The organism is Streptomyces sp. NPDC046881 (assembly GCF_040645015.1).
GTDB lineage: Bacteria > Actinomycetota > Actinomycetes > Streptomycetales > Streptomycetaceae > Streptomyces.
Map to the genome: position 1 here is coordinate 198,541 of NZ_JBEYXJ010000001.1, position 57,110 is coordinate 255,650.

General features: G+C 73.1%; 46 protein-coding genes and 2 pseudogenes (2 of these 48 only partly in view). 20 read left to right on the forward strand and 28 right to left on the reverse strand.

The features are described 5' to 3' along the window. Positions 1–469, forward strand: the 3' end of a protein-coding gene (locus tag ABZ923_RS00915; RefSeq protein ID WP_361464963.1) for a lantibiotic dehydratase. 1,829 nt of this gene lie to the left of the window's left edge; 469 of the gene's 2,298 nt are visible here — the last part of the coding sequence; its start codon lies beyond the left edge, outside the window; it ends in the stop codon at positions 467–469. A gap of 370 nt (positions 470–839) precedes the next feature. On the opposite strand, the gene ABZ923_RS00920 is transcribed toward ABZ923_RS00915, so the two are convergent. From ABZ923_RS00920 to ABZ923_RS00930, 3 genes are read right to left on the reverse strand one after another with little or no spacing between them, the layout of a single operon-like run. After that, complete coding sequence (locus ABZ923_RS00920) at positions 840–8,060, reverse strand: amino acid adenylation domain-containing protein (RefSeq protein WP_361464965.1); 7,221 nt, start codon at positions 8,058–8,060, stop codon at positions 840–842. Continuing rightward, the gene (locus tag ABZ923_RS00925) at positions 8,057–14,518 is read right to left on the reverse strand and encodes an amino acid adenylation domain-containing protein (protein ID WP_361464968.1); all 6,462 of its coding nucleotides are present in this window, start codon (positions 14,516–14,518) and stop codon (positions 8,057–8,059) included. The genes ABZ923_RS00920 and ABZ923_RS00925 overlap by 4 nt, the downstream gene beginning before the upstream one ends. Then, complete coding sequence (locus tag ABZ923_RS00930; RefSeq protein ID WP_361464970.1) at positions 14,505–15,539, reverse strand: TauD/TfdA family dioxygenase; 1,035 nt, start codon at positions 15,537–15,539, stop codon at positions 14,505–14,507. The genes ABZ923_RS00925 and ABZ923_RS00930 overlap by 14 nt, the downstream gene beginning before the upstream one ends. 191 nt (positions 15,540–15,730) lie before the next feature. Here ABZ923_RS00930 and ABZ923_RS00935 point away from each other — a divergent pair, with 191 nt between their 5' ends. The 4 genes from ABZ923_RS00935 to sbnB all read left to right on the forward strand — a co-directional run bounded on the left by ABZ923_RS00935 (position 15,731) and on the right by sbnB (position 19,448). Next, complete coding sequence (locus ABZ923_RS00935; protein WP_361464973.1) at positions 15,731–15,949, forward strand: MbtH family protein; 219 nt, start codon at positions 15,731–15,733, stop codon at positions 15,947–15,949. Between the two features lie 33 nt (positions 15,950–15,982). Further along, positions 15,983–17,266, forward strand: coding sequence for an MFS transporter (locus ABZ923_RS00940; protein ID WP_361464976.1), 1,284 nt, complete (start codon positions 15,983–15,985; stop codon positions 17,264–17,266). 155 nt (positions 17,267–17,421) lie between these two features. Next, positions 17,422–18,441: a 2,3-diaminopropionate biosynthesis protein SbnA gene (gene sbnA, locus ABZ923_RS00945; RefSeq protein WP_361464979.1), complete on the forward strand. Its 1,020-nt coding sequence runs from the start codon at positions 17,422–17,424 to the stop codon at positions 18,439–18,441. Then, positions 18,435–19,448 carry a 2,3-diaminopropionate biosynthesis protein SbnB gene (gene sbnB, locus ABZ923_RS00950; protein WP_361464982.1) on the forward strand — a complete coding sequence of 338 codons (1,014 nt, stop codon included), beginning with the start codon at positions 18,435–18,437 and terminating at the stop codon, positions 19,446–19,448. Before sbnA ends, sbnB begins: the two co-directional genes overlap by 7 nt. A gap of 159 nt (positions 19,449–19,607) precedes the next feature. Here the strand turns inward: sbnB and ABZ923_RS00955 are convergent. After that, a pseudogene (locus tag ABZ923_RS00955) lies at positions 19,608–19,823 on the reverse strand (NADP-dependent oxidoreductase); the annotation flags it as partial. Here ABZ923_RS00955 and ABZ923_RS00960 point away from each other — a divergent pair. From ABZ923_RS00960 to whiG, 4 genes are all read left to right on the forward strand, one after another. Continuing rightward, complete coding sequence (locus tag ABZ923_RS00960) at positions 19,801–19,995, forward strand: hypothetical protein (protein ID WP_361464984.1); 195 nt, start codon at positions 19,801–19,803, stop codon at positions 19,993–19,995. The pseudogene ABZ923_RS00955 and the gene ABZ923_RS00960 sit on opposite strands and share 23 nt — an antisense overlap. Before the next feature lie 272 nt (positions 19,996–20,267). Continuing rightward, entirely contained in the window at positions 20,268–20,504 is a 237-nt protein-coding gene (locus ABZ923_RS00965; protein ID WP_361464987.1) for a hypothetical protein, read from the forward strand. After that, positions 20,505–21,056: a sigma-70 family RNA polymerase sigma factor gene (locus tag ABZ923_RS00970; protein ID WP_361464990.1), complete on the forward strand. Its 552-nt coding sequence runs from the start codon at positions 20,505–20,507 to the stop codon at positions 21,054–21,056. It begins immediately after the preceding gene. Between the two features lie 62 nt (positions 21,057–21,118). Then, positions 21,119–22,129 (forward strand): RNA polymerase sigma factor WhiG, encoded by a 1,011-nt coding sequence (gene whiG, locus ABZ923_RS00975; protein ID WP_361464993.1) that lies wholly within the window; start codon positions 21,119–21,121, stop codon positions 22,127–22,129. A gap of 73 nt (positions 22,130–22,202) precedes the next feature. Here the strand turns inward: whiG and ABZ923_RS00980 are convergent, their stop codons facing one another. The 7 genes from ABZ923_RS00980 to ABZ923_RS01010 all read right to left on the reverse strand — a co-directional run bounded on the left by ABZ923_RS00980 (position 22,203) and on the right by ABZ923_RS01010 (position 29,764). Beyond that, positions 22,203–23,309 (reverse strand): Ku protein, encoded by a 1,107-nt coding sequence (locus ABZ923_RS00980; protein WP_361464996.1) that lies wholly within the window; start codon positions 23,307–23,309, stop codon positions 22,203–22,205. 267 nt (positions 23,310–23,576) lie between these two features. Continuing rightward, positions 23,577–24,533 (reverse strand): hypothetical protein, encoded by a 957-nt coding sequence (locus ABZ923_RS00985; protein ID WP_361464999.1) that lies wholly within the window; start codon positions 24,531–24,533, stop codon positions 23,577–23,579. A 210-nt stretch (positions 24,534–24,743) separates the two neighbouring features. Then, the gene (locus ABZ923_RS00990; RefSeq protein ID WP_361465001.1) at positions 24,744–25,205 is read right to left on the reverse strand and encodes a pyridoxamine 5'-phosphate oxidase family protein; all 462 of its coding nucleotides are present in this window, start codon (positions 25,203–25,205) and stop codon (positions 24,744–24,746) included. A gap of 131 nt (positions 25,206–25,336) precedes the next feature. After that, on the reverse strand, positions 25,337–25,990 hold the full coding sequence (locus ABZ923_RS00995) for a DUF6338 family protein (protein WP_361465004.1): 654 nt from the start codon (positions 25,988–25,990) through the stop codon (positions 25,337–25,339). A 6-nt stretch (positions 25,991–25,996) separates the two neighbouring features. Then, a complete protein-coding gene (locus tag ABZ923_RS01000) occupies positions 25,997–26,236 on the reverse strand; it encodes a hypothetical protein (RefSeq protein ID WP_361465006.1) in 240 nt (79 codons plus the stop codon). 56 nt (positions 26,237–26,292) lie between these two features. Next, complete coding sequence (locus tag ABZ923_RS01005; protein ID WP_361465009.1) at positions 26,293–29,001, reverse strand: hypothetical protein; 2,709 nt, start codon at positions 28,999–29,001, stop codon at positions 26,293–26,295. 286 nt (positions 29,002–29,287) lie between these two features. Next, positions 29,288–29,764 (reverse strand): hypothetical protein, encoded by a 477-nt coding sequence (locus ABZ923_RS01010; protein WP_361465011.1) that lies wholly within the window; start codon positions 29,762–29,764, stop codon positions 29,288–29,290. A gap of 245 nt (positions 29,765–30,009) precedes the next feature. Between ABZ923_RS01010 and ABZ923_RS01015 the strand changes: the two genes are divergently transcribed. Together ABZ923_RS01015 and ABZ923_RS01020 are read left to right on the forward strand one after the other, a co-directional pair. After that, a complete protein-coding gene (locus tag ABZ923_RS01015) occupies positions 30,010–30,483 on the forward strand; it encodes a hypothetical protein (RefSeq protein ID WP_361465014.1) in 474 nt (157 codons plus the stop codon). 186 nt (positions 30,484–30,669) lie between these two features. Continuing rightward, entirely contained in the window at positions 30,670–31,392 is a 723-nt protein-coding gene (locus ABZ923_RS01020) for an alpha/beta hydrolase (RefSeq protein WP_361465016.1), read from the forward strand. A 237-nt stretch (positions 31,393–31,629) separates the two neighbouring features. On the opposite strand, the gene ABZ923_RS01025 is transcribed toward ABZ923_RS01020, so the two are convergent. Beyond that, positions 31,630–31,977 (reverse strand): hypothetical protein, encoded by a 348-nt coding sequence (locus tag ABZ923_RS01025; RefSeq protein ID WP_361465019.1) that lies wholly within the window; start codon positions 31,975–31,977, stop codon positions 31,630–31,632. A 155-nt stretch (positions 31,978–32,132) separates the two neighbouring features. After that, a complete protein-coding gene (locus ABZ923_RS01030) occupies positions 32,133–33,143 on the reverse strand; it encodes an NADP-dependent oxidoreductase (RefSeq protein ID WP_361465022.1) in 1,011 nt (336 codons plus the stop codon). A 110-nt stretch (positions 33,144–33,253) separates the two neighbouring features. Between ABZ923_RS01030 and ABZ923_RS01035 the strand changes: the two genes are divergently transcribed. After that, positions 33,254–33,841, forward strand: coding sequence for a TetR/AcrR family transcriptional regulator (locus tag ABZ923_RS01035; RefSeq protein ID WP_361465024.1), 588 nt, complete (start codon positions 33,254–33,256; stop codon positions 33,839–33,841). 55 nt (positions 33,842–33,896) lie between these two features. Here ABZ923_RS01035 and ABZ923_RS01040 read toward each other — a convergent pair whose 3' ends face one another. Both ABZ923_RS01040 and arr read right to left on the reverse strand, forming a co-directional pair. Beyond that, a complete protein-coding gene (locus ABZ923_RS01040) occupies positions 33,897–34,169 on the reverse strand; it encodes a hypothetical protein (protein WP_361465027.1) in 273 nt (90 codons plus the stop codon). A 141-nt stretch (positions 34,170–34,310) separates the two neighbouring features. Next, the gene (arr, locus tag ABZ923_RS01045) at positions 34,311–34,739 is read right to left on the reverse strand and encodes an NAD(+)--rifampin ADP-ribosyltransferase (RefSeq protein ID WP_361465030.1); all 429 of its coding nucleotides are present in this window, start codon (positions 34,737–34,739) and stop codon (positions 34,311–34,313) included. Positions 34,740–35,012: 273 nt separating this feature from the next. On the opposite strand from arr, the gene ABZ923_RS01050 reads away from it, so the two are divergent. Together ABZ923_RS01050 and ABZ923_RS01055 are read left to right on the forward strand one after the other, a co-directional pair. Continuing rightward, complete coding sequence (locus ABZ923_RS01050; RefSeq protein ID WP_361465033.1) at positions 35,013–36,203, forward strand: FAD-dependent oxidoreductase; 1,191 nt, start codon at positions 35,013–35,015, stop codon at positions 36,201–36,203. A gap of 10 nt (positions 36,204–36,213) precedes the next feature. After that, positions 36,214–37,152: a sigma-70 family RNA polymerase sigma factor gene (locus tag ABZ923_RS01055; RefSeq protein WP_361465036.1), complete on the forward strand. Its 939-nt coding sequence runs from the start codon at positions 36,214–36,216 to the stop codon at positions 37,150–37,152. Between the two features lie 412 nt (positions 37,153–37,564). Here the strand turns inward: ABZ923_RS01055 and ABZ923_RS01060 are convergent, their stop codons facing one another. The 8 genes and pseudogenes from ABZ923_RS01060 to ABZ923_RS01095 form a co-directional block, all read right to left on the reverse strand. Next, positions 37,565–38,071, reverse strand: a complete 507-nt coding sequence (locus tag ABZ923_RS01060) for a hypothetical protein (protein ID WP_361465039.1) — start codon at positions 38,069–38,071, stop codon at positions 37,565–37,567. A gap of 183 nt (positions 38,072–38,254) precedes the next feature. Continuing rightward, on the reverse strand, positions 38,255–38,683 hold the full coding sequence (locus ABZ923_RS01065; protein WP_361465041.1) for a hypothetical protein: 429 nt from the start codon (positions 38,681–38,683) through the stop codon (positions 38,255–38,257). Between the two features lie 63 nt (positions 38,684–38,746). Beyond that, positions 38,747–39,184, reverse strand: coding sequence for an SHOCT domain-containing protein (locus tag ABZ923_RS01070; protein WP_361465044.1), 438 nt, complete (start codon positions 39,182–39,184; stop codon positions 38,747–38,749). Positions 39,185–39,288: 104 nt separating this feature from the next. Beyond that, positions 39,289–40,632, reverse strand: coding sequence for a hypothetical protein (locus tag ABZ923_RS01075; protein WP_361465047.1), 1,344 nt, complete (start codon positions 40,630–40,632; stop codon positions 39,289–39,291). Between the two features lie 134 nt (positions 40,633–40,766). Beyond that, positions 40,767–40,964, reverse strand: coding sequence for a hypothetical protein (locus tag ABZ923_RS01080; protein WP_361465049.1), 198 nt, complete (start codon positions 40,962–40,964; stop codon positions 40,767–40,769). A gap of 114 nt (positions 40,965–41,078) precedes the next feature. Beyond that, positions 41,079–43,778: a LuxR C-terminal-related transcriptional regulator gene (locus ABZ923_RS01085; RefSeq protein ID WP_361465051.1), complete on the reverse strand. Its 2,700-nt coding sequence runs from the start codon at positions 43,776–43,778 to the stop codon at positions 41,079–41,081. 14 nt (positions 43,779–43,792) lie between these two features. Next, positions 43,793–44,219 (reverse strand): annotated as a pseudogene (locus ABZ923_RS01090) (BON domain-containing protein). A gap of 143 nt (positions 44,220–44,362) precedes the next feature. Then, on the reverse strand, positions 44,363–46,087 hold the full coding sequence (locus tag ABZ923_RS01095) for a GAF domain-containing sensor histidine kinase (RefSeq protein WP_361465053.1): 1,725 nt from the start codon (positions 46,085–46,087) through the stop codon (positions 44,363–44,365). A gap of 304 nt (positions 46,088–46,391) precedes the next feature. On the opposite strand from ABZ923_RS01095, the gene ABZ923_RS01100 reads away from it, so the two are divergent. Continuing rightward, complete coding sequence (locus tag ABZ923_RS01100) at positions 46,392–46,850, forward strand: pyridoxamine 5'-phosphate oxidase family protein (RefSeq protein ID WP_361465056.1); 459 nt, start codon at positions 46,392–46,394, stop codon at positions 46,848–46,850. 252 nt (positions 46,851–47,102) lie between these two features. Here ABZ923_RS01100 and ABZ923_RS01105 read toward each other — a convergent pair whose 3' ends face one another. The 3 genes from ABZ923_RS01105 to ABZ923_RS01115 form a co-directional block, all read right to left on the reverse strand. Then, positions 47,103–48,173: a zinc-dependent alcohol dehydrogenase family protein gene (locus tag ABZ923_RS01105; RefSeq protein WP_361465059.1), complete on the reverse strand. Its 1,071-nt coding sequence runs from the start codon at positions 48,171–48,173 to the stop codon at positions 47,103–47,105. Between the two features lie 391 nt (positions 48,174–48,564). Continuing rightward, positions 48,565–49,473: a universal stress protein gene (locus ABZ923_RS01110; protein WP_361465062.1), complete on the reverse strand. Its 909-nt coding sequence runs from the start codon at positions 49,471–49,473 to the stop codon at positions 48,565–48,567. Next, positions 49,470–50,402, reverse strand: a complete 933-nt coding sequence (locus ABZ923_RS01115) for a universal stress protein (RefSeq protein WP_361465064.1) — start codon at positions 50,400–50,402, stop codon at positions 49,470–49,472. The genes ABZ923_RS01110 and ABZ923_RS01115 overlap by 4 nt, the downstream gene beginning before the upstream one ends. A 318-nt stretch (positions 50,403–50,720) precedes the next feature. Between ABZ923_RS01115 and ABZ923_RS01120 the strand changes: the two genes are divergently transcribed. After that, positions 50,721–51,416: a response regulator transcription factor gene (locus ABZ923_RS01120; RefSeq protein ID WP_361465067.1), complete on the forward strand. Its 696-nt coding sequence runs from the start codon at positions 50,721–50,723 to the stop codon at positions 51,414–51,416. A gap of 128 nt (positions 51,417–51,544) precedes the next feature. Here ABZ923_RS01120 and ABZ923_RS01125 read toward each other — a convergent pair whose 3' ends face one another. Next, positions 51,545–51,988 carry a universal stress protein gene (locus ABZ923_RS01125; RefSeq protein ID WP_361465069.1) on the reverse strand — a complete coding sequence of 148 codons (444 nt, stop codon included), beginning with the start codon at positions 51,986–51,988 and terminating at the stop codon, positions 51,545–51,547. Between the two features lie 361 nt (positions 51,989–52,349). On the opposite strand from ABZ923_RS01125, the gene ABZ923_RS01130 reads away from it, so the two are divergent. Continuing rightward, a complete protein-coding gene (locus tag ABZ923_RS01130) occupies positions 52,350–53,255 on the forward strand; it encodes a pyridoxamine 5'-phosphate oxidase family protein (protein WP_361465072.1) in 906 nt (301 codons plus the stop codon). A 541-nt stretch (positions 53,256–53,796) separates the two neighbouring features. After that, a complete protein-coding gene (locus ABZ923_RS01135) occupies positions 53,797–54,576 on the forward strand; it encodes a polysaccharide deacetylase family protein (protein ID WP_361465075.1) in 780 nt (259 codons plus the stop codon). A gap of 109 nt (positions 54,577–54,685) precedes the next feature. On the opposite strand, the gene ABZ923_RS01140 is transcribed toward ABZ923_RS01135, so the two are convergent. Further along, the gene (locus ABZ923_RS01140) at positions 54,686–55,657 is read right to left on the reverse strand and encodes a zinc-binding dehydrogenase (protein WP_361465078.1); all 972 of its coding nucleotides are present in this window, start codon (positions 55,655–55,657) and stop codon (positions 54,686–54,688) included. A gap of 109 nt (positions 55,658–55,766) precedes the next feature. On the opposite strand from ABZ923_RS01140, the gene ABZ923_RS01145 reads away from it, so the two are divergent. Both ABZ923_RS01145 and ABZ923_RS01150 read left to right on the forward strand, forming a co-directional pair. After that, the gene (locus ABZ923_RS01145; protein ID WP_361465080.1) at positions 55,767–56,240 is read left to right on the forward strand and encodes a MarR family transcriptional regulator; all 474 of its coding nucleotides are present in this window, start codon (positions 55,767–55,769) and stop codon (positions 56,238–56,240) included. A 33-nt stretch (positions 56,241–56,273) separates the two neighbouring features. Then, positions 56,274–57,110, forward strand: partial view of an L-threonylcarbamoyladenylate synthase gene (locus tag ABZ923_RS01150; protein ID WP_361465083.1) — the 5' portion only. It continues 150 nt past the right edge of the window; the window shows 837 of its 987 coding nt (coding positions 1–837); it begins with the start codon at positions 56,274–56,276; its stop codon lies beyond the right edge, outside the window.

Here is a 57,110-nt window from a genome sequence, read left to right on the forward strand (position 1 = left end):
CGACGGCGCGGTGTTCCCGGCCGTGGAGGTGTTCGCCCATGTGCTGACCACGCTGGTGACGGACCGGTTCCGGCTCCTGCCGGAAGCCGACCACTCCCCGCGGGTCACCATCGACCGGATGACGGTGGCCCGGGAGACCTGGCGGTTCACCGGTTCCTCGCTGGCCTTCGCCGACGACAAGAGCGAGGCCGGGCGGTTCGTCCGGGCCCGGCAGTGGCGCGACGGCCACGAGCTGCCCCGCTTCGTCTTCGTGGTCTCCCCCGCCGAACCCCGGCCGTTCTTCGTCGACTTCGACAGCCCCGTCTACGTCAACATCCTCGCCAAGGCCGCCCGCCGGCTCGCCCGCAGGGACCCGGCAGCCCGGCTCACCGTCACCGAGATGCTGCCCACCCCCGAACAGGCCTGGCTCACCGACGACCGAGGCCGGCGCTACACCTGCGAACTCCGCCTCGTCGCCGTCACCGACTGAACCGCCCCACGGTCCACGCCGCACCGCCGAACCGGGCCGGGCTCCTCACCAGGAGCCCGGCCCGGTCGCGTGTGGTGCCGGTTCGGCGCGGTTCGTCGGGGCCGGGCGGACGGGCGGGTTCCGGCGCAGGTGTCACGCACGCCGGGGCGCCGGGCGAAGAGGCCACCCGTCACCAGGTCGTCGCCCCGACGGCCGACGGTCCGATCGGGAGCCTGGCGCTCCGGCGTAGACGGCAGCGCGGTGTGCGGTCGGCGGGCGGGACGGGGCACCGGTCATCGGTCGGCTGTCGGCACACGCCGCCTACCCACGACGACGGGAGGGCGGGGGGCTCCCTGCGCCCCCGCCCTCCCGGCCGTCCCGCCCGCCCGTGTCAGCCGGCGCCCTCCGCGCCGGCGCCGTCGAGGATTCCGGTGAGGGCCTCGGCGAGCCGGCCGAGGTGCGGTGGCTTCAGGACGCCGAAGTGGTCACCGGTGATCCGGTGCAGCGTCACGTCCCCGGTCAGCTCGCGCCAACGGGCGAGGTAGTCGGGGAACGACTGCCCGGAGGCCACCTCGTGCTCGCCGTCGGCCAGTTCGTCGCTGGCGATCAGGTGCAGCCGGCCCGGGTACGGGCGGTGCCGGTAGGTCAGACACATCTCCATGACCTCCCGCCACATCTTCGCGGAGGGCAGCCAGACGTCGCCGGCGCCGTGCTCCGGCAGCGTGATCCCCACCTCCGGGTCGACGTCGTCCACCAGGTGTTCGAGCAGCGCCAGGGTCTCCGCCCGCAGCTGCGAGGTGTCCTGCCCGTGCGGCGCCGCGGCCAGCTCCGTCAGCTTGGCCACGCAGCTCTCGATCAGCCCGTACTCGCGCCACAGCTCGACCCGCTCGTGGTTGTCGAGCCCCGGATCGAGCAGGACGAAGGTGACCTCCTCCCCCTCGGCGGTGAGCCGGTGCGCCAGCTCGCTCGCGATGCCGCTGCCGCCGCACCAGCCGAACAGCCGGTACGGGCCGTGCGGTGCCTCGGCCCGCAGCTCGGCCAGGTAGCGCTCCGCCATCTGCTCCGTCGAGGGCACGGGCCCGTGCTCGGCCTGCAGCCCGGGCCAGGCGAAGGCCGCGACCGGCTGGTCGGGGTCGAGGTACGGCACCAGCGGGCGGTACCAGTGGGCGCTGCCGCCCCCGGGGTGCACGCAGAACAGCGGCGGCCGGGTGCCCTCGCGCCGCAGCCACACCAGTGACCGGGCCTCCGGTGCGCCGGCCTCGGCGGCCGCGGCGAGCCCGGCCACGGTGGGGCGCTCCAGGAACGAACGGACGGTCAGCCCGATGCCGTGCCGCTCGCGCAGCAGGGCGATGATCCGGAGGATGGCCAGGGAGTGCCCGCCGAGGACGTGGAAGTCGTCGTCCGCACCGACCCTCTCCACCCCGAGCACCTCGCCCCAGACCTCGGCCACGGCCCGCTCGGCCGGTGTGCGCGGGGCGGTGTGGGTCGACGTCGTGGCGGGCCCGGCGGGCTCGGGCAGCGCGGCCCGGTCGATCTTCCCGTTGGCGGTGAGCGGGAGGGCGGCCAGCTCCACCCAGGCGCCGGGCACCAGGTAGTCGGGCACCCGCCGCCGGAGCTGCTCGCGCAGCGCCGCGACGTCCAGCGGGCCGTGCCCGGGTTCGAGCACGACGTAGCCGGCCAGCCGCTTGTGACCGTCCGGTCCCGGGTGTACGGCGGCCGCCGCCGCCCGGACGGAGGGGAGGTCGCCGAGCGCGGCCTCGACCTCGGCCGGCTCGACCCGGTGGCCGCGGATCTTCACCTGGCCGTCGCGCCGGCCGAGGAAGGACAGGGTCCCGTCGGCGTCGCGGCGGGTGATGTCCCCGGTGCGGTACAGGCGGGCCCCGGGGACGGTCCCGGAGGGGTCCGGTACGAAGCGGTCCGCGGTCAGGTCGGGGCGGCCCAGGTAGCCGCGGGCGAGTCCGGGGCCGCCGACCAGGAGTTCGCCGGCCACCCCGATCGGCACCGGTTCGAGGTCCTCGTCGACCACCAGCACCCGGGTGTCGGTGATCGGCGTGCCGATCGGCACGCCGCGGTCGGCGTCGGCCTCGGTCACCCCGCGCAGCGCGGTGCTGAAGGTGGTGCACTCGGTGGGGCCGTAGCCGTTGGTCAGCGCCACGCCGTGCGCCAGGGCGGTGCGCACGTGCGAGGGCGAGAGCGCGTCGCCGCCGGCGAGCACCTGCCGTACCTCGGCCAGCAGCTCCGGGCGGGTCTCCACCATGTGCTGGAACAGGCCGGCGGTGAGCCAGAGCAGCGTCACGCCGTGCCGGCGGACCACCTCGGCCAGTTCGTCGGCCGTGGTCGCCCCGGGCGGGCAGACGGCGAGCCGGGCGCCGTTGGTCAACGCACCCCACACCTCCAGCGTGGACGCGTCGAAGGCGAGCGGCGCATGCAGCAGCAGCACCTGGTCCGGGCCGAGGTCGGCGTAGTTCGCGTCGTGCACCAGCCGGACGATCCCCCGGTGCGTGACCTGCACGCCTTTGGGCCGGCCGGTGGAGCCCGAGGTGTAGGTGACGTACGCCAGGTTGTCGGGGGCCGTCCCCGCCTCGACGGGGGTCTCGGGCAGCCCGTCGAGGACGGCCCACCCGGCGTCCAGGGGCACGCCGCGGACACCGTCGAACCGGGCCAGGCGGCTGGTGTCCTGCGGGCGGCACAGGACCACGCGGGCGCGGACGTCGTCCAGGACGTAGCCGATGCGGGCGTCCGGGTAGCCGGGGTCGAGCGGGACGTAGTACCCGCCGGCCTTGAGCACGGCGAGCATGGCCACCACGGCCTCGGCACCGCGGTCCAGGCAGAGCCCGACCGGCTGCTCGGGGCCGATGCCGAGCCCGCGCAGCAGGTGGGCCAGCTGGTTGGCGCGGGCGTCCAGTTCGCGGTAGGTGAACCGCCGTCGCCCGTCCTCCACCGCGGTCGCGTCGGGGTGGGCGCGGGCGGCGATCAGCTCGGGCACGCAGACCTCGGGCAGCGGCCGGGTGTCGGCCGGCATCCCGCCCGTCTGCTCCAAGCCGGGGGCGCGGAACCGGCGCGGGTCCGCGTCGGCGTCGTCGGCCATGGCGGTGAGGACGCCCAGGAAGGCCTCGCCGATGGCCGCCAGCCGCTCCTTGCCGGCCCAGCCGGGCCGGCAGGTCATGCGCAGCTCGCCGGGGAAGGTCCACACGTCGAAGGTGAACTCGTTGGGGCTGTGGTCGTCGATCGTGCCGATGTCCGTGCGCTGCTCGTCGAGGACGTGGAAGTCCAGGTAGGCGAAGACCACCTCGACGAGGGGTGCGCCGCCGCCCCATGCGCGCTGCATGGCGGGCAGCGGGTAGCGCCGGTGCGGCCACAGGGCCAGTTCCTCGGCGAACACCGAGCGCACCAGTGCGCGCCAGCTCGGCGCCCGCAGGTCGACGGCGAACGGCACCGTGTTGAGGTACATGCCGCGCACCCGGTCGCCGCCGGGCAGTTCGGGCCGGCCGTTGGTGACGGCGCCGGCGAGGAACCGGTGCTGGCCGCTGATCAGGCCGAGGACCTTCAGGTGGGCGGTGTACAGGACGCTCTTGAGCGAGGTCTGGGTCTCGGCGGCGAGCCGTCGCAGCCGGGGTTCCAGCTCTCTCCAGGGCAGCCGCACCTCGGGGGCCGGCGAGTCGGCCTCGGCGGGAGCGCTGTCGGCGGGCAGCCGGAGCCGTTCGTGGCCGGTGATCCGCTCCCGCCAGAACGCGCGGTCCGCCGACGAGGCCAGGGCCTGCTTCTCCAGCCGGACGAAGTCGGCGTAGCGGACCCGTGGCGGGGCCGCGGAGGGGGTCGTGGTGCCGTGGGACAGCTCGCGGTAGGCGGCCCGCAGCTCGCCGATGACCGAGTGGTGGCTCCAGCCGTCCAGGATGGCGTGGCATTCGACGTGTGTGAGCAGCCACTCCCGGTCGCCGGTCAGGTGGGCGTGGTAGCGCAGCAGCGGTGCCCGGCCGATGTCGAACGGGGTGCGCTGGGCCGCGGCGCGGAAGTCCCGCACCCGTGCCCGCTGTTCTGCGGACGGCAGGCCGCGCAGGTCGGTGACGCCGATCTCCACCTCCAGGCCGTCCGGGGCGTGCACGAGCTGGAGCGGTTCGGAGTACCCGGTGAGGTCGAAGGAGGTGCGCAGGATCTCGTGCCGCTCGATGAGCAGGCGTACGGCGCCGGTGAACGCCTCGGCGGAGAACGGGCCGTCGTCCAGGATCTGGAAGGTACTGACGTTCTGGTAGGTGTTGCGCTCGGGGTCGGCGAGCATCTCGTAGACCATGCCCACCTGGACCTGGCCCATGGGATAGGCGTCGACCAGCCCCTCCGGGAGCCGGTTCCGGTCGGCCGGGGCCAGCAGTTCGAAGCGGCCGACGAGGCTGGTCTCCTGCGGCTCGGCCGCGGGCCGGGCGGCCGCGACCGGGGCCAGCTCGGCGACGGTCTGCCGGGCGAAGACGTCCTGCACGGTGAGGGCCAGCCCCTGTTCGCGCAGTGCTCCGACGGCCCGGATGGCGCGCATGGAGTCCCCGCCGAGCTGGAAGAAGCCGTCGTGCACCCCGACCTTGTCGACGCCGAGGGCGGTGGCGAAGGCGTCCGCGAGGGTCCGCTCGATCTCCGTGCTCGGGGCGGTGAACGCGCCCACCAGCTCGGGGCGCGTCCGGTCGGGTGCGGGCAGCGCCGTGCGGTCGGTCTTGCCGCTGGGTGTCAGGGGCAGCGTCTCCAGCAGGGTCCAGTGCGCGGGCCGCATGTGTTCCGGCAGCCGCCCGCGCAGGTGTGCGCGGGCCGCCTCGACGTCGGCCGAGGGCGGCACCAGGTATCCCACGAGCTGCTCGTCGTGCACGGCGACGGCCGCGGCCGCGACGCCGGGGACCTCGGCCAGTACGGCCTCGATCTCACCGAGTTCGACGCGCTGACCGCGGATCTTCACCTGGTGGTCGAGCCGGCCGAGGTACTCGATCGCGCCGTCCGCGCGGTACCGGGCCAGGTCGCCGGTGCGGTACAGCCGGCCGCCGGGTTCGGTGGCGAAGGGGTCGGGCACGAAGCGGTCGGCGGTGAGCGCCGGGCGGTTCAGGTAGCCGCGGGCGAGCTGGACGCCGCCGAGCAGGAGTTCGCCCGGCACCCCGATCGGCACCGGCCGCAGGGCGGCGTCCAGGATGTAGGCGCGGGTGTTGGCGATCGGGCGGCCGATGGTGACGGGCAGGCCCGGCTCGCACCGGGTCGCGGTGACGTCCACCGCGGCCTCGGTCGGCCCGTACAGGTTGTGCAGCTCGCACCCGATCCGTTCGTGCACGGCGGTGACCAGGTCGGCGGGGAGCGCCTCGCCGCTGCACACCATGCGGCGCAGCGAGGGCAGGGGCGGCAGGGGCTCGGCGAGGAAGGCCCGCAGCATCGACGGGACGAAGTGGACGGTGGTGACCGCCTCGGTGTCGATCAGCCCGGCCAGGTAGGCCGGGTCGCGGTGGCCGCCGGGGCGGGCGAGCACCAGCGTCGCGCCGGTGATCAGCGGCCAGAAGAACTCCCACACCGAGACGTCGAAGCTGTAGGGCGTCTTCTGCAGCACCCGGTCGTCGGCGTCGAGCCGGTAGGCCTCCTGCATCCAGTGCAGCCGGTTGACGATGGCCCGGTGCTCGACGAGCACGCCCTTGGGGCGGCCGGTGGAGCCCGACGTGTAGATCAGGTAGGCCGGGTGCCCGGGGGCCGCCGCGAGGACCGGGGTGGCGTGGGCACTGCCGCGCGGCAGGTCGCCGGTGATGTCGACGAGGTACGGCGCCCGGTCGCGGACCAGGGGGGCGAGTCCGGGGTCGGTGATCACGGCCCGGGCGCCGGAGTCCTCCAGCATGAAGGCGAGCCGGTCGGCCGGGTAGTTCGGGTCGAGCGGCAGGTAGGCGCCGCCGGCCTTGAGCACCGCCAGCAGCGCCACCACGAGGTCGGTGCTGCGGTGCAGGCAGACACCGACCACGGACTCGGGTCCGACGCCGAGGTTGCGCAGGTGGTGGGCGAGCAGGTCGGCCCGCTCGTTGAGGTCCCGGTAGCTGAGGGCGGCGCCGTCGAAGCGCACCGCGTCGGCGTCGGGGGTGCGGGCGGCCTGGTTCTCGAACAGCAGCGGGAGGGTGTCGTCCGGATAGGGCCGGCCGGTCGCGTTCCAGTCGACGAGCTGGCGGTCGCGCTCCGCCGCGGGCAGGATCTCCAGTTCGTCCACGGGGGTGCCGGGCGAAGCGACCGCGCTCTCCAGCAGGCGGGCGAACTGGGCGGCGAACCGCTCCGCCGTCGCCGGGTCGAACAGTGCCGACGCGTAGTTGACGCCGCCGGACAGCGAGCCGTCCTGCTGTTCGGCGAGGCCCACGGTGAGGTCGAACTTGGCGCTGCTCTCGCCGACCGGCAGCCGCTCGGCCGTCAGGGGGCCCATCGCCGCCGGCGTCGGCGAGCCGGCCGCGTCCTGCCACAGCAGCATGGAGGAGAACAGCGGCGTGCGGGACGGGTCCCGCTCCGGTGCCAGCTCCTCGACCAGCTGTTCGAAGGGGATCTCCTGGTGGGCGTAGGCGTCGAGGGCGCGTTCGCGGACCTGGCGCAGCAGGTGCGCGAACGACGGCGCCCCGGACAGGTCGACCCGCAGCACCAGCGTGTTGAGGAAGAGGCCGACCACGTCCTCGAGCTGTGCGCGGTCGCGCCCGGCCACCGGGAAGCCCACGGCGACATCGCGCCGGCCGCTCCAGCGGCCGAGCAGGACGGCGTGCGCGGCGAGCAGGGCCATGAAGGGGGTGGCGCCGTGTTCCCGGGCGAGCGCCGTCAGCCGCCGGGCGGTGCCGGCCGGCACGGCGAGCGGCGCCAGCCCGCCCGCCGAGTCGCGTACGGCGGGGCGGGGCCGGTCGGTGGGCAGTTCCAGGGGCGGCAGCCCGGCCAGCCGTTCACGCCAGTGCTCCAGCGGGCGGCGCAGCGCCGCGCCGGAGAGCCGTTCGCGCTGCCAGAGTGCGAAGTCGGCGTACTGCACCGGCGGTTGCGGCGAGCGGGCCGGCCGCCCGGCGACCGCGTCCGCGTAGTGTCCGGCGAGTTCGCGGACCAGGATGTCCTCGGAGTGCCCGTCGCAGGCGATGTGGTGGACGGTGAGCAGGAGGGCGTGCTCGTGCGGTGCCAGCCGGGCCAGTACGGCGGAGAACACCGGGCCCTCGGCGAGGTCGACGGGCCGGCGCGCGCCGGTGGCCAGGGCGGCGATCCGGGCGTCCGCGGCCGCCCGGTCGAGTGCGCCGAGGTCCTCCTCGTCGAGGGGGACGCTCCCCGGTTCGTCGACGATCTGCACGGGTTCGCCGTCGACGACCGGGTAGCGGGTCCGCAGCACCTCGTGCCGGTGCAGGAGCCCGTCCAGCGCGGTGCGCAGCGCGGCCCGGTCGAGGGGGCCGCGCAGCCTGAGCGCCACGGTCATCAGGTACTCGGTGCCGCCGGGCTGGAGCCGGTCGAGGATCCACAGGCGGCGCTGGGCGAAGGAGAGCGGGAGCGGGCCGCCGCGCGGTGCGCGGGCGATGCCCTCCGCCGGGGCGGGGGCGGCCCGCCCGGCGAGGCGCCGGCGGAGCAGTTCCTGCCTCAGGTGGGCGCGGTCCCTGGTGTCGGTCATCGCAGGCCTTCCTCGGCGAGCAGGCCCGCCACTTCCTGGTCGGTGAGCGCGGCGACGTCGGCCTCCACGGCCTCGGACACCGCCTCGGAGAGCCGGGCCACGGTGGTGGCCTCGAACAGCAGGCGCAGCGGCAGCTCGACGGCGAACGTCTCGCGGAGCCGGGCCAGCACCCGGGTGGCCAGCAGCGAGTGGCCGCCGAGGGCGAAGAAGTCGTCGTGGACGCCGATCCGCTCCAGGCCCAGGACCTCGGACCAGATCGCGGCGACGGCCTCCTCGGCGGGGTCGCGCGGGGCGAGGTGCTCGCGGGCGGCGCCGGCCAGGGCGGCCGAGGCGTCCGGCAGGGCCTTGCGGTCGATCTTCTTGCTGGCCGTCAGCGGGAACGCGTCGAGCGGCACCCACACCGAGGGGATCATGTACTCGGGCAGCAGGGCGCCCAGGTGTGCGCGCAGCTCGGCCACGTCGGGCATCGGGCTGCCGGGACGGGCCACCAGGTAGGCGGCGAGCCGACGTTCGCCCGGGGCCGTCCGCGGGGCGGTGACGACCGCCTCCTGGAGGGCGGGGTGCCGGGCGAGCGCCGCCTCTATCTCGCCGAGTTCGATGCGCAGACCGCGGACCTTGACCTGGTGGTCGATGCGGCCGAGGAACTCGATGGTGCCGTCGGGCCGGTGGCGGGTGAGGTCGCCGGTGCGGTAGAGGCGCCGGCCGGGTTCGGTGGCGAAGGGGTCGGGGACGAACCGGTCCGCGGTGAGGTCCGGCCGCCGGTGGTAGCCGCGGGCCAGCCGGACGCCGCCGAGGTACAGCTCGCCGGGCACTCCGACCGGGACGGGCCGCAGGTCCGCGTCCAGGATGTAGGCCCGGGTGCCGGGGACGGGCCGGCCCAGCGGGAGGGCGCCGGCCGCGTCGCCCTCGGCGGGGGCCTCGGGGACGGGGTGCAGCAGGCAAGTGACGGTGGCCTCGGTCGGCCCGTAGTTGCACAGGAAGCGGGCGGGCAGGCCGGTTTCGGCCCAGCGCCGCGCGTCCAGGCCGGTGACCACGTCGCTGCCGACGTTCATCAGCTTCAGCGAGTGCAGCAGGGGCAGGTCGGGCGACTCCAGGACGGCCCGGTAGTAGGACGGGGTGATCTCCAGGACGGTGACGCCGTGCTCGGCGAGCCGGGCGGGCAGCTCGTCCGGGGTCCAGAACACCGGGTCGGCGACGACGACGGTGGCACCGGCCACCAGGGTCGCCGCGATCTGGTCCATCGCCACGTCGAAGGTGAGCGCGGACAGCAGTGCCACCCGTTCGCCGGGGGCGATCCCGTACGCGTCGGCGATCACCCGGCAGTGGTGGGCGTACGCGCGGTGCTCGATCATCACGCCCTTGGGACGGCCGGTCGAGCCGGAGGTGTAGATGACGTAGGCCAGGTTCCCGGGCCGGGTCGCGTCGGGCACCGGGCCGGCGGATGCGGTGTCCGCTCCGTGCTGGGCGTCGGCGTCGGCGTCGGCGTCGGCCAGGACCACCCGGTGGGCGCCGGTCAGCCGGCCGGCGAACGCGCGGGCGGTGACCACGAGTTCCGGGCCGGCGTCGGCGAGCATCAGCTCCAGCCGCTCGACGGGGTGCCGGGGGTCGAACGGCACGTACACGCCGCCGGCCTTCAGCACGGCGAGCAGCACGACCACCGCCTCGACACCGCGTTCCAGGCAGGAGCCGACGACCGTCTCGGTGGTGACCCCGAGGGAACGCAGCCGGGCGGCGAACCGGTCGGACCGCGCGTCGAGTTCGGCGTAGCTGACCTGCTGGTCGCCGAAGACCACGGCGATCGCGTCCGGGGCCCGCCGGACCTGCCGGGCGAACAGCTCCGGTACGCACAGGTCGCGTTCTCCGGCCGGGTCGAGCACGCGGGCCCGCTCGGACTCCGGGTCGGCCCAAGCGGTGAGGGCGCGCTGCCGCTCGTCCTCGGTGAGCATGCCGAGGTCGCCGATCCGCGCGCCGGGGGCGGCCGTGACGCTGCCGATGAGGGTCAGGTAGTGACCCGCCATCCGCTCGACGGTCTCCCGGTCGAAGAGCGCGGTCGCGTACTCGAACCAGCAGTACATGCGCCCGCCGCGCTCCTTGACGGTCACGGTGAGGTCGAACTTGGCGGTCTCCAGTCCGGCGCGGACCGGCTCCACGGCGACCGTGCCGAGCCGGTCGGGGACGCCCGCCAGGTGCTGGTGCTCGAACATGATCTGGAACAGCGGGTTGCGGGAGAGGTCCCGCTCCGGCTGCAGTGCGTCGACCAGGTGCTCGAACGGCACGTCCTGGTGGGCGAAGGAGTCGAGCACCGTGCCGCGGACCTGCTCCAGCAGCTCGGTGAAGACCGGGTCGCCGCCGAGGTCGCTGCGGATCACCAGGTTGTTGGTGAAGAACCCGACCAGGTCCTCGGTCTCCTGGCGGGTCCGGCCGGCGACCGGGGTCCCCACCGCGAGGTCGTCGCGGCCGGTCCAGCGCCGCAGCAACACCTGGAAGGCGGCGAGCATCACCATGAACGGGGTCGCGCCGTGCCGGCCGGCCAGTTCGGCGACGGCCCGGGCCACCTCCGGCGCCACCTCGACGACGACGTTGTCGCCGCGGGCGTCGCGGACCGCCGAGCGGACCCGGTCGGTGGGCAGCTCGACGGGGGTGAGGCCGTCCAGGCGGTCGCGCCAGTAGGCGAGCTGGTGGTCCAGCCGGCCGGCCCGCTGCTGCTCGCGCTGCCACACCGCGAAGTCGGCGTACTGGACCGGCTGCGGGGCGTGCGGCGACGGTTCGCCCGCGGCGAAGGCCCGGTAGGAGAGGTCCAGGTCGCGCAGGTAGACGTTGGTCGACCAGGCGTCGAAGGCGATGTGGTGCAGGGTCAGGACGAGGAGGTGCTCCTGCGGGGCGGTGCGGATCAGGGTGGCCCGCAGCGGGTGCCCGTGTGCGAGGTCGAACGGCCGGCGGGCCAGCTCGTCGACCAGGGTCCGGGCCCGGCGATCGGCGTCGGGCGCGTCCGTCAGGTCGGTCAGGGTGAAGTCCACCGGTCCGGCGGGGTCGACGACCTGGACGGGCTCGCCGCCCTCGGAGCGGTACCTGGTCCGCAGTACCTCGTGCCGTTCGGACAGCGCGTCCAGCGCGTGGCGCAGCGCCACGGTGTCGAGCGGTCCGGTCAGCCGCAGCGCCAGCGGGACGACGTACTCGTGCGTCCCGGGCTCCAGCTGGTCGAGGAACCACATCCGCTGCTGGCCGAAGGAGAGCGGCAGCGGTCGGTCCCGGCCCGCCGGCCGTACGGCGTCCGGACCGGTGTCCGCGGCGGGTTCCGGGCCGGCGCCGGCCTGCGTGACCCGGGCGGCCAGCGCGGCCACCGTACGGGCCTGGAACAGCTCGCCGACCGTCAGTTCGGCACCGAAGGCGCGCCGCAGCCGCAGCACGAGCTTGATGGCGAGCAGCGAGTGGCCGCCCAGCAGGAAGAAGTCGTCCTGTGCGCCGACCCGTTCGACGCCGAGGACCTCGGCCATCAGCTCGGCGACAGCCTCCTCCGCGGCGGTGCGCGGGGCCTGCCCGGCCCCGGCGGCGGGCTGGTCCGGTTCGGTGGCGGCCGGCAGCCGGCGGCGGTCCACCTTCCCGTTCGGGGTGAGCGGCAGCTCGGCGAGTTCGACGAAGGCGGCCGGCAGCATCGCCTCCGGCAGCGCGGCGGCCAGGTGGCCGCGCAGCGCCTCCGGATCGAGCCGCTCCCCCGCGACGGGCACCGCGTAGGCGGTCAGCCGCGCGTCGCCGGTGTCGGACCGGTGCACGGCGACGACGGCGGCGGCGACCGACGGGTGCGCCGCGAGCAGGACCTCGATCTCGCCGGGCTCGACCCGCACCCCGCCGATCTTGACCTGGTCGTCGACGCGTCCGACGTACTCCAGCGCGCCGTCCGCGCGGCGCCGCACCAGGTCTCCGGTGCGGTACCGGCGCGCGCCGGGCACGGTCGCGTCCGGGTCGGGGACGAACCGGTCGGCGGTGAGGTCGCCCCGGCCGGCGTACCCGCGGGCGAGGCCGATGCCGCCGACGTGCAGCTCACCGGTCACCCCGACGGGCACCTGCCGGCCCTCGGCGTCCACCACGTAGGTGCGGGCGTTGGGCAGCGGCAGGCCGATCGGCACCAGGTCGCCGGGCTCGTCCGGGTCGAAGTGCCAGGCGGTGGAGTCGATGGCGCACTCGGTGGGGCCGTAGGTGTTGACCACCTCGGCGCCGAGCGCGCGGCGCAGCCGGCCGGCCAGCTCGGTGGTCAGCGGCTCGCCCGCCGAGCACAGCAGGCGCAGCGAGGCGCATTCGGCCAGGGCCGGCTCCTCCAGCAGCAGGCGCAGCATCGAGGGCACGCCCTGCAGCACGGTGACCCGGTGGTCGATCACGGCACGGACCATCACCGCCGGGTCGCGGTGGGCGTCCCGGGGGCCGGTCACCACCGCGGCCCCGCACACCAGCGGGGAGAGGAACTCCCACAGGGCGGCGTCGAAACCGATGGTGGTCTTCTGCAGGACCCGGTCGCCGGGGCCCAGCCCGAGGCGTTCCACCGACCAGAGCACGCGGTTGCGGATCGCGGCCTCCGGTACGACGACCCCCTTGGGCCGGCCGGTCGAACCGGAGGTGTACATCACGTACGCGGCCTGCGTCCCGGCCGTAGCCGCCGGTTCCAGGGGCGGGACCTCCTCTTCCTCTGGCGAGCGGACGGCGTCGAGCACGAGGGTGTTCGGGTGGGCCGGCAGCCGCCCGGCCAGCGCGCGTTCGGTGACCAGCAGGGTCACGTCGGCATCGGCGACCAGGTGGGCCAGCCGTTCCGCGGGGTGTTCCGGGGCGAGCGGCACGTACACCCCGCCCGCGGTGAGCACCGCGAGGACGGTGGCGACCAGGTCGGTCCCGCGGTGCAGCGCGACACCCACCGCGCTCTCCGGGCCGACGCCGCGTGAGCGCAGGACTCCGGCCAGGCGCCGTACCCGGTCGGCGAGGTCGGCGTAGCCGGTCTCCCGGGCGCCGGACACCACGGCCACCGCGTCCGGGGTGGCCAGGGCCTGGGCGAAGAACAGTTCGGCCAGCGACCGCCGCGGGCGCTCCGTCTCGGTGCGGTTCCAGCGCTCGAAGGCCGCCAGTTCGGCGTCGGGGACGGTCTCCAGTTCGTGTGCGGGGGTGTCCGGGTGCTCGGCGATGCCGGCGAGCAGCCGCAGCAGGCTCACCGCCATCCGTTCGATCCGCGCGCGGTCGAACAGCGCGGTGGGGAAGACGAGCCGGGCCGCGAGCGAGCCGTCGGTGCGTTCGGACAGGTGCAGCGACAGGTCGAAGGCGGAGCGGTCGGTGGCCGGTTCGACCTTCGCGACGTCGAGTCCGGGCAGGCGCAGCGGGCGGCGTTCGGCGTTGTGCAGCGCGAAGCCGACCTGGAACACCGGGTTGCGGGAGGGGTCCCGTTCGGGCGCGAGGTCGGCCACCACCCAGCCGAACGGCACGTCCTGGTGCTCGTAGGCGTCCAGGGTGGTCTCCCTGACCCGCGCCAGCAGGTCGAGGAACGAGCGGCGGCCGGACAGGTCGGTGCGCAGCACCACGGTGTTGAGGAACAGGCCGACCAGCGGCTCCAGTTCCATCTCGGTGCGGTCCGAGACCGACACGCCGACCGCCACGTCGGTACGGCCGGACCAGCGCGCGAGCAGCAGCTGGAACGCGGCCAGGTGGACCATGAACGGGGTCGCGCCCGCGTCCCGGCCGAGCACCGCCAGCCGCTCGGCCAGCTCCGCCGGCACCGTGAACGGGACGCTCTCCCCGGCCGGGTCCCAGTGCGCCGGGCGCCGCCGGTCGGCGGGCAGCTCCAGCGGTTCCAGGCCCGCCAGCCGCTCCCGCCAGTAGCCGCGCCGCTGCTCGGCCCGCGCGGGGGCGGCCGCCCAGGTGTCGCGCTGCCACTGTGCGAAGTCCGCGTACTGCACGGCCACCGGTGCGAGCGGCGACGGCCGGCCCGCCGCGAACGCGGTGTACAGCTCGTGCAGTTCACGGGCCAGGACGCCCCAGGACCATCCGTCGAAGGCGATGTGGTGGACCGTCACCAGCAGCGCGGCGTCGTCCTCGGCGAACCGGACCAGGGTCAGCCGCCAGGGCGCCTGCTCGCGGAGGTCGATCGGTGTGCGCAGCTCGGCCGCGTGGAGTTCGCGCACCCGCGCCTCGCGGTCCGCCGGCGCGGTGCCGGTCAGGTCCGCCCGGGTGAGCCGGACAGGGCCGGGCTCGTCGACGATCTGCGCCCCGGCGCCCGCGGCGGTGCCGTAGCGGGTGCGCAGCACCTCGTGCCGCGCCGAGATCTCGGTGAACGCCGCCTCCAGCGCCCGCGTGTCGAGCGGGCCGCGGATGCGGAACGCCTCGCACATCAGGTACTCGGTGGAGGCGCCGGAGCGGAGCTGGTCCAGGAACCACAGCTGTTCCTGGGCGAACGAGAGCGGCAGGCCGCTGTCACCGGCGGACATCGGTCACCCCCGCGGTCGGGGCGGACTGCCGCACGGCCGCCGAGTACGGCTCGGCCATCGCCACGGCGATCCGGCGCGGCCCGGTGAACGGCTCGCGGGCGTGCGCCGACAGCATGTTGTCCACGAGGAGCACGTCGCCGCGCTGCCAGTCGAAGCGCCGTTGCTCGGCGCGGTAGCAGGACCGCAGGTGTGCGACGACCTCGTCCGGGATCGGCCGGCCGTCGCCGTAGTAGGTGTTGGTCGGCAGTCCCGCGTCGTCGTACATCTCCCGCAGCGCGCCGCACACCTCCTCGGACAGCGTGGTCACGTGGAAGAAGGTGAGGTGGTTGAACCAGACCGTCTCCCCGGTCACCGGGTGGCGGTGTACGGCCCGGCGGCGCGCGCGGGTCCGCAGGCCGTCCGCGGTCCACTCGGCCAGGACGCCGTTGCGGGCGCAGTACGCCTCGACCTCGGCGCGGTCGCCGGTGTTGAAGGCCTGCTGCCACGGCACGCCGAAGCCGTCGGAGAAGTTGCGCACGACCATCCAGCCCCGGGCGGCGAACTCCTCCCGGACGGACGGGTCGATCGCCTCGTGGACGCGGCGGGTGTCGGCGAGCGGCGTGGCGCCCAGGGTGTCCGGCGGCTGCACGCAGTGGAAGAACAGGGTCAGCGGCCAGTCCGCCTGGTAGGAGTTCTCGTTGTGGAGGAAGATCTCCTCGTTCGGCGGATAGTCGGTCGAGGTGTACACCTGCCCCTTGATGGTGCTGCGCGGCGAGGACCGCTCCGCGTAGGGCAGCGGCGCGCCGGACACCGCCCGCACCGCGGCCTCGAAGCCGTCCACGCCGCCGACGTCGAAACCGCGCAGCAGCACCGCGCCGTGTTCGAGCAGCCGGGCGCGGACGAACGGGCGGGCGTCCGTCAGGTAGGCGGACAGGGGCGTCCCGGGGGACGCGGCCGACAGCGTCAGCGGGAGGGCGCGGCGCGCGTCACGCTCCTGGGTGCGGCCGGCGGGCGCGGTCCGGAGGGAGGGGTTCGCAGTCATGCGCCTCAGCGTCGCCGCGGGGCCGTCGCCGCTCCGAGAGAACAACCGGCAGTCCCGTCGGCAGCGTCGGCGCCGCGGTGACTGCGCCTCCTTCTCTGGGGGCGGGGGACGCGGTTGCGGCAGGCTCTCCGGCGCCGCCACCGGTCACGTGAGGTGCGTGACGCGGCAGTTCACCCGAGGGAGGGCCCGCCGTGGCCGAGGAAGACACCGACGAGCGTACGTACCGCGTCGTCCGCAACGACGAGGAGCAGTACTCCGTCTGGCTCGCCGACCGCGAGCTGCCGCTCGGCTGGCACGCCGAGGGCACCGAGGGCACCCGGGCCGAGTGCCTGGCCCACATCGGCACCGTCTGGACCGACATGCGCCCGCTCAGTCTGCGCCGGCAGATGGAGCAGGCGGCGCGCGGCTAGCGTCCGGCCCGGGCCGGACTGGGAGTGTGACAGATGACGAGCCCCGACACGAGGGCACCGGCGGACCCGCGGCCGCCGGACCCGCCGGACGCGGCCACCGCCGATCCGGTGCCGCCGCTGCACCGCAACCGCGACTTCCTGCTGCTGTGGGGTGGCTCGGCGGTCTCCCTGCTCGGGTCGACGGCCACCACCATCGCCTACCCGCTGCTGGTGCTGGCCCTCACCGGTTCGCCGTTCGCCGCCGGGCTGGCCGGATTCGTGGCGCTGCTGCCCGCGTTGCTCCTCCCGCTGCCGGCCGGCGCCCTGGTGGACCGCTGGCCGCGCCGGCGGTTGATGATCTGGTGCGACGCGCTGCGCGCGCTCGGCGCGGCGGCCATCGCGGTCGCCTCCGCCCTCGACGTCCTGGGCCTGCCGCTGGTGCTGGCCGTGGGCTTCGCCGAGGGCGCGCTCACGGTGTTCCACGGGCTCGCCGCGCACGCGGCCGTCCCGAACGTCGTGCCCCGCAGCCAGCTCTCGCTGGCCCTGTCCCGCAACGAGGCGCGGGGGCGGGCCGCCGTGATGCTCGGGACGCCGCTCGGCGGTGTGCTGTTCGGTCTCGGCCGGGCCGTCCCGTTCCTGGCCGACGCGCTGAGCTACCTGGTGTCGCTGACCGGACTGCTCTTCATCCGCAAGGAGTTCGAGGCCGAGCGGTCCGAGCGCGCCGGCGGCATGGGCGAGCAGATCCGCGAGGGGCTGCGGTGGCTGTGGCGTCAGCCCTTCCTGCGCACCACCACCCTGCTGGTGGCCGGCAGCAACCTGATGTTCCGGGCACTGTTCCTGGTCGCCATCGTGCTGGCCGGCGACGTCGGTGCCTCCTCGGCGGGGGTGGGCCTGATGGTGGGCGTCGCGGGAGGCGGAGGCGTCCTCGGCTCCCTGGCGGCGCCGTGGTTCGCCCGCCGGCTGGGACTGGGCGCCCTGGTGATCGGGGCGAACTGGGCGTGGGCGGTGTTGATGGCCGTGATCGCCCTCAGCCGCGACCCCTTCTCGCTCGCCGCCGCCTACGCCGCGATGTGGTTCGTCGGGCCGCTGTGGAACGTGGCGCTCGGCAGCTACCAACTGGACATCACCCCGGACCGGTTGCGCGGCCGGGTGCTCGCGGCGATGAGCACCGTGTCCAACGGGGCGCTGCCGGTCGGTTCGCTGCTCGGCGGCCTGTTGCTCGACCGGGCCGGCGCGCGCACCGCCGCGCTGGCCCTGGCGGGCTGGATGGTGCTGATCGCCGGCGCCGCCTCCCTCGCCCGCTCGGTACGTGCCACGCCCGGCCCGCCGGCGCGGTGACCCGCCGGGCCCCGGTCCGGCCGCGGCCCAGGCCTCCGGTGCACCCGGCCGGGCGGCGGCCGCCGCACCACCCCTCGATCCAGTGCAGACAGGAGGAACCAGCGTGTTCCGCACCATGCTCGGGCCGTGCCCCGATCCGACGGGGCGAGGCCACCATGCCGGAGCCTGACGACGGGCCCGTCGGCGTGCTCGGCACGATCGGCGGCACCCCGCTGGTCGAACTCGCCAAGCTGGCTCCGGGGCGGCACTTCACCACCTACGCCAAGCTGGAGGCCTTCAACCCCGGTGGCAGCATGAAGGACCGCTCGGCCCTGGAGATGCTGCGCGAGCTGATCCGGCGCGGCACCCTCGTGCCCGGCCGCTCGGTGGTCGTCGAGTCCAGTTCCGGCAATCTCGGCATCGGTCTCGCCCAGATCTGCGCCTACTACGGGCTCCGCTTCATCTGCGTGGCGGACCCCCGCACCAACCGGCAGAACATCGCCGTCATGCGGGCCCTCGGCGCGGAGGTCGAGGTGGTGGACGCGTGCGATCCGGCGACCGGCGAGTACCTGCCCGTCCGGATCCGCCGCATCAACGCGCTGGTCGCCCGGATCCCCGGCGCCTACTGGCCCAACCAGTACGCCAACCCGCTCAACCCCCGGGCGCACCGGCGGACGATGCGCGAGATCCTGGAGGCGGTGCCGGGCGGCATCGACTACCTGTTCTGCGCGACGGGTTCGTGCGGCACCCTGCGCGGCTGCGCGGAGTACGTCCGTGACCTGCGGCTGCCGGTGACGGTGGTCGCGGTGGACGCGAGGGGGAGCGCCATCTTCGGTGACGTCCCGGTGCCCCGGCTGATCCCGGGCCACGGCGCGGCGGTTCGGCCGGCGCTCTACCGCGACGGGCTCGCCGACGAGGTCGTCCACGTGACGGACCTCGACTGCGTGGTGGGCTGCCGGCGGCTCGCCGCCCGGGAGGCCGTCCTCGCGGGCGGTTCCTCCGGGGCCCTGGTGGCGGCGGTCGACCAGATGGCGGACCGCATCCCGGCGGGCGCGCGCTGCGCGATCGTGCTGCCCGACCGCGGGGAGCGCTACCTCGACACGATCTACGACGACGAGTGGGTCGCCCGCCACTTCGGCGACGTGTCCCACCTGTGGAAGGAGCCGAAGCCGGCGATGAAGGGGGCATCATGCTGATCCTGGGAGCCGCGGAGGTACGCCGGGTCCTCGACGGCGCCGAGGCCGAGGTCGTCGCAGCGGTGCGCCGCGCGTACCTGCTGCACGAGGCAGGCCGTACGGCCCTGCCGCACTCGGTGTTCCTCCGCTTTCCCGGCGAGCCGCGCAACCGGATCATCGGGCTGCCCGCCTACCTCGGCGAGGACGAGCCGGTGACGGGCATCAAGTGGATCGCGTCCTTCCCCGGCAACACCGCGCACGGCCTGGAGCGGGCCTCCGCCGCGGTGATCCTCAACTCCGTAGCCACCGGGCAGCCGGAGGCGCTGCTGGAGGGGTCGGTGATCTCGGCCCGGCGTACCGCGGCGAGCGCCGCCCTCGCGGCGGTGACGCTGGGCTCGTCCGCCCCCGAGACCGGTGTCTCCCTGATCGGCTGCGGCGTGATCGGCTTCGAGATCCTCGCCTGTCTCAGGGCCGTCCTGCCCGACCTCGCCGCGGTCACCGTGTTCGACCTGGACGAGGCCCGGGCGGAGGCCTTCGCCGCGCGCTGCCAGGAGCGCTGGCCCGAGCTGAAGACCGAGGTCGCGTTCAGCGCCGAGGAGGCGCTGTGCGCCCACCGGCTGGTCTGCCTGGCGACCACCGCCGCCGCCCCTCACCTGACCACCGACGCCTGCCGGCGCGGCACCCTGGTCCTGCACGTGTCGCTGCGCGACCTGACACCGGGGAGCATCCTGACCGCCGTCAACGTGGTCGACGACGCGGACCACGTGTGCCGTGAGTCGACCTCCCTGCACCTGGCCGAACGGCTCTGCGGCGACCGGGACTTCATCGCCGCCTCGCTCGGTTCCGTACTGAACTCGGGAAGGCCCTTCCGGCGCGCCCGGGACCGCGTCACGGTGTTCTCCCCGTTCGGCCTGGGCGCCCTCGACCTCGCCCTCGCCGATCTCGTCCGCCGCCGGGCCGAAGCCCTGGGCCTGGGCACCCGGGTGCCGGACTTCCTGCCGGCCCCCGCCGGCGCGGCGGCCGGCTGACCGGCGGGGGCGGGGCCACGGGCCGGCACCGGTCCGGGCATCGGAGGACCGGTGGGAGGGCCGTGCATGGCGGCCGCGACCGGGTCGCGCGGGGGGCGGCCCGGTCGGTCCGGGCTCCGGCGTGTACCGGGCGGGGGCGTGCGGACCCGCACGGGCTCTTCAGGGGCGGTCTCGCACGACGGTCTTGCCGGTGTTCCCGCCGTGCAGCATGGCCAGGAAGGCGTCCACGATGTGCTCGAACCCGTCGACCACCGTCTCGTCCAGCGCGAGCCGGCCGCTCTGCAGATGCGGTACCGCGAACTCGTACAACTCCTCCTGTACCTGCCGGTAGTTGCTGACCAGGAAGCCCTCCATGCGGAGGCTCTTCTCCACGACAGCCGGGTTCCAGCCCTCGGTCCGCCGTTTCCGGCACCCGGTCGTGGGTGAACTGCGCCTGCGGTACGTGAAGCTGGCCGCCGTGGACGAGCCCGGTCACCACTTCCTCGCCTACCTGCCCGACGACCGGGACTCCGAGGACGCCCTTCGCCGCCTGCCGGCAGGCGGCTGAGCCCCGGGCGCCCGGTCGTTCCGGGACCCGGTGCCCGCAGGGTCGGTCGGCCGGTCGCGGGAGGGACGACCCGCACAGCGGAGTGGCTACGCCGCGGCACCGAGAAGGCCATGTCCGGCGACGGCCTACTGATCGCACCGCCTTCGTTCGAATAGGCATGCGGAGAGTCGCTCGATCGGTTGACTCATCGTCTTCCCGGTACGTCCGCCTACGCGTTTTCGGGGCCGCTTCCCTCTTACAGATGTCGGGAGCTTCCCGACGCGACCGCGACGGTGGAGGAGAAGACCGAGGTGCTCACAGTATGGGGGTGGGTGTGTCTGACGACCGGCGCCGGTACCGCGGCCGGCATCGCGGCACGCGCCTTTGCCTATGGCGTCCGGGAGGCGGTCCGGCGTGAAACGCTGAGGGTCGTGCTGGATCAGCTTTCCTCCGGCGGGGGTTCCGTCGAGGTCACAGACCAGGACGGTGTCTCGTGGGCCGTGCGGCTTCCCGACAATGAGCAGGAATAAATGCCTGGACATGCCTCCGAGGAGGAGTTCGACGCGGTGTACCGAGAGTGGTATCCGCGGCTGCTGGCCAGAGCGTCCATGGTGTGCGGCGCCCAGCGCGCCTTGGCCTCCGACGCCGTGCAGGAAGCGTTCACCCGGTGCTGGCTCCGCATGAGCGACCCGGACTCCGCCCCGGTGCGCAACTGGGGTGCCTGGCTCGCCAAGACGGTGCTGCGCCAGGCGATCGACCTGCGCGATCGCCACTCGGACACGACGTCCCTCGACGACTTCGAGCAGTCGGGGCGCGGCCCGGAGCTGGCCGAGCTCATGGATGTGAAGGAAGGCTTCGTCCAGGTCTGCACGGCCATCGCGAGTCTTCCCACTCGCCAGTGCGAGGTCATGGCGCTCTACTATTTGGCCGGCCTGTCCTATGCCGAGATCGCCGACATGCTGCGGATCGAGGAATCAACCGTGCGGAAGCACCGAAGCGACGCCGGCAAGAAGCTGGAACCGCTCGCGGTCACACTGAGACAGCAGGGACTGCTCCACACCGAGGGAGGAGAGCAGCGGTGACGAAGCACCAGCAGGAGCAAGCCGCTTCTCCCCCGCCGGCGGAGCACGACCCCGTCCGGGACATGCTGCACGCGACCGAGGCGGCGCTCACCCAGGCTGTGTCACCGGCGGAAACGCAGGCATCGCTGGCTGCGCTGAAGAAGCGACTCCGGCAGGCGGTGGCAACCCCGGCGGCTCCGGCAGACCACCGGGCCGCTCGGGCAGCAGTCACCTCGTCCACTCGGACCCACGCGGGGCAGGCGGCCCGGACCGCCGCGCCGGAAACCATCGCACTCGCATCGACTGCGGGTGGCGGTGTTCGGCTCGCCACGGCGACCTCGCTCGACGAGCTGTGGCGGTCGTACAAGGCGACGGGGGACGAGCGGCTGCGCGAACAACTGATCCTGCACTACGCGCCGCTCGTGAAGCACGTGGCGGGACGGGTGAGCGTCGGCCTGCCGTCCGACGTCGAGGAGGCGGACCTCGTGCACTCGGGGGTCTTCGGGCTGATCGACGCGATCGAGCAGTTCGATCCCGACCGGAACACCAGGTTCGAGACGTTCGCGCTGACCCGGATCCGCGGCGCGATGATCGATGAGCTGCGCGCGCTGGACCGCATTCCCCGGTCGGTGCGGCAGAGGGCACGCACCGTCGAGCGGGCGTACGCGACGCTGGAGACGCGCCTGCGTCGGACCCCCTCGGAGACCGAGGTGGCCGCCGAGATGGGGATCACCCTGGGTGAACTTCAGTCCGTGGTGGACCAGTTGGCCTCGGCGAACGTCGTGATGCTTGACGAGCTGCTGTGTCCCGGGGGCGAAGACGGGGACCGGCCGAGCCTCCTGGACACGTTGGTGACCACCGCCACGGACGATCCGGTGCAGGCGGCGGACGACCGTGAGCTGCGGCGGTTCCTGGCGCGGGCGATCAACGCCTTGCCCGAGCGGGAGAAGACCGTGGTCACGCTGGCCTACTACGAGGGGCTCACCCTGACCGAGATCGGGCAGGTGCTCGGGGTGACGGAGAGCCGGATCAGCCGGATCCTCACGCAGGCGGTGCTCCAGCTGCGGGCGAAGCTCGCGAACTTCGGACGGTGAGGAGCATCGACGCCACGCCACTCGCCCCTACTACTTACTGCGCGGGGTGCCGTCGCACGGGGCGCCGTACTCCTCACGCGGCGGTCTTCCTGCGGCGACGCCCGCCGCCGGCGAGGGCGTCCACGAGCTGCTCACGGCTCATCTTCGACCGGCCGGGCAGGTCCTGCTCGGTCGCCCGCCGATACAGCTCCGCCTTGCTCAGCTTCTGCAGTTCCCTCCTGCCGCCGGCACCACCGCTGCGGGCCCGCGCCGCCCCCGCCTTCTTCGGCGGTGCCTTCCGCGCCGATGTCTTCGCCGACGTGCCCGCCGTCGACGTACCTGCCGTCGACGTCCGGGCAGCCGCCTTCCGCGGCGCGGCCTTCCCCTTCCGCCCGGCAGCCGGCTCCTTGCCGCCGCGGCCGGTCCGGGCGGCCTGCAGACTGCCCTCGAGGACCTTCATCAGGTCGATCACGTTCGTCGCCTCCGGCGGCTCCTCGGCCACCGCGATCTCCTCGCCCTCGGCCTTGGCCTTGACCAGCTCGCGTACCTTCTCCTGGTAGGTGTCGCGGTAGCGGGAGGGATCCCAGTCGGAGCTGAGCGCTTCGACCAGCTCCAGAGCCATGTCCAGCTGCTTACCGCGCCCCGCCCGGCCCGAGGGCAGCTCGGGCAGCTCCTCGGCCGGGTCGCGGACCTCGTCCGCCCAGTGCAGCGTCTGCAGCACCAGCACCTTCTTCTCCGCGCGCAGGGCGGTCAGGTACTGCTTGTTGCGCATGACCAAGGTGGCGATCCCGGCCTTGTCCGACTCCGCCAGGGCGGCGCGCAGCAGCTCGTAGACCTTGGTGTACTCCTTGCCGCGCGGGGCGATGTAGTAGGTGCGGTCGAAGTACACCGGCTCGATCCGGTCCAGGTCGACGAAGTCGGTGATGTCGATGCTCTGCGAGCGGCCCGGCGCGATCTCGTCCAGCTCGTCGGGTTCGACGACGATGTACTGGCCCTCGTCCAGCTCGTACCCCTTGACGATGTCGCCGGTGTCGACCTCCTCGCCGGTGCGCTCGTTCACCCGCCTGTTGCGGATCCGGTCCGAGGTACCCCGCTGCAGCTGGTGGAAATGGACGGTGTGGTCCTGGGTCGCGGTGTAGAGGCCGACCGGGACGGTGACAAGCCCGAACGTGATCACTCCCGTCCAGATCGCCCGAGCCATCACCGTGCTCCATCCTCTGGTCCCGGCACGCAAAGGTGTCCGGGCACGTGCCTGTCGTCTCCACGTTCGCACCGCTGTCCCTACCCCGCGCGCCGGGCCACCGGGCAGCCACCCGAACGGCGGTCAGCCCGGCTGGAGGGACCGGCCGACGGCGGGCCGGGCAGGCGCGATCGTTCCTGATGGACCGAAGGGCGGGCGTGACCCGTGGGTACGATGGGCGGCTCGGCGAACTCGGCCCGCCGGGCCCGGACTGCGCCGGCCCTCGGCTCAGGCGCCCACCGTGGCTCTGCGCTGCGCCTGTTCGAACTCGGTGAGGGGCTCGCCGCCCGTCTGCCAGGGCCAGTCGGTGACGGTCCCCCCGATCGCCTCGAACACCGCCCGTGCTTCCGCGCGCCGGTCGCCGGCCATCAGCGCGTAGGCGAGAAGGTTCAGGTCGGCGAGGGCCTTGGCATGGCGGAGGAATCCCGGCTGTGCCCACGTGTGCGCCACACGGTCGAGGGCCTGGGCCGCCATCCCCTGGGACCAGTGGGTCCGTGCCACCAGTGCTTCGTATCCGCCCCGGCCGAGAATGGCGTGGTACTGGAAGACCTGGGCGGTGAGCTCCGTCGCCACGCAGGGCGCGTTGGCGGGCACACGGGCAGTCAGCCCGTCGACGAAGTCCAGAACCTGCATCCGGGAGCCGCCCTCCTCGGGGCTGAGGTAGCCCAGCATGTTCATGTACGCCTCACGGTTCCAACGGTCACGCGCGAGCACCTCGTTCCACACCCCGAACACCTGGGGCTGCTTCCAGCGTTGCTTACGCGCCACCTTGAGCAGGGCGACCCAGGGGGTGGGATCGTCCGGGGTGAGTTCGGCGGCGCGCAGGCAGCTTTCCACTGCGTCGTCCGTGACGCCCGGATCGTCCTGGGCGCCGTTCTGCGCGGCCTGGGACCAGGCATACAGCACGAGCGCGGTCGCGTTGCGGGGCTCGCGCGCGACCCAGGACCTGGGCAGGCGTGATGCGGCGAGGAAGTCCGCCAGGACGCTGATGCGGTGGGTACGACGGTCCCAGTCCCCCGGGTCCTGGTCCAGGAGCCGCGACACCTGAGCCGCGCACAGGTCGGTGGTGGCGATCGTTCCCGTCCTGGTGGTCGCCAGCAGGGACTTCAGCAGTTTGCCCAGCTCCCGGTCGTCGAGTTCCGGGGCGAGACGTGCCCGATTACGGCGGCTTGAAAGAAATCCCATGTGCGGAGGGTAAGGCGGATCACACCACCCACAAGGGCTGGGCCCAGATCGTTATCGATCACATACCCTGCGTGATCACGGCCGAGGTCCCCGACGCAGCAGGTCATACTGCGCCTGCTCGTGTCAGCAATCGCGCCCGAGCCCTCGCCGGCTTCACCGACGCGGTGGCACCTTCAGCCCCAACACCTTCGCCGCCCTCCGGTCAAGTCGTCATTCCAGCCACTTCCCGTCGCGCATGACGACTCTCCCGCGCAGTTCCGGCTCGCCGCGCCAAGCGCGCACAGTCCTCGGCACCACGCGTACGTACAGAAAGGAACCCTCTTCCACGCGCGGATCCCACCCGAACTTGCCGGCGAACGCCTCCGCCGCGTCCGTGGGCACGTCCTCGTCCGGGAAGCACTCCGCCTCGCCCTGGAGCAGCACCACGTCGAAGGTGTCCGGCAGCGCCAAGCGCACGCGTGGCTCTGCGCGGACGTTGCGCGCCGTCACGGAAGCGGCGCCGGTGCACATCCACACCGCTCGCCCGTCCCACAGGAACCACAGCGGCACCTGGTGCGGCCCGTGATCAGGGTGAGCCGTCGACACCCATACGTCCCGCTCGCTGACGAGCCGCTCCAGAGCGTCGCGGATACGCTCCGCCGTCTGGCGACGGACGATTCCCCTGGTCTCCATGAGGATCGACCCTAGCCAGCAGCCGCCGAGCGCGCCTGAGGCGCACGACCTACTCCCCGCGACCGATGAACCCCTCGGCCTTTGGCCCCGGGCGGGCGGCCTCGGTGCGCACAGCGGCCGGGCGCGGGCACTCAGTGTCCTGGGCCGCGATCCACGAGCACCGCTGTGATCTCGATGAGCCGGATGTGGCCGCCGGGGATGATGACGTAGTCCGCGTCCGACGGCCGCGGGAGGTCGTCGTCGGGGCCGCGCACCGAGATGGGGTGGTGCAGGGCGACGTCGCGGTGAGAGGTGTCCCGCTCGTCGGAGACCATGTGCCCGCTGCCGCACACCAGCGTGCCGTCGTCCATCAGCACCTGCACCGTGGGATCCGCCTCGCCGCGCCCGGGCTTGAGGAGTTCGGCCCACACGGTGCCGGGTGTGGCGGACCAGCTGCTCGCGCCACGGTGGCGACCGCGGAGCTCCCCCAGCAGGATGCAGACGAGCGTGCTGAGGGCGAGGACGAGGACGCCCGACCGCACGAGGTGCCAGGCGTGCGAGCGGGCGTACGCCGCGCCGGAGAGGGTGCCGTCGAGCGTGGCGAGGCCCGGCACGTGCTCGGCCAGGGCCAGCACGCCCCCGGCGGCGGCCAGCGTCGCGAAGGTACCGACCGTGAACAGTTCGGCGATCTCCCGTGCGGCGCTCGGGCGTTCACGCAGGCCGTGGCGTTCGTAGCGGACGAGGTAGAGGTAGCCGGGGACGGCCGCGTACAGCAGGGCCGTGAGCCCGGCGAGGTTGGAGGGCACGGCCGGTCACTCGCCCGGTGGAGGCGTGGGTGGGGCGGACGGGGCCGGCGGGGGCGGCGTCGGCGGGGTCGGTGGGGCGGACGGGGGCGTGGGGCGGTCGGCCGGCCGGTACTTGCCCTTGAGGCTGCCGAGCGGGCGGTCCTCACCCGATTCCGCATTCTTCTTCAGCCGGTCGCGCAGCGCCTGCGCCTGCTCGTCCGCGGAGAGCGCGGGTGGTGTCGGCTGCGGTTCCGTCTCGTCCGTCATGGTCGTCCCTCCCGTTCGTCGTCGGGCGTCATCGTCGTCCTCCAGGGGTTGGTGGTTCACCTTGCTCCGTAGGCCGTGATGCCGGCCCACCGGTCGGTCTGCTCAGGGGAGTCCTCTTCGTCCAGCAGTGCCACCGCGGCCCGTCGGGCGGCTTCCAGCGGGGCGCTGCCGTTGCAGCGGTGGACGAACCATGTGACGCAGTGCTGGGCGGCGAGCACCGACCACAGCCCGAGGGGGCTGGCCAGGACGAAGGCCGCTCCCGCCTCGTGGAAGGCGTGGACCAGCGCGTTGGCGACGTCACCCGCCAGTTCGAGGGGGCGAGGCGTCCGGGGTGTCGGTCCGGCGAGCGCCCCGTGTCCGCCGCTGTGGTCGGCCGTGGCACGCAGTCCGGCGCTGCACACGGCGAGCAGCACCTCGTGGAAGCGCATCCGGCTCATGAGGATCTCGCCTGCTTCCACCACCTCGTCGGCCATCTGCACGCCGGCGCCGAACGGTGCGCCGGGTGCCGGCAGACCGTGGGTGATGATCTGCAGCACCTCCGTGCGGCCGCGGAGGGGCGGCCCGGAGTCCAGCATGCCGCGCAGTACCGCTGCCGTGGCGTCACCGCCGGTGAAGGGGGCTCCGCGCAGCCGTTCCGCTCCCAGGTGCTCGGACAGGAGGTGCACCGCCTTTTCCACTTCCGGGAGGGTCTTGCCGTCGGGCTGTTCCGAGACGCCCAGCAGCGTGGCCTGGACCGGTCCCTCGGGCCGGTGGTCCAGGAGCGGCACACAGGACAGGTTGGGGACGATGCCGATGGCCGTGTCGCGGATCAGATGGCGGCCGTGGTGGCGGACGACCGTCCAGGGCAGGGTGTGCAGGCGTCCGTGCGGGGACACCAGGCACGTGCCGCTGTCCGCGATCGCGTCGGCGAAGGCCGGGGGGATCAGGTCGGCCAGACCGATGCCGTGATGGCCCCAGAAATCCAGGTGCACGGCGCTGCCCTGGAGCTCGCGCTGGTGTGCCTCCAGCGCGCGGAGGGTGTTGCTGTCCAGCCGCCGGATGCCCGTGGACAGCCGGCCGTCCGGCGTGGCCAGCAGGGCCAGGATGCCGTCGGGGCGCTCGTACAGGCTCAGGGCCACGCAGCGGCCGGGGTTGCTGCCGGGTGCGGAGGTGCCGTAGGTGGCCAGGAAGCCGGTGAGCCGGTCCGGGTCGAAGGGCGGATCGTCCCTGAGGAGGTGCCAGCGAGGATCGGTCGCACGGATTCTGTTGAGCAGCTCGGCCCGCTCGACGCGCAACCGGTCGGCTTCCCTCGGATCGCCACGTCGCTCGGCGTCCGCGACCCGTTCGCTCAGTTCGGCGAAGGCGCCACGGTCCGGTCCCTGCGGTGTCGCCCGCTCGGTGGCCTCGGCGGGCGCGGCCGGCATCTCCCGCGCATCCGAGCGGACCAGGGACAGTCGGGCCGAGAAGGCCCGGGCCTTGAGCAGGTCGGTGACGACCGCGCACAGCCGTGCGTCGCCGGTCTCCTCGGCGAAGGCGAGAGACTCCTCGAACAACGGTCGGCGGAAACGCAGGTGCAGCGTGTCGAAGCGGTGGCCGAGCGGCACGCGCAGCACCCGGTCGAGGGCGAGGGCCGTCTCGTGGTAGGCGTGCGCCGCACCGGCCCGGTCCCCACGGGCGTGGTGGGCCCGGGCGCGCTCGACGTGCAAACCGGCCGCGAGGGAGTCGTCTGGGTGGTCGGCCGTGCAGCGCTCCCCTCGGTCACACCAGTGCAGCGCCTGCTCCCACCAGGCGTCGGCCTTCGACAACCGGGCCGCCTCGGCCCGCATACGGCAGTACTCCGCGCCGCGCACCAACCGCAGATGTGCCCGCATCGAGGTCCGGTCCTCGGCGTGGACGCCCTCGAACAGCGCGGCGGCCAGATCCAGCCGTTCGCGTGCCTCGGCCACCGCGCCGCGGTCGAGCGCGCAGCGGGCCAGTTGCAGCAGTCCCGCTTCCGGCAGGCCGGACGCCGTGTACAGCGGCATGCGCAGCAGATAGGCCTGCTCGGCAGCCTCCGGCCGGCCCGTGTCCCGTAGCGCGCCCGCTTTCACGTCCAGCAGCCGGAAGTAGACGGTGGACGCCTGGAGCAGCCGGGCGGCCGTCGCCGGTCCGTCACCGCCGCGCGCGAGATGGGCCGCGAGAGGGCGCATCGCTTCGGGGTCGGTCTCGTCGATCGGCCCGTCGGGGAGGAGCGCGGCGAGTTCCCTCTCCAGCGGCTCCAACTCCTCGAGAGCGGTTTCGGCGTCGTACAGCCGGTACAGCGCCTCGGCCCGCAGCACCCGGAGGTCGCCGTAGAAGGCGGGCGGTGTGCCGTGCGGTGACCGAGGGAGGGTGTGCGGCAGGCGGGTGGCCCGGTCGACGAGCGCCAGGGCCTCGCCGGCCCGGCCCTCCTGGAGCTCGTACTGGGCCTTGCCCGCCAGGAAGTTGCGAAGCTGGACCGGGGTCGCGTGGGGGGTGAACTCCTCGGCAGCCGCCCAGTGCTCCTTGACCTGCCGGTACGTGGGGACGCCGGACTGGTGGGTGGTCAGCTCGCGGCCGTAGGCGTCCAGCAGGACGCCCGCGACGTCGGACGCCCTCACCGGACCCGGTGTGGCGTCGTCGCCGGGCCGGTCCAGCGCCGCCAGGAGCCGTCGTCCCAGGCTGGTCAGCTCCCGGAAGAGCCGTCCGGTCGGCAGTCCCGCGTCAGCCGCCTCCCAGTACTGCGCCCGCAGCTCGAAGAAGCGCGCGGCCAGGCTGTGGAGTTCCACCCCGTGCCCCCCGAAATCCCCCGGTGTCCCCGATCAGCCGGTGCCGCCCGACGTGGGTGCATCCGGCCGATCTGGTCGACCACCGTACGACCGTCCGGGCCTCAAGGGAACCGTCACAGGGAGCCGCCGGAGCGTACGGCGCGGCGACGCGCGCCGCGCTCGGTGCGTTGTGCGCTGGGCGCTGGGCGCTGGGCGCTGGGCAACCCAGCAGAGCCGCGGTATGCCAGCCAGAGGGCCGAAGTTTCTGACCGCCTGCCCGGCGGCAAGCCGGAGCACCGCGTACGTGTCAGTGGTCGGCCACGATGAGCCGGTAGCCGACATCGAGGGAATCGAGCGTCAGCAGGTCCGCGTAGCGGGCGTGCCAACGGCCGGTCCCCAAGTCGTCCGCGAGCCGGGACAGGCCCGGCGCGAGTGCGTCGTCGCCGGTCTGGGCCAGCATGGAGATCGCGGCCCGCACGTGTGGGTCGAGGTAGGCGTGCGGGCGGCGCCAGTACGCGGCGCCGAAGCCGTCGATGCAGTCGTGGGGGACGGGGACCGGTTCCTGGCCGCCCCCGCCGAGCAGGTCGATCAACTGGTCAGGAGGGACGGACCGGCTGTCGTCGAACGCGGCTGCCTCCGGGAGGTAGTCCCGTACGAGCCAGAACCGTTCGCGGAAGACGTGCTGGTCCCACGTCAGGATGACGACACGGCGGCGGGCGACCCTGCGCAACTCCCTGATGCCGGCCGCCAGGTCGCCCCAGTGGTGAACGGTCAGCAGTGCCATGACGGCATCGGCGTGCGAGCTGGCCGTGATCGCAGGGCCACTTGTCCACGATGTCTCCCTGCGGGCAGGCAGGTTGGGGTGCCGGAGAAGCAATAGGCCTGTACGACGGGGTAGTCGAACAACTGGACTTCGACCTCGCCCCTGGTTGCCCTCGTCCGTGCCGCAGGGGGCTGCCGCGCTGCCGTGGCCGACGGATAGGGTCCGTGCCGACACCGAAGAGACCGAAGAAGGAGGGCACGGGCCGAGTGGGCGCGTCATCGTGGCACTACGTCGAACCCTATGCCGGGGACATCGCGGCGGCCTTGGCCACCGTGCGGCAGCGTGAGTTCGAGAGACTCTTCGTCCACGGCACCTCGTGGGACGGGCTCCGGCCCGCAGGCCGGGCGTTCACCTCTGTCGATGACCTCGATGACCTGTGGGAAGAGGAGACCCTCGGCGGTCAAGGAACACACACGGTCATCGACGTGTGGAAGGTGATCGAGGCCGGGGCGTACGACGACGACCACACCGTGCGCCCGCTGTCGGACGAAGAATGCATCGAACTCTTCGGTACCGCGGAGCCGACCCTGGGAGACTTCGAGCGAGCCCAGGAGCGCTACGCCGCAGGGCAGCCCGGCTCGGAGGAACTGTGGAACATGCCGCGTTGGTCAGCGTGGTGCCGGCCGTTGAAGGACGGCAAGAAAGCAGTGATCGCCTTCTGGGGCAGGTCCGGCGACTAGGTCGGCGCGGCGAAAACCCGTTGGTGGACCGCGAGGACCGCTGCTACTTTTCCGGGGGCCGTGCGAGAGAACGAGGAGGTGGTACCCGTGAACGCAGTATCGACATGGGTGCTCCCCTCCGGGGTCGCGGTCGGGCGATAGGTCGTCCGGGAGCGCCGTTCACGAGCACTCCCGAAAGGCACGACCATGCGATTCACTGCCGAACGGCGCCTCGACGACGGCGTCCTCGAACGCGAATTCACCCTCGATGAGATCCCCGGCACCCTGTGGACGCCTGAATCCGCCGCACCTGCCCCGCTGATCCTGATCGGCCACAACGGCGGTTTGCACAGGCGGGAACCGCGGCTGGTGGCCCGGGCTCGGCAATCCGCGGCGTACGGCTACGCGTTGGCCGCCCTCGACCACCCCGGGCACGGTGACCGGCCCCGTTCCGCCGTGGACGAGCAGGCTCGCGCCGACCTCCGCCGGGCGACGGCGGCCGGCGAGCCGGTCGAGGAGATCTTCGAGTCCTTCGTCGGCCCGCTGGTCGAGAAGGCGGTCCCGGAATGGCGGACCACCCTGGACGCCCTCCTGTCGCTGCCCGAGATCGGCGGCCCGGTCGGGTACTCGGGAATGACCGCCATCGGCATCCGGCTGGCGGTGGTCGAGCCGCGCATCGCGGCCGCCTGCTTCTTCGCCGGGGGTTTCGTGCCCCGCGCCCCGCGCGAGGAGGCCCGGCAGGTCGCCGTCCCGCTGCTGTTCCTGCTGCAGTGGGACGACGAGGGGAACCCCCGGCAGCGGGCCCTGGACCTGTTCGACGCCTTCGGCGCCAAGGAGAAGACACTCCACGCCAACATGGGCGGGCACGCCGGAACCCCGTGGTTCGAGGTGGACGACGGGAACCGGTTCTTCGGCCGGCACCTGAAGTGAGTCCGGGCCGCCAGGCCGCGGTGGCCGAGGCGGCCCCGTCCGCCATGCGCTCGTAGCCGGGCGACAGGGCCGGGGACTCGGCGCGGATCGGGTCGCGGATGGACGTAGGCACGACGGGCACGAGTCCGCACCCAGCATCACAGAACGTAAGCGGCTCCGTGATCAGCGGACGACTGCTCGCCGTGCCGTCCCTCCGACACGTTCATGACCTGCCGGCGGACCCTCCCAGCCGCCTGTTCAGTAGTACATGAACGTCGGGATCAGGCCGCCGCCGCTGGCATTCGGTATCGTGACCAGCCCGCCGGCACCGACGCCCCGGCTGTTCGCGACGTTGACCACGTCGTAGACCGAGCCGTAGTTGCCCATCCAGTGCCACGACGGGTCGTCCGACTTCCGGGTCTTGCAGGCAGCGGCGAGCTTGATGCCTTCCTGGGCAGTGAGAACCTGGTCGGCCCGGGGCATGTAGCAGCCTGCGTTCGGCGTTGCCGGAGCCTTCGGCGCGGGTGCGGCGGGAGCCGGAATCGCCAGGCCGACCAGCAGTGCCGCGGGCGCGGCCGCGATGGCGAGGGCGCGAAGTCGGTTCATGGTTGACCTCCCTAGCGAGCCACCTGTCTCGGAACCGAGATCTGAACCGACCGTAGGGTTGCCAGGAGAAGTTCCGCCATTCGGATGCGTCCATTCGGGTGATGGCGGTCGGCCGAGCGGGTCGCGGCCGAGACGGCCGCAGTACGGCTCGCGTGCTAAGCCACCGTGAGCACGATCTTGCCCTGGATGTGTCCTCGGGCCGCGCGTTCGTGTGCTGCTCGGGCATCCGCCAGTGCGAACGTGCTGTCGATCGCGACGCGGACCGTGCCCGCGTCGAGCAGGCGCGCCAGTTCGGCAAGCTGCGCGCCGTTCGAGCGGACCTGGGTGCTGGAGACCGTGACGCCCAGTTTCGCGGTTTCCTCTTCGTCGAAGTCACCGGGGAACACGGGGAACTGTGCGCCGCCGCGCCTGAGTGTGCGCAGGAAACGCCTGCTGCCCGGGCCACCGACCGTGTCGAGAACGAGGTCGACATCGTGCACGAGTTCCTCAGGACGACTCCGGGTGTAGTCGATGAACCGGTCGGCACCGAGCTCCCTCAGGAACGATGCGTGCGCGCCCGACGCCACCGCGACGACCCGGGCACCCTTCCACTTGGCCAGCTGCAGCGCGAGGTGCCCCACACCGCCCGCGGCACCGTTGACGAGCACCGTCGTGCCGGCGTCGAGTGCCGCCGGGCGGTGGGGTGTGTCCTGGAAGGGAGAGGGGTGATCGTGTCCCAGCTCGATCAGGAACTGCCACGCCGTCAGCCCGGCCATGGGCGCCCCGGCGGCGTGCACGTGGTCGATGCCGGCCGGCTTGTGCGCGAGATCCGACGCGGGCGCGGCCACGTACTCGGCGTACGCCCTGCCGTCGAAGCTGGGAAAACGCAGAAGACCGAAGACCTCATCGCCCACGGTGAAGTCGTCCACGTCGGCGGCGACGGCCTCGACGACGCCCGACACGTCCGTCCCCGGTGTCACCGGCAGACTGACCGTCGAATCCGTCTTCCCGGGCATCCTGGTCAGCCCGCCGCGCAGGTACCAGTCCGGAGGGTTGACGCCGGCCGCGTGGACGCGGACGAGCACCTCACCCGGACCCGGTTCGGGGATCGGCACCTCGTCGTAGCGCAGCACCTCGGGGCCGCCGTGCTCGTGGAGCCGGACCGCCCTCATCGTGTGTGTCGGCATCGTTCTCTCCTGCCCGGGCCGCGGGATACGCTATTCGGATCAGCGGTCCACATAGACGGACCACTGATCCGAATATATGGACCACTGATCCGGATAGTCAAGAGGGACAGATGCGGGCCGACGCCAGGAAGAACCGCGACCACCTGCTCGCCGTAGCGGGCACCGCCATCACCGAGCAAGGCGTCGACGTGTCACTGCGCGACATCGCACGCAGGGCCGATGTCGGGCTCGCGACGCTGCTACGGCACTTCCCCACGCGCGAGGCGCTTCTCGAGGCGCTGTTGCGCACGAGCTTCGACGAACTGACGGCGAAGGCGGACGCGCTCGAAGCCTCGAACTCACCCGGAGACGCGCTGGTTTCGTGGCTGCGCGACTGCGTTGCATGGACGACCGAGTACCGGGGCGTGACCGTGCTGATGGCAGCCGCCATCGAGGACACCGAATCCGCGCTCCACACCTCCTGCGTCACCCTGCGCGCGGCCGGCGCCCGACTCCTCACGCGCGCCCAGGCCGCGGGCACGGCACGGAGCGACATCGACGGCGCCGACCTGTTCGCCCTGGTGGCGGCGCTCGCCTGGCTCGGCGATCAGCCCGCGCTCGCACCACGGGCCGACCGCCTCTTCGACGTCGTCGCGACGGCGGTCCTGACGACTCCGGCGGCAACCGACAGCGCGGGGACGCCGTCGGCGGCCCAGTGAGCCGAAATCGGCGACGTCGCACCCTTCGGCGGTCCCGGCTCGGCATGCGAGCGGGTCAGGGGCTGTCGCCGGACCAGTCGAAGCGGCCGCGGTCGTCCGGGCGCGGGTCGTACAACGCCCGCCCGCCGGGCCCGAACCGGCCGAGGTCCGTCGGCAGGGAAACACCGGTGTCGATGTCAGACGGTGTCCAGCCGGTGATGTCCAGCAGCAGCCCGTCCAGCGGGCCGCCGACCAGTTCGACGTAGTTCCGGCTCGGGTGCGGTCCCGGGTGGTCGGGGTCGGCTCCGTAGACCCGGCCGCGCAGCAGCTGCTCGTCGTCGCTGTTCATGCCGTCCAGCGTTCCAGCCACCACCGACAACGGGGGCTGGGCGGAGCGCGCGCCAGTGGTTGACGTCCCGTTCGTGGTGAAGGCCGCGCACAGGCGTGGTGAGGGGGCGTCCGGTGCAGCGGACGCCCCCCTCGGTCCTCGTCAGTCCAGGATCTCGGCGAGGCCGCGGCGGCGAAGGTCGGCCAGCCCGTTCAGCATGGCCTCGATCTGTTCGGGAGAGTGCCCGACCCAGCCCTTGAGCTCCGACACGATGCGGACGGGCTCGCGTGTGCGGTAGGAGCGGGTGGGGTTGCCCGGGAACTTCTTGTCGGTGACGTTGGGGTCGTCCTCCAGTTCGCCGGTCGGCTCCACGATGTAGATCCGCCCCGGTCCGTCGCCGGCTGCGAGCTCGGCGCCCCAGGCGGCCGCGTCCAGGGTCTCGGACACGTAGACGTGGCGGGACGTGCGCCCTTCCTCGAAGTTGGACGCGCGACCGGGGGTCAGGAAGTCCCCGGGAACGAGGTCGGCCTTCGTGCCGTGCAGGTAGGTTCCTGCCTCGTACACCTGGAAGGGGACAGGGGCGCTGGTCATGAGCCACTCCTTCGGCCTTGGCTTCGACAACAGGGAACCACAGCAACTGTCGGCGGGTCCGCGATACCGCCGGCAACGGCTCCATCACCGCCCATGTCTGATCAGTAGCACCACGAGAATGGCAAATTCGGGCAAACTTACCCGTATTCCCAAGGCGCCGACGCGTTGTAGCCGACCCCCCTCGTTTTGGTGACGCGGGTCACATCCCGCTTCTGTCAGCAATCGGGGCGCCGTCCCGTTCAAGGGGCACGCCAACGAGACGGGAGCACCACCATGAAGCACCGCATCGTCGTCCTCGGCGCCGGATACGCCGGGGCCTTCGCCGCCGGAAACCTGGCCCGTCGGCTGTCCCCCGCCGACACCGAGATAACCGTCGTCAACGACGTACCCGAATTCGTCGAGCGGATGCGGCTCCACCAGTTCGCGATCGGCCAGGACCTCCCTTCTCGCACACTCGCCGAGGTGTTCGCGGGCACCGGGGTCCGGCTGCGCCTGGCGCGCGTCACCGGCGTCGACCCGGTGCGCGGCACGGTCGCCGTGACCGGTGAGGAAGGCGACGGCGAGGTCGCGTACGACACCCTTCTCTACGCGCTCGGCAGCTCCGTGGCCCGGCACGGCGTGCCGGGCGTGGCCGAGTACGCCTTCGACGTGACCGGCCGGACCTCGGCGTTGCGTCTGCGTGAACGACTGGCCGACCTGCGCCCCGGTGGCACCGTGCTGGTCGTCGGTGAGGGACTGACCGGCATCGAGACCGCCACCGAGTTCGCCGAGAGCCGGCCCGACCTCTCGGTCGCGCTCGCCGCGCGCGGCGAGTTGGGCGCCTGGCTCTCCCCGAAGGCCCGCCGTCATCTGCGCCGGGCCTTCGACCGGCTCGGCATCACCGTCCACGAGCACACCGGCATCGAAGCCGTCGAGCCGACACGGGCGGTCGCCGCCGACGGTACGTCCATCCCGGCCGACGTGACCGTGTGGGCCGCCGGGTTCGCCGTACACCCCATCGCGACCGCCGGCGGCCTGGAGGTCACCGAGACCGGCCGGATCGTCGTCGACCGGACCATGCGCTCGGTCTCGCACCCGGACGTCTACGCCGCCGGTGACTGCGCCCACGCCATCGGCGACAACGGCCGGCCGCTGCCCATGTCCTGCGCCTCGGCCGGCGCCACCGCCATGCAGGCGACCGCCGCCGTCATCGCGCGCCTGACAGGCGGCGAGGTCCCGACCGTCGGGCTGACGTACTACGGCAACCACCTCAGCCTCGGGCGGCGGGACGCGATCTTCCAGATGGTCGACGAGGACGTCCGGTCGAAGTCCTGGTACCTGGGCGGCCGGACCGCCGCGCGGCTCAAGTCCGGTGTGCTCAAGGGGGCCGCGTGGGGCATCGTCCACCCGACCTTCGGCATGCCGAAGCGCAAGCGCCGCCTGGCCACCGCGCCCGACCGGGCCGGTGTGAGGGCCGCCGCATAGGCTGCTCCGCATGGACAGCGCCGCCATCGACCGGTTCGAGGCCAGCCGGGGCCGGCTGGCCTCGCTCGCGTACCGGCTGCTCGGCTCGGCCGCCGACGCCGAGGACGCCGTACAGGACACGTTCCTGCGCTGGCAGGCCGCGGACCGCGAAGGAGTGGAGATACCGGAGGCCTGGCTGACCAAGGTCGTCACCAATCTCTGCCTCGACCGGCTCCGCTCGGCGCAGGCGCGCCACGAGCGCGCCGCCGGGGACTGGTTGCCCGAACCGCTCCTCGGGGGCGACCCGATGCTCGGTCCTGCCGACACCTTCGAGCAGCGCGAATCGGTGTCCTTGGCCGTACTGCTCCTGATGGAGCGCCTCTCGCCGGTCGAGCGGGCCGCTTACGTCCTGCGCGAGGCCTTCTCGTACGGCCACGCCGAGATCTCCGGGATCCTCGACATCACCGAGTCGGCGAGCCAGCAGCACGTCCACCGGGCCCGGCGCAGGATCGCCGCCGAGCGTCGCGGCCGCGACGAGGTGGACCCCGCGTCCGCGCGCCGGGTCGTCGAGGAGTTCCTGGCCGCGGCCGTGTCGGGGCGTACCGAGCGGCTGGTGGCGCTGCTCACCGCCGACGCGACCGCGGTCTCGGACGGTTTCGGGCTTGCCGGGCGGCTGCTGCGGTACAGGACGCGCGAGCGCATCGCCTCCTACGTGCGGGCCGGCTTCAAGCCCACCCCGGCGAAGCGGCGGCTGGCCGGCGGCACCCCTGCCATGCACATCGCGCTGGTCAACGGCTCCCCGGCCGTCCTCGCCGTGGTCGACGACCGGGTCGTGGGTGCCGTGTCGTTCGAAGTCGGCGACGGCAGGGTGGCGTCCCTGCACGGCATCGCCGCCGCGGACCGGCTCGGGCGCGTCAATCAGGCGTGGCGGCGGCAGGAACCGGACGTGCCGGTCATGCACGCGTGGTGACCGGAGCCGTCGGAATCCAGTGACGTGGGCCGAGCGAGGACGGTGCCCCTTCGGCCCTCGCACTCCCGTGCGGTGACGGCAAGGAGCCCTCCCGGACAGCTCGTGACGGCGCGGACGCGCCGGGCCGGGGGCCGTCGTCGTAGCCGGCGCCCGCCGACCGGCTGCTGCTCGTCGCCGCGCACCGGCGGACGAACGTGACGCGGCGTCAACTGGCCGCGCGATCGGGCGCCGATGGGCCGAAGGTCCCCGGGGCGGGCCCGGACAGCCCCTGAGTCCCGGCCGCCACCGTGCACGCCGACGCGACGCTGTCCGAGACCGCCCGCGTCAGGGCGCTGCGGCACGTCAGTGGACTGTCGGCTGGCCTCGGCCGCGGCCTGGGCTGAACCACTCACGTCGGCAGCCGCAGGCCCCGTCAGACGCGGTTGAGGGGTCGGCCGTGAGAGCAGTGGGCAGGAGTGTTGTTGCCGCTCATGTCGAAGTCGGCGCAGCTGAGGAACAGGAAGTTGAACTTGCCGAGCAGGAAGGCCAGGAGTCCGGCCACGAGCGTGACGGCAACGGCTCCCAGCCGCGCGTGCACGGGGAGTGCCGAGTAGTCGGGGAGAAAGAGCCTCGAGAGCAGCCATGTCAGCATCGGGGCGCACACCAGGGTGAGGACCACTTCGAAGTAGTGGAGGTAGTGGAACCCGTCAGCCCGCGGCGCGACGATGGCCAGGCCGATCCAGACCGAGGGCAGGGCCAGCGCGAGCCAGCCGCCCCACGGCAGCGCGCCCCGACGCCTCAGCACCGCGCCCGAGAGGAGTACCGCGGTCGTCACCGCCCACAGCGCCAGCATGTCGTCGAAGAAGACGGCGTTGTACGCGCCCAGCGTGAAGGCGGGCCACCAGATGACCAGCGTTCCCCCTGCTGCCGCGGTGGCCATGGCCCGCAGGGTGGGGTCGATTCGCCTTGTCCTTCGTTGCCGCCCCGGGTCCGGCGCGGAGGATGCATCCTCAGACATATGGTGTGCGTCCCCGATGACGAGGGCGCACACCGCAGTTTCACCGGTTCGGGTCAGTGCCCTCCGAGGCGACGCGAGAGGGCCGTGGCCGCCCCGAGTGCGTCTTCAGCCGAACATGCTGGAGGACTCGTCCTGTCGCGCCACGCACAGTGCCCAGATGATAAGCGCGGAGAAGGCGATCACGACGATCGACCAGATCGGGGAGTACGGCAGCGACAGGAAGTTGGCGATGATGATGAGCGCGGCGATGCCCACTCCAGCGACCCGTGCCCACGGGGCGACCCTGAGGAGCCCGACGCTGACGGCGACGGCGACGGCGCCCAGGATCACGTGGATCCAGCCCCAGCCCGTGAGGTCGAACCGGAAGACGTAGGCGCTGGTCACTACGAACACGCTGTCCTGGGCGATCGCCATGATGCCGCGGAAGATGTCCAGCAGGCCGGTGAGCATCAGCATGACTGCGCCGAAGGCGATCAGGCCGGTCGCCCATCGTTCCTTGGCGGTAGACGTACGTGCGGTGGGTGTGGCGGTCATCGTGCTGCCTCGTTTCTGTGGTGAGCGATGTGCTCGGTGCGCGGTGGCGGAGGGAACCGCTCCCTAGCGTTCGGGTGCTCCGCTGCCGGCGAGCACCAGTTCCTTCGCCCGCCGGAACTCGTCGTCGGTGATGTCCCCGTGGGACCGCATCTCGGCGAGCTTGGAGAGTTCCTCGGCACGGGTGGGAGGCGCGCCGGCCCGGGCGGTCCGGCGGATGTAGTCGTCGACTGCTTGCTGCTGCGCACGGACCTGTGCGACCTCGCGGCGGCCCATGTCCTTGCCACGGGCGATCAGGTAGACGAAGACGCCCAGGAAGGGCAGGACGACGACGAAGACCGTCCAGCCGGCCTTCCCCCAGCCGCCCAGGTCGTCGTCGCGGAAGATGTCGAGGACGACCCGGAAGAGCAGGACGAACCACATGATCCACAGGAAGAACACCACCATGGACCAGAAGACGCTCAGTGCCGGATAGTCGTAGGCAAGGTAGGTGTGCGCACTCATGCCGCCTCCTCCGTCCCGGATCTGCATCCGGTGCTCCTGCTGCACTGCTCCCAGCGTGCGCGGGCCGGGGCGGGGCGGCCTCACCCGCGGCGGGTGAACGACGGTCAGTGAACCGGGTGCGGCTCGTCGCCGGGCGGCCCCGTGGCGGCGGCCAGCACCGCCGTGACGGCCAGGACGGCGACGACCACGACGAGGACGACGGCCACCACGCCGACCGTGGGGTGGTTCCACAACACGAGGGTCAGGGCGCCGGCCGCGATGATGACGCCGCTGGTCCAGGACCGGTGCCGGGCCAGCCACTGCCCGGCGTGACCGGTGCGCACACCGAGCCGGCTCAGTCCGCGCCCCGCCGCCGTGGCACCCCGCTGCGCCGCGGACCGCACGGCACGGGCCGCGGTGCCCGGCCCGTACAGGTAGGCCGCCAGCGCCGTGATCACGGAGACCACGAGCAGCGTGCGAACGCTGTCACGCAGGAAGCGGATGACCGTGTCGAAGATCACGGCGGCGGCGTCGCGAGGCAGCGTGGTCGGGGGCACCGAGTCGAGATAGACGCTCCGTACGACGGCCAGGCCCACCAGCAGCACGATCATCATGGCGCCGATGCCGATGGAGACGGCCATCAGCATCACCCGGTGCCCGGGAGCGGTCCAGACGGCCGCGGCGGCGACGACGAGGGCGAGCACGGGCAGCCAGGTGCCGACGATGTCGAGCAGCCGCATCGCGTTCTGGGCCTTGGTGAGCTTCTCGGTGCGGAACAAGGTGATCGAGCGGTCGACCTGCGGAATCGCGGAGGCCCTCTTGAAACCGGCGTCGGCCAGGCGCTTCTTCACCTGGTCGATGACGACTCCGATGTCCAGCTGGACGGTGTCGCCACTGGCCTTGAGCGCTCCCTGCCCTTCACCGGTGAGCATGCCCACCACCGCCGACTGCGCTCTCCGGTTGCCGACCACCCACGCCTCCTCGAAGACGTCACTGGTCACCACCCGGTTGATGATGCGGTGCACGACCGTCTGCACGGCGGAGCGAAGCGGGCCGGTGAGCGACTTCGAGGTGTCGACCACGCGGGGTGGCGCCCCGTTGTCCGAGAGCAGCTTCGTCAGGGAGTCGGTCACCGCCTGGACGTCCACCTTGGCCACCACGTGGTCGGTCAGCCGGTTCACCACGGCGCTCTGCACGGCCGGTTCGGACGCGAGCGGTGCCACGGTCTGCACGTAGCGGTCGGTGTCGGCGACCGTGTCGTGGATCCAGACCGCGACGACGGCCATGGGGGCGAAGACGAGCGTCAGCACCAGGAGGACCGAGGCGCCCACCCGGCGCAGGCGCCGGTGGCGTACGTGCGCCGCCCGGCGGAGCCTGTCGTAGTCCGCGCGTTCCTCGGCGGACAGGGCCCCCGCAGTCTCCACGGGGCCGCCGGAGCCGGACGGTCCGGAGGCGTTGTCGGAAACCATGGCTGCTCCTCACCTGGTCAGGGCCCGCCGCCCGGACGGCCGAGGAGCCGTGTGGGGGCCTCACCAGGCCAGCGTCACGCCGGCCGGCAGCCGTCGGCGTCACCCTTGGCGGGTGATCGGTGCGTGCAGGTGCCTCACTGCGGCGTCTGGCGCATCTCCAGTACGCGCAGGCCCAACGACTGACAGCGAGCGAGCAAGCCGTACAGGTGCGCCTCTTCGACGACCGGGCCGTACAGGATGGTCTGACCGGACATCACCACGTGATCCAGCTCGGGAAACGCCTTGGCCAGCGTCTCCGTCATCTCCCCCTCGACGCGAATCTCGTAGCGCATCAGCCGCTCTCCCCCTGGAAGGCAGTCCCGGTCCCTGTCCTGCGATCCTCCACCGCCGGCCCCCGGTGCTGCCTCACCCGTGGCAGGTGAGACCGCCGCACGTGCGGGCAGCGGTCACAGGAGACCGAGGTCGCGCGCCCGGTGCACCGCATCGTGACGTCGGTTCACAGCGAGTTTGCGGTACGCGCTCTTGAGGTGGGTCTTGACCGTGTTGACCGAGACATGGAGATCGGCGGCGATCTCCTCCGTCGACATCATCTGGGCCAGCCTCTGCAGGACGTCACGTTCGCGTCCGCTCAGTTCTTCCACCACCGGCAGCGGCGGCTGATCCCCGGGCCGCACCGGGCCGCCGGTCGTCGGCGGGCCGGGTGTGAGCCAGCCGGCGGCCAGTGCGCGGAGCGGGCCGGTGCGCAGCAGCGGCCGCAGCCACGGTCCGGCTTCGCGGAAGGGACGCCGCAGGCGCTCGCGCCGGGCGTCCCGGAGCGCCTGGGCCACGAGTCTGCTCTGCGTGGCGAGGTCCCCCGATGCGCCCGCGGCCTGCGCCCGGACCAGTGCGGCCCGTACGGTGATCGCGGGTCCGACGTCGCCGTGCGACCGTACGCGGTCGAGCAGTTCGACCGCGGCGCCGGTCTCACCCGTGGCCAGCTCCGCCTGCGCGGCTCCCACCAGGCAGACCGGCTCGCAGCAGGGCTCGTCGGCCAGCAGCTCGACGGCCATCTCCGGCCGGCCCTCGGCGAGGTGGGCGGCGGCGGCCACCGACGCCGTGTGCGCCTCGGCCCACGGGGAGGCCGTGTCGGCGACGACGGCCCGATCCGTCGCCTCGAGCGCGGCCCGGCTCTCCCCGCGGGCCAGCAGGACACGCCCGGTCACGACGGCCCGCGCCGCCTGCACCACCGGGTCCCGCGGCGGGCGCGGTGTCTCCACCGCGGCGTCGAGCAGCGCTTGGGCGCGGTCCAGCTCGTCGCGGTCCACGGCCACCGCCGCCAGGACCAGGGATCCCAGCCCGGAGCCGGCCTCCCAGGGAAGGCCCCGACGGTCCCCGGTGGTGAGTGCGGCCCGGGCCTTGCGCTCGGCCCGGTCCGGCCAGCCCTTCAGGTAGTCGATCAGGGCCAGGTGGCCCAGACACTCCTCCCGCGCCCGTGCCGTCGATGCGGCCCTGCCGGAGTCGACCACCGTGATCAGGGCCTCTCGCGCGTCGCCGAAACGGCCCGCCCACAACCGGGCCGAGCCGAGGTGGGTGAGCAGGAGGGCGTTCAGCTCGGGGTGTTCTGCCAGGAGCCGCTCCGGCACCTGCCGTCGGGGTGCCTCGGCGGCCTCGGCCGCCCTCTCCACCCGGTCGGGCGCGCCGGTCAGCCGTGCGACCAGGGCTTCCAGGAGGGAACAGCTCAGCCGGGCGGCGGCCAGATCCGGGGAATCGTCCTCGCTCGCTCCGTCCCGTTCGGCCAGGGCCCGCGCGGCCCGTTCCAGTCGGGACAGGCCGCGCTCGACGTCGCACCGGGACAGTTCCCGGGCCGCGCGGACGAGGTCGGTTGCGGGGTTCCTCGGTGCAGGCCCCATCTTCGCGAACAGCTGGGACAGGTCCTCCGAGCGCAGTCCCGTGAACATCTCGCCGATGGCGAGGTCGTCGACCAGGGCACCGGCGGCGCACTCCCAGTCGTCCGCCGCGGCCGCGTGGCACAGCGTCTCGTCGAGGAACCCGCAGCGCCGCAGCCAGTGCGCCGCCCGCCGGTGGAGTCGGGGCTCCACGCCGGGAGCGCGCACGCCCAGGTGGGCGCGGAGGATCTCGCCGAACAGCGGGTGGAGCCGGAACCAGCCGTGCCCGAGGTAGTCCACGAACGCGTTGTCGCGGTGCAGGCCGGTCAGGATGAGTTCGGCGTCGGTGCGCCCGGTGAGGGCGTTGGCCAGGTCGGGGCAGAAGCGTTCGAGGATGCTCGTCCGCAGCAGCAGGTCCTGCGTCTCGGCGGTCTGCCGCTTGAGCACCTCGGCCAGCAGGAAGTCGGCGATCGTGGTGCGGTTGGCCTCGAAGTCCTTCAGGTACGTCTGCGGATCCGGCTCCCCCTGTGCGGCGAGGGCGCTCAGCCGCAGGCCGGCCGCCCAGCCCCGGGTGCGCTCCACCAGCGCGTCGACGGCATCGGCCGGAAGGTCCAGGCCGTGCAGCGCCAGCAGGTCGGTCGCCTCGTCCAGGGTGAAGGCGAGCTCGGCGTTCGTGATCTCCGTGATGGCGCCGGCCGCGCGGTAACGGTGCAGCGGCAGGAGCGGCTCCGTGCGCGTCACGAGGACCAGACGCATCCCCCGGCCGGCGGCCTGGAGGACGGATTCCAGCTGGTCCGCGATCTCCGGGTCGGTCACTCGGTCGTACTCGTCGATGACCACGAGCACGGGCGTGTCCCTGGCGCTCAGTTCGGCGGCGAGCCGCGTGAGCAGCGCTTCGTCCACGCGGTCGGCCTCGGCGGGGACGCCGACCTCGGTGGACGGTGACACGCCGGCCGTGCGCAGGGCTTGCAGGAGATAGGCCCAGAAGGTGCCGCAGCCCTTGTCGGCCACCCGTGCGGTCAGCCACGCCACGTGTCCGTCCAGCGCCGCGGCCCAGTCGGCGACCAGCATCGTCTTGCCCGCTCCTGCGGCTCCGTCGACCACCGTCAACGGTGTCAGCAGAGCCTCGTCGAGGTGGGTGACCAGTCGGTCGCGGCGCAGGAACGTGGGGGGACGGGCGGGTACGGCGAACCGCGTCCGCAGAAACGGGTCTCCTCGGGGATCGGCAGGGGATGTGGGTGGAACCGGTCTGTTCTCGTCCAGTACGGCCACAGAGCTCACCGCCACGGATGTCGTCAGGTCGCCGCTGCCGTCCGGCCCTCATGCAGAAGACGCGGGACGCGGATCCGGGTCGGGGAGGGACGGCGACGGCGTCCGGCGAGCGCGCAAGTCACGTCGACGACGCCCGGTACGGCCCGTGCCAGCAGAGTGGCGATCGGGACGAACACCGGGTCGTCGACACGACCGGTGAGCCGGACGACTCCATTGTGGACTTCCACGCCCACGGGTGCCATGCGCGTGCCAGGCGCGCGGCGTGGGCGAGGGTGGCGTCGGGCGCCACGGTGACGGCCGGGGCGCTCATCAGCTCCCAGGCGGTGACCGCGTCGGCCTTGCGGGCCTCGGGAAGGTGCCGTGCCCGGCCGGGGCCGCCCTCCCGGCACTCCTCCTTGGGCAGCAGACCGGCCTCCGAGACCACCCCGACGACGTGCCCCACTCCCGCATGGTCCTCACGATGTCCTTGAAGGCCGCGCCCGCACGCAGGGCGACGACCGTGCGGGTCGTCACGTCAGAGTCGCCCGGTGCATGGGCCGAGTGGCCCGTTCACGGCCCAGGCGGCCCGTCGCTACGTCGTGGGCGGCCCGACGCTACGTCGTGGGCAGCGGGACCCGCCACTCCAGTACGGTGCCGCCCTGGTCAGGTGCGGACACGACCAGTCGGCCGCCCAGTTGTTCCGCCCTCTCGGCCATGTTGCGCAACCCGCTGCGCCGACCCCCGGGCGGGATGCCGACGCCGTCGTCCGAAACGGTCAGCCGCACGTCGTGGCCGTCGGTGACCAGAGCGATCTGGGCCCGCACGGCGTGGGCGTGGCGGGCGACGTTGGTGAGGGCCTCGGAGAGCACGGCTACGACATGGTCGGCGATCTCGCGCGGCACCTCGGTGTCGACCAGGCCTTCCATGCGCACACTGGGGGCGAAGCCCAGCACCGGGGTCCCCTCGTCGACCAGGCGTACCACCCGGGCCCGCAGCCCGTTGTCGGCGCCGCCCGTGCGGGCCCGCAGCCCGAAGATGGCCGACCTGATGATCTTGATGGTCTCGTCCAGGTCGTCCACGGCCCGCAGCACCCGCTCGGCGGCCTCCGGGTGCTCGATGAAGCGGCCCGCGCTCTGCAGGGTCATGCCCGTGGCGAAGAGCCGCTGGATGGCCAGGTCATGCAGCTCCCGGGCGATCCGGTCACGGTCCTGCAGCACGGCGATTCGCTCGGCGTCCTTGCGGCGCTCGGCCAGTTCCATGGCGATCGCGGCCTGAGCGGCGAAGCCCCGCAGCGTCTCGGTCTCCGTGTCCGAGAACACCGGCCGGCCGGCCTCGCGGGCCACCAGCACCACGCCCCGGACGCCTCGTGTGCCGGTGCCGATGGGGGCGGCCACGGCGGGGCCCAGCCCCTGGAAACGCGGTGGCTCCGGCGAGACCCGCTCGTCGTGGTTCACGTCGTCGCTGGCGACCGGGGCGGCGGCCGAGAAGGCGAGGCCCATCAAGGTGCCGGACAGGGGCAGCACCAGTCCGCGGTGCGCGTCCGCTTCCGTGCCCACCGCGATCTCCACGGTGAGGGACCCGGTGCCCTCCATGGGTCTCGCCACCGCCGCCAGGGCCGATCCCGTGATCTCACGTGCCCGTTCGGCGATCAGCCGGAGAGCCACAGCCGGTGCGCTGGCGGACATCAGGCTGTGGCTGATCTCGGCGTTCGCCAGCAGCCAGCGCTCCCGCAGCCGGGACTCCTCGTAGAGGCGGGCGTTGTCGATGGCGACGCCGGCCGCCACGGCCAGCGTGCACAACACCGACTCGTCCTCCTCGTCGAACTGGACCCCGCCGCGCTTCTCGGTCAGGTACAGATTGCCGAAGACCTGGTCACGGACCCGGATCGGCACCCCCAGGAAGCTGTTCATCGGTGGGTGGTGGGCCGGATAGCCGTAGGAGGCCGGGTGCTGGGAGATCTTCTCCAGCCGGAGCGGCTCCGGGTTCCTGATCACCTCACCGAGGATGCCGTGACCCTCCGGGTAATGACCGATGCGGGTGATCTGCTCCTCGGTGACACCGACGGTGTGGAAGGCCGACAGCGAGCTGCCGTCGGGGCCGATGACGCCCAGGGCGGCGTATTCGGCGTCGACGAGCACGGCCGCCGACTCCACGATGGAGCGCAGGGCCTGCGCGAGGTCCAGTTCCCGGCCGACGGAGAGGACCGCCTCCAGCAGGCTGTGCACCCGTTCCTGCGTACCCCGGGCGGCGTCGATCCGGGCCTGCAGCTCCTCCAGCAGCTCGTCGAGTTTGAGCTGCGGCAACCGCACGCGGGGCTCTCCCGGGCTGCTTCCCTCCATCTCCCCTCCAGCACGTTCCGTCCTTCGGGGTCAGCTGCCACGGTAGCCGCCCGCGGGGGCAGTCGGCATCACGGCCGTCGCAGGGGATGCACCGGCGGCACCGGAACAGGCCACCCCGCTCCGCGCGCGTGGGGACGTCCGGCCCCTCGCTCGGGCCCGACCGGCACTGGGCGGCAGGTCCGTCACGCGGGACAGTGGGAACAGGAGCGGCGCCGGTCCCCCGCGGTGTCGCTCCGTCTCATCGGTCCCCGGCACGCACCGACCGACCGAGCCGGTGACCCTTCCACCTCCGAAGAAGCAGCCCATGACCCGCAAGTACGCCCCTGCCTACCAGCGCATCGACCTCGACCCCGTCGAGGCACTGCGGTTGCTGGGCAGCGTCTCGCTGGGACGGATCGTCTTCACCCGGCAGGCGCTGCCCACCGTCCGTCCGGTCAATCACGTTCTGGACCACGGGGACATCGTGATCCGCACCCACGAGGGCGCGGCTCTGACGGCGCACGCCGGGGAGGCCCCCGGCAGCGGGGTGGTCGTCGCCTACGAGGCCGACGCCATCGACCCTGCCAGCCACCTCGGCTGGAGCGTGGTCGTCACGGGCTACGCCCGTCTGGTGACCGATCCCGCCGAACTGGACCGGGTCCGGGGGCTGTTGCAGCCCTGGGTGCCCATGCAGGGCATGGACCAGGCGGTGCGCATCCGCCCCGAGGTGGTCTCGGGTGTCCGCCTCAGGGAGTCGGACGGGACCGGTGCGGCAGCCGGATGACGGCCGCCGCACACGGCGGAGGCGGTACGGGCTCCACGCGCTCGTACCGCCTTGGCCGGGGTGTCGTAGCGCACTCGGCGGGTGACCCGGCGCCCCGTGACGATGCCGGGATCGATCCGGACCCACAGATCGATGCCGGGATCGGTCCGGACCCACAGATCACGGCCACCGCCCGCCCGGGTCACCCGACGGCGCCTCGTCCGCCGCATGCGCGGTCGTCCGTTCGGTCGTGGCCGTCACGCTTCTCGTCGGTCAGGCCGCGGGAACGGCCACTTCCGTGTGCTGCCGGGCGCCGAGCACCACCTTGAGCGCGCCGGTTTCGGCGGCCTTGGAGAAGACGTCGTACGCCTCTTCCATGTGGTCCGACGGAAAGGTGTGGGTGACCAGCTGCCCGGTCGGGAGCCGGCCGGCGGCGGCCATCCGCAGCAGGACGGGCGTGGAGGAGGTGTCCACCAGGCCGGTCGTGATGGTCACGTTCCTGATCCACAGGTCTTCGAGGTGCAGCGTGGCGGGCTTGCCGTGCACGCCGATGTTGGCCACGTGTCCTCCGGGGCGGACCATCCGGGTGCACAGCTCGAAGCTCTCCGGCACGCCGACCGCCTCGATCACCACATCCGCGCCCAGCCCGCCGGTCAGGTCGGCCACCAGCTGGGCGGCGTCCTCGCGGACGTCGGCCACCGCGTCGGCGCCGAGCCGATGGGCGGCCTCCAGCCGGGCCGGAGCCAGATCGACGGCGATGATCCGCTCGGGCGAGAAGAGGCGTGCCGTGATGACGGCCGCGAGGCCGATGGGACCGGCTCCTACGACGGCCACCGTGTCGCCGGGACGTACGCGGCCGTTGAGGACGCCCACCTCGTAGGAGGTCGGGAAGATGTCGGCGAACAGCACGGCGTCCTCGTCGCGCAGCGACGCGGGCAGCGGGTGCACGGACAGGTCGGCGTACGGCACGCGGACGTACTCGGCCTGGGTGCCGTCGATCAGGTGGCCGAGGATCCAGCCGCCGCCGCCACGGCACTGGCCGTAGGAGCCGTCCCGGCAGAACCGGCAGCGGCCGCAGGAGGTGATGCAGGAGACGAGCACCCGGTCCCCGGGGCGTACGGTGCGGACATCGCCGCCGATCTCGACGATCTCGCCCACCGCCTCGTGACCGAGCACGGTGCCGGGGCGGACCTCCGGAACATCACCCTTGAGGATGTGCAGGTCGGTCCCGCAGATGGTCGCGGCGCCGACGCTCACGACGGCGTCGGTGGGCTCCTTGACGGAGGGGTCGGGCACGTCCTGCCAGGACGCCTGTCCCGGACCGTGGAAGACGAAGCCTTTCATGGCACTGGCTCCTCACCCTGGTGCGGTCTGCGGCGGGACCGGTGATCCGACGCGAACGGCACGCCGGCAGGCCCCGCACGTTCAGCCTGTGCGGTGGGCGGCGTCCCCCGCTTGGGCCGTCCGGCCCTTGTTCCCGGCCGGACGGTGCCGAGCCGGCGGGGCTCCCGTGCCGCCGGCTACCGGGCCGCGTGGCGTGCCCGCGAGGCCCCTCGCCCCTGTGGGCGCGGCTCCGCCCGGTCACCGTCGAAGAAGTCGTCACGGCGCGGACTCAGGCGCGAACCGACCGGCGGCCGCTGACGGGCCGACGGGGTTACGTGCGGACTGCCCAGCGGGCACCTTGCGCCGCTCTTCTCCGACGAAGCCGCGGCGCGGCCGACCGCCGGTGCGGCTCTCAGGCGGGTTCGGGTACGACCGCCACCGGGCAGGGGGCATGGTGGAGCACGCCGTGGGCGACACGGCCCAGGTGGAGCCCGAAGTGGCCCGGGCGTCGCCGGGCGCCGACGACGGCGAGGGCTGCTCCACGGGACTCGGCGAGCAGGGCGTCGCGTGCGTAGCCCTCGACCGTACGGCGCCGCACGTCCAGGCCGGCCGGGGCGTCCCGCAGCGCTTCCTCCACCAGTTCCACGGCCTGCTGCTCCTGGAGGCGGGCCGGCCGGCCGGCGATCAGGGGATGCGCCACAGGCTCGTGCAAGGGCCGGTGCCAGGCCCGGACGGCCTCCAGCAGAGCCCCGCGCAGCATGGCCTCCTCGACCGCGAACCGTACGGCGGCCGAGCCCGCCGGCTCGTCACCCACCGCCAGGGCGATGCGGGCGCGTGCCCCTGGGGCCACCCGGTTGTCATGGCTTCCGCGCAGCACGACGACCGGACAGTGCGCGTGCCCGGCCAGGGCCGCGCTCACCGAGCCGAGGATCGCCTCGGTCATGCCGCTGCGGCCTCGGCAGCCCACCACCATCGCGAGAGCGCTGCGGCTCTCCCGGATCAGGCCGTACTCCGGTTCCTCGGGCAGCACGTCGGTGGTGACCTTCACACCCGGCTGCCGATGGCGGGCACGCCGCTCCGCGGTCCCTACGACGTCCTCGACCATCAGCTCCTCGGACGGCTTGCCGAGGTCGCCGCTCACGGATACGCCCTCGTAGCGCTCCCAGAGCGAGGCGTACACCAGCCGGAGCGACGCCCCGCGCAGGGCCGCTTCGTCGGCGGCCCAGTCGACGGCCCGCAGGCTCGGTTCGGAGCCGTCGACTCCGACGACCACGGGAAGGTCGAGGGGTTCCCCGTAGGCATGTGCGGCTGATGCGTTCAAGGCTTCTTCTCCTCGGATGGCCGGTCAGCGTGCGCGACGACCGCGACCGGGGCGGCGATGTGGTGCAGGGCGGAGTGGGTGACATGGCCGATGTGGGCGCGGAGCAAGCCGGTGCGGACGCGCCGGCCGACGACCACCAGGGAGGCGTCACGGGAACAGTCGGCGAGGACCCGTGGTGCGCTGCCGCACCGGCTCGCCTCGAGGACCTCGACGTCCGGGAACTTCTGCCGCCAGGGACGCAGGGCCTTGCTCAGGAGGGCGGCCTGGCCCCGCTCCAGCGAGTCGTCGAGTCCGGCGCCACCGGCGAGGCGGGCGAAGGAGGGCGGCAGGTCGGGCCAGGCGTGGACGGCGCGCAGGGCGGCGTTCCGGCGCGCGGCGGCGTCGAAGGCAAACTCCAGCAGCGTGTCGTCCGGGTGGAAGAGGTCGAGGCCGAGCACGACGGGCCGGAACGGCGCCGCGGCGGACGGGACGCCCGCCGGGTCCATCCGGTGCTCGTCGGCGGCCTGCTCCCCCGCGCGCACCAGCACCACCGGGCGTTCGGCGCGGGCCACGACTCCCAGGCTCACCGAGCCGACCACGAACCCTTTCACCCCACCGAGGGCCCGCGAGCCCAGCACCAGCAGTTCGCTGATGCCGGCCGCAGCGCACAGGACCTCGGTGACGGGCCCCGTCGGCTGCTCGGTGATCACCTCGATGCCCGGGTGGCGCAGCCGGACGCCCTCCGCGCTCTCGTGCGTCAGCTGCTCCGCCCACTGCCGGTGGACCTCGGGATCCAGCAGTGGAGTCCGCGCCACGAATCCGGGCAACGGCTCCCGGACATGCACGATCTTCAGCGGCAGGGCACGCAGCAGCGCTTCGCGCGCCGCCCACTCGACTGCCGCCCGGCTCTCGGGCGAGTCGTCGAGACCCACGGTGACGGTTCGGGACACGGGCTCCGCCTCCCCGAGTGAGGACTCCGCACCAGCGTGGCGCCGCGGGGCGTTCGCGCTCAGGGGCCGGACGGCCCCGTCCGGGAACCGACCGGCCCTTAACCGTCGCCGCCGCCGTCGGCCGTCGGGCCTCCTCCGTGACACCGCCCTCGTGCCCGTTGCCGCACGCCTGGTGATGTCCGTCGAGGGGGTCGTGGACGCGGAGTTCGACCTCGCGAACGGGTCCGATCGGCCCTGGTGCAATCGGTAGCCGCGGGGAATGATCGGTCTCTGGGACAGTCGGGAGTCTGTCCTCGTCCAGGAGACGTGGGGGTCGCCATGACCGAGACGCGCACCTTCAGCGAGCAGGACCCGATCCGCGTGTTCCTGCTCGACGACCACGAGGTGGTACGACGCGGCCTGGCGGACCTCCTCGACGCCGAACCGGACATCACCGTGGTCGGCGACGCGGACACGGCCGAACACGCGCTCACCCGGGGACCGGCCCTGCGCCCGCACGTCGCCGTGCTCGACGTCCGCCTGCCGGACGGCGACGGCATCTCGGTCTGCCGTGAACTGCGCGACCGGATGCCGGAACTGGCGTGCCTCATGCTGACCTCCTTCGACGACGAGGAGGCCCTGCTGGACGCCATCATGGCCGGGGCATCGGGATACGTCCTGAAACAGATCAAGGGCTCGGACCTGCTGTCAGCGGTGCGCACCGTCGCCTCGGGCCAGTCGATGCTGGACCCGGCGACAACCGCCCGGCTCATGCGTTCCCTGCGGGCGGACCCTGCCGAGGTGCCGTCGCTGCCGCCCGAGCTGGCCGGTCTCTCCCCCAGGGAACGGGACATCCTGGCGTTGATCGGTGACGGCCTGACCAACCGGGAGATCGGCAAGAGGCTCTACTTGTCCGAGAAGACCGTCAAGAATCACATCTCGCGGCTGCTGGCCAAGCTCGGCGTGCAGCGCAGGGTCCAGGCGGCGGTCCTCGCCTCCCACCTGGACGGGCGCGACCCGCGCGCTGCTCCTTGAGCCGGCTGTGTCACTCGCCCGACCCACTCTGCCGGGTGCGGACCGCGGCCGGGGCCCGGTGCACCGTGGCAGGGTCGTCGCCGGTGTCGTGCAGCGGTCCGTGCGCCGGCGCACCCCGGCGCGTCGGATCACTGTTCCTCGGAGCGCACGATCACGACCGGGCACTTCGCGTGCTGCGACACGTGCTGGCTGACCGACCCGAGCAGGGCGCGGACGAACCCGCCCCTTCCGCGGCTGCCGACGACCAGCGCCTCGGCTCCCTCGGCGGCCCGCAACAGGACGTCGGCGGGGTTTCCGTGCACCACGTGGGTCCTGACCGCTTCGGCCGCCTGCGCACCGAGCACCTCGGTCAGTTCCCGCCTCATCTTCTGCCGGGTCTCGTCCTCGTCGACGTCCATGTCCACGGCGGGTGCCGACCAGCCGTACAGGCCCGGCAGCTCCCACACGGCGACCGCCTCCACCGCCCCGCCGACGAGGCCCGCGTACCGCACGGCCCAGCGCAGGGCCGCGTACGAGGACGACGACCCGTCGACGCCGACCACGACCCGCGCCTCGGAGACATCCCTGTCCATGCGTTCCACCTCTCCCGCAGCGACCGGACCGCCTGGTCGGGCCCCTCTGCTCCACGCTGCGGGACACCCGGCCACACCGCCAGAGAAGAGCATCCAGCGGCATGACGGACGGTGCTTGCCCTGGGCGGTTCACTCACGGTGCAGCACGACTTTGAGGGCTCCTGTGCTGGGGCCTCGTGCGAACACCACCACGGCCACCCGTGGCTCGGTCCGGCCGGTGTCGGAGGCGCCGGGGGCGCGCGTGATCCGGTGCCCTCCGCGGCGCCATGTGGACCCGCGGCGGGGGCCTTTCGGCCCATGCGGCCGTGTGATCCCGGTGGCAGGTTGGATACAGCACCACTGTGCGGAGAGGGCGGCGATCATGCGAGCTCACCTCGGCGACCACCTCGTCATCGAAAGCCCGGCGACCGGCGCGGCCAGGCGCGACGGCGAGATCGTCGGACTCCGTCACGACGACGGAACACCCCCCTACGACGTGCGCTGGTCGGACACGGACGACGTGACGCTGGTGTTCCCCGGGCCCGACGCCCACATCCGCCATGGGGAGCGGGAACAGCCCGTGTCCCCGGACGACAAGCAGGCGGGCGCCGCGTCCGCCGCGACCCGGGTGACCGGAGCGGCCGGTCCCGGGGACCTCGGCCGGCGCGTCGCCGTCGCACGGCACAGGCGCGGGCTCAGCCGGGCGGAAACAGCGGGCCGCGCCCGGATGTCACCGAACTACCTGGCGTATCTGGAGGAAGGGCCCGCCGACCCGACGCCGGCGACACTCATCCGACTGGCCGACGCACTGGGCACCACGGTCGCGGCACTGCGTGGCGGTGGCATGGACCTTCCGCCCGGTCAGGGGCGCGCGCTGCTCCGTCCCCGGCTGCGGGACCTCGGCCCGGAGGAGTGCCGCACCCTGCTCTCCACACACGGCGTCGGGCGCGTTTCGGTGACTGCCTCCGACGGCCGCCCGGCCGTCGTCCCGGTCAACTACGAGGTCGTCGACGACGCCATCGTCTTCCGGACAGCGCCCGACTCCGTGGCCGCGGCAGCCGCGGGAACGGAGGTCGCCTTCGAGGTCGACCACGTGGACGACGCCCTGAGCCAGGGCTGGAGCGTGCTCGCTGTCGGCCCGGCGAGCGTGGTGACGGAACCCGAGGCCGTACGCACGCTCACCCAGCACGCGCACACCACACCGTGGGCGGGCGGCCAGCGCGAGATGTGGGTGTCGATCCGGCCCGCGAGCCTCACGGGCCGCCGGATCACTCCTGCGGACCGGTAGGACCACGGGGCGCCCTCCCGCCGGAATCGCGTGTCACGGCACCGCACGAGAGTGGACGGGCTACGACCCCGACCCGCCGCGAGCGGCCTCGCGAGTCCTCCTGGGCGCGCCGCCCGAGCGCCGGGCCGGCCTGGTCGACCACCCGCCGCCGATGCGGCCGGGCCCCATCGGCGGCGGGCTGGCGCTACCGCGGCACAGGGCGGACCCCCAGGCCGCGGTTCCGGGACGATGAGGGCGGCCGGTCGCGGCAGATGATCACCCGTTCGGCTCCGCATACGCACGCCGGGACAGGGCAGTCGGTGCAGGCGTGGCGAGTGCCCGTAGCCGGTGGTGCCGCAACCGATCCCCGAGTCGGGCCGCGGCACCACCAGCACTCCGCCACGCAGCCTCCAGCTTCTGACCTCGTCGTTCCCGCCCCCCCGCCGAGCGGTCCGGGCTCAAGGGCGGGCAGGGGTCGGCCGATGGCGGTGGCATGGGAACGTATTCTCTCGTCGCCGCACGCCGTCTTGTGTCCCGCCGTCGCCTCGGGTCGGTGGCCGGGGTGATCGCGGTTCTCTGGTCGGTGGTGTCCGGGCCCTCGGCGGTGCCGGCCGAGGCCGTCTCGTCGCGCTCGGCGGTGCCTGCGGGCGAGAAAGGCCTGCGGACGCTGTTCGGGTCCGAGAACCGTTTGATCCGTACGCGCGAGCGGGTGGTCGCGGTGACCTTCAACGCGGCCTGGAACGACGCCGGCCTGGACGGCGTTCTCCGTGAGCTCGGCCGCCGGCGTACACCTGCCACGTTCTTCCTGACCGGCGACTTCGCCGACCGCCACCCCGAGGTGGTGAAGAAGCTCGCGGCCTCGGGGTACGGCCTGGGCAACCACTCGTACAGCCATCCCTGCTTCAAGGAGCTGACCGCCGCCGGGAGGCGCCGGGAGGTCCGGGCGGCGGACCGGGCCCTGCGCGCGGCCGGGGCGGGTCGAGCCCTGACCCCGTTCTTCCGGTTTCCCTACAGCGAGACCAGCCCTGCCCAGATCAGGGAGGTCAACGGGCTGGGGTTCGCGGACATCGAATTCACCACCGACACCAACGGATGGATGGGCACCGCGGGCGGCATGACCGTCGACCGCGCGGTGCACCGGGCGCTGGACGCACTGCGCCCAGGGGCGATCCTGCAACTGCACGTCGGCACGCCCGAGGGCCACACCGACGTGATCGACGCCCAGGCCCTGCCCCGGATCCTCGACGCGATCGCCGCCCGCGGTTACCGCGTCATCGACCTCCGCGGCCTCCTCCACACCCCTGCTTGTGACCAGCGTGAACCATGCGGCCAACTCCAGTGACTCGAGTGGCGAGAGCCGTACGCCCTGCTCGCCAAGCTGCCCTTCGCAGGCCGGCCCGTTCCTGCGCGGGCACGCGGGCGAGCCTGCCCCCGCCTTCGCCGCCGACCGGTTACGTGAGCTGGGGCGCGACGCGCAGGATGCTCTTGCCGTACGTCTTCCCCTCGGCGAGTCGGCGCAGCGCCTCGTCGAGGTCGGCCATCTCGTATTCGGCGGTGATGTCCGGCCGGACGTGCCCCTGGGCCACGGCCCGCAGGGCCTGCCGGGCGCTGTCGGCGAGCCGTTCGGGGTGGGTCCGGCTGAGTAGGTCGCTGTTGTAGGACAGCACGGACCGGCCTCTCATCAGCAGCTCGTCGCTGTCGAGCGCCACGGGCGCTGAGCCGGCGAGGGCGCCGTACATGGCCAGCCGGCCGTGCGGGGCAAGCCGGAGCAGGCTGGTCAGGCGGGTGGGGCCGCCGACCGGGTCGAGGACGACGTCGAAGGACTCCTCGCCGGCCTGTGCGTCCCCGGCGTCGGCGAACTCCGCACGGGTGATCAGCCGGTCGTAGCCGAACCGGGCGGCATAGGCGGCCCGTTCGGCGTCGCCCACCACACCGACGATCCGGCCGGCCCCCGCGGCCCGGGCGTACTGGGCGGCCATGGTGCCGACGCCGCCGGCCGCCGCGTGGACCAGGACGCGCTCGCCCGAGCGCACCCGGGTGACCGTGTGGACCAGGTCGTACGCGGTCGCGGTCGCCCAGCCGAACGCGGCGGCGGTGCGCGGGTCGAGTCCCTCGGCGTCGAAGACGAGCGCGGCGGAGGCGATCACCACGTCGGCGAAGGCGCCCCCGCCGGTCAGCGCGGTGACCGTCCGGCCCAGCAGCGCCTCGTCGACGCCCTGGCCGACGCCGACGACCCGTCCGGCGGCCTCGAATCCGGGGACGAAGGGCCGCTGCACGGGGAAGTGGCCGCGGCGCACGAGCACATCGCCCCACTGGATCCCGGCGTACTGGACGGCGATGGCGACCTGGCCGGGGCCGGGCAGGGGCCGGTCGAGCTCGGTGAGGCGGAACCGGTCGTCGGTGTCGAGGACGACAGCCTTCATGTCTCTGCTCCCTCAGGTGACTCAGTATCCTGATACAGGCGGATGTGCCGACCGTATGAGTATCAGCATGCTGAGTCAACCAAGAAAGCTGATTGAGGTGGAGGCGTCGATGGCCGATCCGACGGCGAATGACGAGGCCGGGGTCCCGGCCGAGGACTACCTGTGCGGCCGCATCCGGCGCGCCGAGCAAGCTCTGATGGGCCACCACGAAGCCGTGCTGCGCGGGCACGGCCTCACCATGACCCAGTACACCGTGTTGCTCGCGCTGTCGGCGGAGGCGGACATGTCCGGTGCGCAGCTCGCCCGGGCCTGCGGCGTCACCCAGCAGACCATGGCCACGGTCCTGACCGGTCTGCAGAAGAAGGGCCTCGTCGCGCGCACGCCGTCACCCGTCCACGCCAAGGTTCTGCTCACGTCCTTGACCGACCAGGGCCGTACCGTGCTGGAGCGCGCCTACCAGGAGGTCATCGTGCTGGAGCGCGCCCTCACCGACGCCTTCGCCCCCGAGGAGCACGCCGCCCTGTGCGCCCTCCTGGAGCGCGCCACCAGCGTGCTGGCCGAGCAGACCCCTCGCCGTCGCTAGGGCGATCCGGCACCGGCCCGACGTGCCCCTAGGATGACGAGGGTGACCGCACGAACCAGTGACATCGAGAAGGCGGCCGGAGTGCTGCGCGCCGGCGGGCTGGTGGCGCTCCCGACCGAGACCGTCTACGGTCTCGGCGCCGACGCCGAGAATCCCACCGCTGTCTCGCGCATCTTCCAGGTCAAGGGGCGTCCGCCCTCCCACCCGCTGATCGTCCACATCGGCGGCGCGGAGCAGTTGGACGACTGGGTCGAGGACGTTCCCGCGACGGCGCGCCTGCTGGCCGAGCATTTCTGGCCGGGGCCGCTCACGCTGGTGCTGCGGCGCGGCAGCCGGGTGCCCCTCGAAGCGACGGGTGGCCTGGAAACGGTGGCCGTACGCGTCCCCGACCACCCCGTCGCCCTCGCGTTGCTGTCGGCCTTCGGCGGCGGTGTCACGGCCCCGTCCGCCAACCGCTTCGGCCAGGTCAGCCCCACCACCGCGCACCACGTCCGGGCCGAGCTCGGGGATGCCGTCGACTTCGTGCTGGACGGCGGATCCTGCGAGGTCGGCGTCGAGTCGACCATCGTCGACGCCACGGGCGAGGTCCCGAGCATCCTGCGCCCCGGCGGGGTGACCCGCGAGGACCTCGAAGCGGTGCTGGGGCGCCCGCTCGCGGTGCACTCGACGAGCCGCGTCCGGGTGCCGGGCCAGCACCCGTCCCACTACGCGCCGCGTGCGCGGGTCGTCCTCGTCGAGCCCGAGAAGGTCGTCGCCGAAGCGGAGCTCGCGCAGCAGCTGGGGCACCGGGTCGGGGTCTTCCTTCCCCCCGCCGTCACCGACGCCACGGTGAAGGCGCACGCCGTGGCGTCGGTCCCCGCGTCGATGGAC

Bases quoted from the DNA above. Each gene is read 5' to 3' on its own strand.
- ABZ923_RS00920 (WP_361464965.1), bottom strand. From the start codon at position 8,060: ATGACCGACACCAGGGACCGCGCCCACCTGAGGCAGGAACTGCTCCGC.
- ABZ923_RS00925 (WP_361464968.1), bottom strand. From the start codon at position 14,518: ATGTCCGCCGGTGACAGCGGCCTGCCGCTCTCGTTCGCCCAGGAACAG.
- ABZ923_RS00930 (WP_361464970.1), bottom strand. From the start codon at position 15,539: ATGACTGCGAACCCCTCCCTCCGGACCGCGCCCGCCGGCCGCACCCAG.
- ABZ923_RS00940 (WP_361464976.1), top strand. From the start codon at position 15,983: ATGACGAGCCCCGACACGAGGGCACCGGCGGACCCGCGGCCGCCGGAC.
- sbnA (WP_361464979.1), top strand. From the start codon at position 17,422: ATGCCGGAGCCTGACGACGGGCCCGTCGGCGTGCTCGGCACGATCGGC.
- sbnB (WP_361464982.1), top strand. From the start codon at position 18,435: ATGCTGATCCTGGGAGCCGCGGAGGTACGCCGGGTCCTCGACGGCGCC.
- ABZ923_RS00960 (WP_361464984.1), top strand. From the start codon at position 19,801: ATGCGGAGGCTCTTCTCCACGACAGCCGGGTTCCAGCCCTCGGTCCGC.
- ABZ923_RS00970 (WP_361464990.1), top strand. From the start codon at position 20,505: ATGCCTGGACATGCCTCCGAGGAGGAGTTCGACGCGGTGTACCGAGAG.
- whiG (WP_361464993.1), top strand. From the start codon at position 21,119: ATGCTGCACGCGACCGAGGCGGCGCTCACCCAGGCTGTGTCACCGGCG.
- ABZ923_RS00980 (WP_361464996.1), bottom strand. From the start codon at position 23,309: ATGGCTCGGGCGATCTGGACGGGAGTGATCACGTTCGGGCTTGTCACC.
- ABZ923_RS00985 (WP_361464999.1), bottom strand. From the start codon at position 24,533: ATGGGATTTCTTTCAAGCCGCCGTAATCGGGCACGTCTCGCCCCGGAA.
- ABZ923_RS00990 (WP_361465001.1), bottom strand. From the start codon at position 25,205: ATGGAGACCAGGGGAATCGTCCGTCGCCAGACGGCGGAGCGTATCCGC.
- ABZ923_RS01000 (WP_361465006.1), bottom strand. From the start codon at position 26,236: ATGACGGACGAGACGGAACCGCAGCCGACACCACCCGCGCTCTCCGCG.
- ABZ923_RS01010 (WP_361465011.1), bottom strand. From the start codon at position 29,764: ATGGCACTGCTGACCGTTCACCACTGGGGCGACCTGGCGGCCGGCATC.
- ABZ923_RS01020 (WP_361465016.1), top strand. From the start codon at position 30,670: ATGCGATTCACTGCCGAACGGCGCCTCGACGACGGCGTCCTCGAACGC.
- ABZ923_RS01025 (WP_361465019.1), bottom strand. From the start codon at position 31,977: ATGAACCGACTTCGCGCCCTCGCCATCGCGGCCGCGCCCGCGGCACTG.
- ABZ923_RS01030 (WP_361465022.1), bottom strand. From the start codon at position 33,143: ATGCCGACACACACGATGAGGGCGGTCCGGCTCCACGAGCACGGCGGC.
- ABZ923_RS01035 (WP_361465024.1), top strand. From the start codon at position 33,254: ATGCGGGCCGACGCCAGGAAGAACCGCGACCACCTGCTCGCCGTAGCG.
- ABZ923_RS01040 (WP_361465027.1), bottom strand. From the start codon at position 34,169: ATGAACAGCGACGACGAGCAGCTGCTGCGCGGCCGGGTCTACGGAGCC.
- arr (WP_361465030.1), bottom strand. From the start codon at position 34,739: ATGACCAGCGCCCCTGTCCCCTTCCAGGTGTACGAGGCAGGAACCTAC.
- ABZ923_RS01050 (WP_361465033.1), top strand. From the start codon at position 35,013: ATGAAGCACCGCATCGTCGTCCTCGGCGCCGGATACGCCGGGGCCTTC.
- ABZ923_RS01055 (WP_361465036.1), top strand. From the start codon at position 36,214: ATGGACAGCGCCGCCATCGACCGGTTCGAGGCCAGCCGGGGCCGGCTG.
- ABZ923_RS01060 (WP_361465039.1), bottom strand. From the start codon at position 38,071: ATGGCCACCGCGGCAGCAGGGGGAACGCTGGTCATCTGGTGGCCCGCC.
- ABZ923_RS01065 (WP_361465041.1), bottom strand. From the start codon at position 38,683: ATGACCGCCACACCCACCGCACGTACGTCTACCGCCAAGGAACGATGG.
- ABZ923_RS01070 (WP_361465044.1), bottom strand. From the start codon at position 39,184: ATGAGTGCGCACACCTACCTTGCCTACGACTATCCGGCACTGAGCGTC.
- ABZ923_RS01075 (WP_361465047.1), bottom strand. From the start codon at position 40,632: ATGGTTTCCGACAACGCCTCCGGACCGTCCGGCTCCGGCGGCCCCGTG.
- ABZ923_RS01080 (WP_361465049.1), bottom strand. From the start codon at position 40,964: ATGCGCTACGAGATTCGCGTCGAGGGGGAGATGACGGAGACGCTGGCC.
- ABZ923_RS01095 (WP_361465053.1), bottom strand. From the start codon at position 46,087: ATGGAGGGAAGCAGCCCGGGAGAGCCCCGCGTGCGGTTGCCGCAGCTC.
- ABZ923_RS01100 (WP_361465056.1), top strand. From the start codon at position 46,392: ATGACCCGCAAGTACGCCCCTGCCTACCAGCGCATCGACCTCGACCCC.
- ABZ923_RS01105 (WP_361465059.1), bottom strand. From the start codon at position 48,173: ATGAAAGGCTTCGTCTTCCACGGTCCGGGACAGGCGTCCTGGCAGGAC.
- ABZ923_RS01120 (WP_361465067.1), top strand. From the start codon at position 50,721: ATGACCGAGACGCGCACCTTCAGCGAGCAGGACCCGATCCGCGTGTTC.
- ABZ923_RS01125 (WP_361465069.1), bottom strand. From the start codon at position 51,988: ATGGACAGGGATGTCTCCGAGGCGCGGGTCGTGGTCGGCGTCGACGGG.
- ABZ923_RS01130 (WP_361465072.1), top strand. From the start codon at position 52,350: ATGCGAGCTCACCTCGGCGACCACCTCGTCATCGAAAGCCCGGCGACC.
- ABZ923_RS01140 (WP_361465078.1), bottom strand. From the start codon at position 55,657: ATGAAGGCTGTCGTCCTCGACACCGACGACCGGTTCCGCCTCACCGAG.
- ABZ923_RS01145 (WP_361465080.1), top strand. From the start codon at position 55,767: ATGGCCGATCCGACGGCGAATGACGAGGCCGGGGTCCCGGCCGAGGAC.